This window comes from Pseudomonadota bacterium (assembly GCA_036339585.1).
GTDB lineage: Bacteria > Pseudomonadota > Alphaproteobacteria > UBA8366 > UBA8366 > UBA8366.
The window spans coordinates 1-45,694 of record JAYZAS010000016.1 but is presented as its reverse complement, the minus strand read 5'-3'; the positions used below and the strand labels follow the sequence as shown (position 1 = coordinate 45,694).

Sequence of the window (45,694 nt, the reverse complement as noted above, 5' to 3'; positions counted from 1 at the left end):
AACGGACATTAGTAAAGAGTGAAGGTTTTATCTCTGCATGGGATTCAACTGCGACGGCGGAGTAGAAAAGATCATAGCCAACCGTCAGCAAGAGGTCACGCGCCTTGTCACAGGTTCGAGTCCTGACCGCGGAGCCAATAAGCTCATATACTTAGCGTTAAATGTACTGAGTACTTTTTTGATGGGGCATCATCGGGGTAGCACGGGCGCACCGGCCCGTGGGTTCACTTTTGTTTATCTACTTTAAGACCAATACGGGTTTCCTCACCCGCTAAAACCCGAAATGCCGAATTTTGGCAGCAACAATCACGCAAGCACCGATAAATAAAACCGCAATTATTGTAAAACTCTCCTCTATTCCCCACCATTCCGCCATAAACCCCATCCCAATCGGCACAATGATATTCGAAAAGCGGTTTACAGTATTGCGAAGTCCTACCGCTGCACCCTGCTGATTTTCATTAACCGCACGAGACAAAATTGAAAAAATAAGTGGCTGATTTACACCCTGAGCAAAACCGCGCACGGCTGTAGCTATAATGAGCAACGACATAAACCCAGCAATCAACGGTGTCAAACAAATGAGCAATATAGCACTCGCAACAAACACAATCACTATCCAATATACTTTACCGCGAGCCGCAAACCAGCCGGCAGTGAGACCACCAATACCGACGAATACTTCTGATAGTCCCGTTAAAAAGCCAATTGTCGTTCCTGAAATCCCGATTTGATCAAGGTAAACGACAAAAAATGAAGCTTGGATAGCACCCGGACAATTTCGGAATGCCGTTAAAAGCAAAATGAAAACAACGGTTGGAATAGCGGCTAACGAAAGAGCCTTAGTGTATTCACTCCGACGTGGCAGAAGCTCTGAGCATAATATTCTGCCCCCTTGTTTTGTTCGCGCCTCCGACGGAATGAATAAAACCGAAACAACAGTAAGCACTCCCCACAAACTAATAGTGATGAAGGTAGGTTCACTACCAAAATTATGCCAAATAACGCCTATAATAAAAGGACCAAAAAAATTACCAAGCCGGGTTACAAAACTGTATTGTCCCAACACTGCCGGATCGCCTTTCGACAGTTGATTTATAACCGTTTGTCCGCTAGCCATTGCAAGGGTAGTAATCAAGCCACTTAGCAATTGTAAAACCACCAAACCCCAGAACCATCCTGAAAATGGGTAAAACAATGGCAAAGCCGCTGCTGCAACTCCTACCCAAAACCCAACGAACCGGACACCCAAACGGTCCATTAAAATGCCGCCATGAATAGAAAAAAGCACTGGTAACGCAGAACGCGTTGCCACCACAAAACCTATTTCACTGGGGTTGAGGCCCACAAATACCGAAAAAAGTGGAATAATTAAGCCCATCATATCCCACTGGCCGCCAGAAAATAGTCCCAGCGAATATGTAGCGTACAACCCAGAGGTGTTAGTTGGTAAGAGTTGTTTTTTCTCCATTAATTTAAAATTCTTTTGATTATTTGCCAAAACTTCGTACAGGCAATTTGTGACAGCACCTTTTCTCACAATACACGAAAATGCCAAGATTAATTCATACTGTGAGGATCCAAAAATCAGAAATAAGTGCTGTACAGAATCATTTTCTGGAATGACAGTGCTGTCTTTGATTTTGGACTGTCCTAACGCGGAGTATCTGGTTTCGAAATATTGATCAGCATTATTTTTTAGGTATCGATGGCCTGAAAAAGAAAAAGTGCCCATTCATTTTCGAGAGTAATGGTCAGTTGGGCCTGAATTAATATGCCCCTTGACAATTGTGTATCCTAAAACCACCTCTTTGCTTATGGATTACGCTGTACCCTCAGAAGCTTTTAAGCGAATAGATGAGTCGGATGATACAATTTTCTATAGTGAACCAAGGCTAGTCAAGCACATCGATGAAGCAGCCTGTAAAGCATTAACCACATATTTGAGTACGGTACTGCCTCCAAACAGCCAAGTTCTAGATTTGATGTCGAGTTATGCGTCTCATTTACCTGTAGACATGAGCTACAAAAATGTAATCGGTCTTGGAATGAATCAAACCGAGTTAAACAGCAATCCTCAACTTACAGGCAGGATTGTCCAAAACCTCGCTACAAACACTAAACTGCCTTTCCAAAACGACTCTTTCAACATCTGCTTGATAACAGTCTCAGTGCAATATCTCATTCATCCTATTACGATTTTTAATGAGATTGCGCGCATATTAATCCCGGACAGTCCATGCATCATCTCCTTTTCAAATCGCTGCTTCCCAACAAAGGCTGTCGCTATTTGGCACCAACTCACGAATACAGGCCACGCCAAACTCGTTGGTCAATATTTTGATGCTACCCAAAAATTCCAGCCTTACACTGTTCGGGATATTACGCCAATTGAAGGCAAGGGAGATCCGTTGTTCGTAGTTAGCGCAAAGACACATCCGGCCTAATATATCACCATCTGGTAGAATGGATCCTGTAAAACTGATAATTGGTTTAATGTTATTGAATTTTACGCTTTATTATTTTTTCGCAGCAAGGAGATTATGCTGGACACAATACGCGTAGTGGGACATCTCGTTGCAAATAGCGAACGCCATGAGGGGAAAATATGAGCAATGAAAATTTTGATTTGATCGTGATCGGATCTGGGCCCGGCGGAGAGAAGGGTGCTGCTCAAGCTGCATACTTTGGTAAAAGTGTTGCCATTATTGAAAGAGAGGTTGTTCCGGGCGGAGCTGCCGCGAACACGGGAACACTCCCTTCCAAAACATTACGCGAGTCAGCCCTCTATCTGTCTGGCTTTCGACAAAGAGAACTGCATGGCGTAGATACTCAACTCAAAAGGACCGTTACAGCCCGCGACTTTCTTTTCCATGAACGTTTTGTGGTCCAAAGCGAACATCGGCGGATAAGCGAAAACATTGAAAGACATAGCATAACATATTTTGAAGGAAATGCTTCTTTTGTCGACCAACATACCGTAAGAATCAAAGCATCAAAGGAAGCTGAAATTTCTATAAGGGGCGATGTGATCCTTATTGCCACTGGCTCTAGCCCTTATCACCCTCCAGTATTTCCGTTCGATGATCCGCGCGTTTACGACTCCGACACTATTCTCGGGCTGGACAAACTTCCTTCCACTATGTTGATAGCGGGTGGTGGAGTGATTGGATGCGAGTACGCGTGCATGTTTTCGGCGCTTGGCATTGATGTTTCGCTGGTTGAGGGGCGCGAGCAATTATTAAGTTTTATGGACTTTGAAATTGCTGACACACTAACCAGTTGTATGCGCAATATGGGCGTAGAACTGTGCATGCCAGAAGAAATTGAAAGCGTAGAGACAACGGGAGATCTAACGGTTAACCTCAAAACCGGGCGCTCTATAAAAGTGGATGCACTTCTGGCAGCCACTGGCCGTAACGGCAATACCGGTGATCTTGGCCTAGAAAATATAGAATTAAAGACTGAGTCTCGAGGGCAATTGAAAGTAAATAACACTTATCAAACTACTTTGCCTAACATCTATGCGGTGGGTGACGTAATTGGTTTCCCCGCATTAGCATCAACTTCAATGGAACAAGCGCGTGTAGCCATGGTTCATGCTTTTGATCTGGAATATAAAACGGAACTAGCCAATATCCTGCCCTACGGAATATACACCATCCCTGAATGTTCGATGGCAGGCTCCTCAGAAGAGGACCTTCAAAGAGACAACATCGCCTACGTTACAGGTCGCGCAACATACCAAAACAATGCGCGGGGACAAATCATCGGCGACCAAGACGGCTTTTTAAAGTTGCTGTTCAGAGAAGAAGACATGAAGCTCTTAGGCGTGCATGCAATAGGCGAAACGGCCAGTGAATTGGTTCATGTAGGCTTAACCGCACTTTTGGTCGGAGCAGGTGCCGAGTTATTCATTCAAACTTGCTATAATTATCCCACCCTTAGCGAGATGTATAAATACGCGACATATGATGCTCTTGGAAAACGTGATAAACGAAAGAATTTAGCGGCAGAGTAGACACTGTTATTTTCAGCCGCTTAAGGTTACGAAAGATTTTTTAGTTGCTTGAAGCAACCCAGCTATTTGAGTGCTGAGAGGGAAACCTGTAAATAATTTATTCTTTCAACTATTCATACTTGGACATGATATTACAGGCTAAATCACGAGCGGTACTTTCAATATTGCCGTTACATTTCGCATGTAGAAGTATTTTTCGGTCTTTCAGGCCCATAGAGCGTTCGTAGGATGGGTCATAATGATAATCCAACAGATGACTTGCCAGGGCATTCCAATCTTTTAAACTCAATAAATATTTTGCTTTCTCTGAAACGTTCGCAGGGTGACGAGAGGCTAAAAACTGAAAAAATCTTTCAACAACACTCGTATCCTCGAACACGTTTGAGTAACGCTCCACCAGAAACCTAACTCGGTTTTGCCTTGAATTTTCTACGACGATACACCCAGAGTGATGCATTTTTTTGAAAAGTTCCGATGGTATATTAACATTGCCAATTTTGTTGCTTTCAGCCTCTAAGAAGACGGGTTTGGACAAATCTAATTTTCTGATTTGTTCCATTAACAGTGTTTCAAAGTACTTTTGCCTCGGTTGCTCCGTGCCTGGAAAACCACCTAACATCGAACCCCGATGAGAAGCCAATCCCTCTAAATCAAGTATATTTCCACCCAAAGACGAGATATGTGAAAGAATTTCTGTCTTACCATTTCCAGTTCTCCCGCTAATTACGATTAGCGTGCAAGCCTTTGAGAATTGTTCGATCTCACGAATTACTGATTTCCGATATGTTTTATAACCCCCGTCCAGCACAGCACATTTCCACCCAATAGATGCACATATCGTTGCAAACGAATTCGAACGCTGCCCTCCCCTCGCACAATAAAACAGAGGTTTGAATGATTTTTTCTTATCGCGGAAAAATGTTTGCAAGTGAGAAGCAATATTTAATGACACCAATCTCGCACCGATTTTTTTTGCTTCAAATGGTGAGGTGTTCTTGTAGATGGTACCGACTTTTTCGTGCTCGTTATTTTTCAAAACCGGCAGATTTATAGCCCCGATTATATGGTCTTCATGAAATTCCTTAGGTGACCTAACATCGATGACTGCATCGCAGTCACCAATATTTTCTATCTTTTTTTGGTCGATATACAGTGTCATTTCGTCAGTATAATTAATATTTTTTAAGAGTTTCCGAAATCTTACAGGCGTATTATTTCCATGTTCAGTAACCAAAAACTGGGTTGAGATTTTCAGACACTGTTCGCTCTAAATTGGCAGTCTGAGCCTCTGTAAAGTAGTCTGTGTAACCTCCAATTAGACCTCTCCTAGTCTTGTAAGTATTTTCGTCTTTTGGGTCATCAGTGCTTACTCGGAAATCACCCTTATAGAAATTTTGCGCTTCACGTTTTTTCATACTTGCAAAGTCAGTAAATTTAACAGCTTCAGCAATTTCAAAATCAGCGAAATCCAAATTCAAAAATTTAATGATATTCTTAAAACCTTCAAAAGGATCCTTTCTAAGATCCTCATAGCGAGAAATAATGTGATCATCGCATATTGAAATAGCCTGAGCCCAATGGTTCATAAAACGGATAATTGTCGGCAATCCACCTCGCAAACCAGAAGCCCCAACAACAAAATCATGAATATCTGCGCTCTCCAAATAACCACTTCTTTTACTTTGCTGAAAAAACATCGAAACTGCTGTGTCTAATGGGTGCCGAATCAAGAGCACGGTTCTAGAGCCCGCAAAATAACCCTTTTGCCCTCCCTCAGGCAAAAATTCATTGCCAGCCAAAACATGAGCATCATCGTGGGTAAAGAATAACCTAGGAAGTTCAGAAAATGTTCGATAAGCATGGGTGAAATCAATAATTTCATTTTCAGGCAAACATAAACGCTTTTGGAACAAGCGCGAAAGCATCACCTCAACCCACGTTCTACCGCTCTTTGGATATGATAAGATGACTGCGTCAGCTCGCATAACCCCCTCCATCATGCGAGTACGAAACTTGTAGGCTTTCCTTTTAAATCGCGGCAAGAATGGATAACAAAATGGGAAACCTACCCTTCGGGCAATACACAAACCCTCATACATTGTTCGATAAACCATAGTGCCCCGTCGTAAAACCGAATCAAGATTAGCTAACCAGCAGGCAACCTTTTTTGCCAACAGATATGCTCTTTAACACTTGAAGGCATCTCTGACCACCGGCGCATATCTTAGTCTTATTGCTCAAACAGGGCTATTTCAAATGCTTGCTCCAAGCTGTAGGCATAATTCTCGCGGGCAAGTATCCGGACTACAATTTGCTGTGGTCGCCCCTTAAGCAACTCTGCGCAGTCAATAGCTTCGGAAAACCAGAATGCCGCATTATCCCAATTCTGCTCCACACCAAGGCCTCTAGCAAACAGCAACCCCATTGCAATTTGCGCCCTTGCATCCCTTTGCTCTGCAAGGGGTTTCATCTCTTTTCTGACGACATCCCAATCTTCTCTCAAAAAGGCTTCCCGCCCTTTCTCAAAGCCAGCAAATGAAATAGACGGCAGCATAGTCGCTAGGAAAAAAATCACTTTTAAAAAAGACCTCATTTTACTCACTCTTGTTTGCTAAAAGACGTAAAAAAACACAAATCCCAAATAATCCACGGGCCTTGTAATTTCCTCGGCGTTAAACTTATTCGACAAAATAAAAAACGAGTTTGAAAAATCTCTGTGCTTTGTGACACTAATTAGGCGGGTTTGAGGCAATAACGTGAAATATGCGCACAATATCTATTCTTTGGAAGGGTTCGTCGTGATTAGGTATTATCCTAATTTTTGTTAAAACTTCTATCCGGGTCGTTTAATACCAACATTCAAAATTAAGGGATCGTGCCTGTCCACGCCTTGTGCTATTTTTGCACTATTATCTCGACAAGTTATAATGACAGGGAGGATGCGTTTATGCCACACCAGATTATCCTTACTGGGGATATCAACCTTTTAGGCGTTAAGGACCCCAAAACACCCTTTGCCAGAGTAAGGCAAACCCTCCTGGCGGCGGATCTTGTAATATCAAACTTTGAATGTTGTCTTTACGAACCTGATAGGGAACGTTCAATATACGAAGAAGGTTTTTACGCAGACCTTGCAGCGGGTGAGGCTCTTATCGATGCCGGTATAGGAATAATTGGTAATGCAAATAATGTGAACTTTGGTGGGCCAGCAATCAGAAGCTCTTGTGCTAGGCTAGATGAACTTGGCATTCCCCACGCCGGTGCTGGTATAGACCGAAAAAGCGCTTACGCCTCTGTAATTGTCGAGCGCGATGGCATAAAATATGGGTTCTTGCAAAGAAGTTCCGTTTACTGGTCCCATGGAGGACACGAAGCTACGGCAGAATTCCCCGGAATTGCAGTTCTAGAGGCACATACTGCATACAAACCACGAGTCTCAGAAACACGTACTCTAACACGGCCCGGCCACGCACCTGAAATCATTACTTGGTGCGAACCTGATTCTTTGAAAAATTTCTGTGACGATATCTCAGAATTGCGAAGTTCGTGTGATATATTGATTTGCTCTAATCATTGGGGTTGTGATCACGATATCCTTCAGTATATGGAGCAAGCTGGTCGCGCTGCTATTGACGCTGGAGCAGATGTCGTTATGGGGCATGGCCCACATTTTCCATTAGGCATAGAAGTCTATAAAAATAAACCCATATTTTACAGCCTGGGAAGTTTCTCTTTTCATACTGGTCATGGTGCAAAAAAACATCCGGATTGGATTGGCATGATGCCGATATTAACCGGTAGTGGTAATGGAATCGTTGAAGCACGGTTTGCTCTCGTGAGACACAACCAAAAAAACGAAACGTATTTCGTTTCGCCGGCTGATGAAGCAACGGAACTTGAGTCTATATATGCAAGTTCAGAACCGTATGATACTAGATTTTCGATCGATGGGAATGAGGTGGTTTTAAAACTATAAGATCTATTGGTTCCCAATCTATTTTGGAAACGCTTCCGGCCACGCAGATGGCATGGCCCGCTGATATTGTGGGGGATAAACCATCTCGACCCCAAGTTCATAAGCCGCCCTCCAAGTCCATCGAGGTTCGTATAGACCCCTTGCCAATGCCACCATATCGGCTTTCCCATCCTCAACGATAGCATTTGCAAATTTTGGTTCGCGTATCATGCCTACCGCCATCACTGGTATATCGACCTCGGATTTTAACTGCTCAGCACCGAGTACCTGATAGCCAGGCTCGAGAGCAATACTTTGATCAAAAGTTACACCGCCACCCGAACAGGTTACGTAATCACAGCCCAATGCTTTCAATTTATGACTCAAAACTATTGAGTCTTCGATACTCCATCCTCTCTGATTGAAATCTAACGCGGATATACGAACTCCTAATGTCTTCTTAGCTGGCCAAACGTCTCTCACTGATTCAAATAGTTCCAAGGGAAAACTAATACGGCCATTTAAATCACCACCGTACTTATCGTCACGCATATTTGCGAGCGGTGAAAGAAATTCATGAAGAAGATACCCGTGCGCATAGTGTAATTCTATCAGGCCATAACCAAGGATCTCTGCGCGCTCTGCCGAATGAATGAAGGCCGATTTAATCGCCCCTATGATATCCAGCGACAACATATTTGGCGTTGGCCAATTGTCTGCCATTGCCAATGCCGAAGGAGCTTCTGTTTCCCAAGCATAAGGACCTATTAGAGGCCCCCTGCCCTCCCATGGCCGCTGACAGGAACCTTTTCTACCAGCATGACAGAGTTGCATCCCAATGGGGACCTTGCTTACTTGTCTAATGAATTTCAAGACACGGGCTAAAGCAGCCTCATTTTCATCAGAATAAAGCCCTAAACAGCCGTGGTTTATTCGGCCTTCTGGCAAAACTGCCGTAGCCTCATGGATAAGCATACCCGCACCGGACAATGCAAAATTACCAAGGTGCATTAAATGCCAATCAGTAGCATTACCCTCGTGTGCACTTTATTGGCACATTGGAGACACCACGATTCGATTATCAAGATTTAATTCCCGAGGTGTCATCGGCGTGAATAGTGGTGCCCTCATTTTATCATTTTCCATCTTCAAAGCATGTTATGATTTTGTTTGTTTCTAGCTCATTCATTCGCTCCTTGTCATAACCAAGCTCACTTAATATCTCTCGCGTATGCTGGCCGACTGTCGGAGGTTGCATTCTGAGGCCAATATCATGATCACCAATTTCAATAGGTAACCTCGGGAGCTTAGTTGTTCGCCCATCAGGCAAGCATGTTTCAAGCATTCGTCCTTTATAATTCAGCTGCGGGTCATCGAAGAGGTCTTTGGTTTCCGCAACTGGCGCGAAAGGAATGTTAATTTCTTCGCAAACAGCAAGTATTTCATCTTTACTGAGGGATTTTATGATTTTACGGACGATAGGTTTCAGCCGCTCCTGAGCTGAGACACGATCTTCATTCGTTTTAAAAGCAGGATCATTTAGCAGATCATACCTTTCAAATCTCTCACAAAAACGTCGCCAATGATTATCACTGGTAATACCTATAAATACTTGTTCACGATCATTAGTCTCCATAACCTCGTAGATGGCCCACGCACTCCAACGTGCAGGCATCGGAGGAACCTCCCTTTGTTGAATCGCTTCACCGGACATGTGGGAACCCATAAGATGAGCAACATTTTCAAATAGTGCGCTTTTAACTAGTTGGCCTTCACCAGTTTTATCGCGCTCGCGCAGTGCTGCTAGAATTCCAACCACTCCAAAGGTACCGCCCATAATGTCAATGACAGATGCTCCGGCACGCAAAGGCTGGCCAGGAGGGCCTGTCATGTATGCAAGCCCTCCCATGAATTGTACAACTTCGTCGAGAGCCTGACGTTTTGCATAAGGCCCACTAAGAAAACCTTTCAACGCGCAATAGACTAACGCGGGGTTAATTTTAATAGCTGTGTTAAATCCGCAACCAAGTCGCTCCATCGTTCCGGGCGCAAAGTTTTCCGTGAGCACATCGGCTTCAGAAATAAGCTTATGGGCAATCTCAAGTCCTTCAGCCGTTTTCAAATTTACCGCTATGGACCGTCGATTCCGATTAAACGTAGAAAAAAATCCTGCTGCAAATCCCGCAAGCTTTCGTGTTTTATCTCCTGAGGGGGCGAGCTCAACCTTAATCACATCTGCTCCAAGGTCAGCCAAAACCACTCCACAGGAGGGACCCATGATGATTTGACAGAATTCTACTACCTTCAATCCTGCCAAAGGTAAGGGTTTGTCTTGATTGTATGACATAATTCCTCCCAACCGGGCGAATCAGTGGCGGAATGCACCTTCGGATCGCATCATATCAATTGCGCCCCTAACTGCATCTGCCGTGCGATCAGCATCAGCTTCGGAGTGCACCGCAGAGACTTTGCCGGCTAATTTACCATTAATGTCAATTCCGTTAACCATCAAGGCAAGCCTGAATTTAGTTGTGACTTCTTGATCACTTTTGAAGAAGTCGCACTTTTTTTCCATGAATTCGAAGTTCTCAGGATCGAGAGCTACGTTATCTGGGTTGGTAAAAAAATGAAGTTCTGAGAATTGTCCGTAACAAGCCCAACGAATATCTTCTTCAACGAATACTTTATTAACTTTGGCACGAATATTACGGGCAGTATCGATTGCGTCCTGCGTTGGGCTCTCGTCCCGTACTTTCCGCAGCATTGCTACTCCAGCAGATGCAGAGAGAGGATTGGCATTAAAGGTTCCCTGGTGTCCAATTTTTTCAAAACCTTTTGCTTCCGCGACATCAAAATCAAGCTGATCAAGCAACTCAGTGCTACCGCAGATTGCTCCACCAGGAAGACCACCAGCAACAATTTTTGCAAGGCTTGTTAGGTCAGGAATTACATTGTGAACCTGTTGCGCTCCGCCGGGTGCGGCACGAAAACCTGAAACAACCTCATCAAAAATAAGAACTATACCGTGCTTTTTTGTGATTTCTCGAAGCCCACATAAAAACCTGCCAGTCACTGGTGTTTTGCCGAAGGCTGACCCGGTTGGTTCAATTATTACCGCCGCAATGTCATCATGAGCTTCAATAATACGTTTTGTCTCATCAATATCATCAGGAGGCGCCATCACAACATTCTCGGCAATTCCATTAAGGACTCCCGGCGTGGGTGAGCCATCGAAGTGATTTGATACCCCAAAGGCAACATGGTCCTGCCAGCCATGATAGTGCCCTTTGAAGCGCAGCAGTTTCTCGCGCCCTGTATGCGCTCGAGCTAAGCGTAGTGCCATAAGATTGGCCTCTGTACCAGATGAGAGAAACCTTACCTCTTCTGCGCACGCAATGAGATCTTTTACCAGACTTCCCCATGCTATTTCGAGCCGATGGCCAGCCCCATAATGAGTCCCTTTATCAATTTGTTCGTGCACTGCAGCTGTAACAACTGGATGATTATGTCCTAAAAGAAGCGCACCATGCCCCCCAAAAAAATCTACATACTCATTGCCATCAACATCCCACTTTCGCGAACCCTGAGCCTTATCAACGTAAAGTCCATACGGGCGCAAATGACGTGAGTCATGCGTCAAACCACTCGGGAAGTGTTCGTTAGCTTCCTTTGCACACACTGCGGAAAGCGGTGTCTTCTCTTTGTAAGCCGCTACAATTCTTGAGTTTGTTAAAAAATTATCTGCCATCATATACCTCTCTCGACCAGTACTTCAGTGAAAAAATTGTTTTGGACCTAAATGCGACTCCGCAGCCTTATATTGTGTTTATAACGGATTATTAGTTAATCCAAGGTGTAAGAAAAATTAAATATAAATGTCAGATATATATTTTTTTTGTCTTTTAAATTTTTTGATACCATGCCTTTATGATGCGCTAACAAAGTCAAATAAACCACATCGTATAAGCACTTTATGTTTTAGTTTCCGGCACGTCCGTAGCGTATGCAAATAAAAGGGTCGCGAGCTTGTTACTCAGACTACCTGAGCAACCAAGGCACATTAGTTTCCCAAGATAAAAATTGAGCTACCCAAAAGCCATAAAAGGCCAAATCATTCCTGTGGACATGAATGTTTATTCATTAACTTTCAATGATTTAGGGTCCTTTTAAATTTTATTATGGCGGATTAGTTGGCGCGCACAGTGCCTTTTGAACCGTCTGCGCACGTCTCTTATAGATCCATTAATCGGCTGCACAAAGCGTATTTCGAAAAAAGAAATTGGCTTGGTACCAACCCTCTCAAATAAGGAATTTTATGTCCGTTTGGCCTGTCAATTTTTTCAGTCGAACCAGTGTTTCAAAGCCTACCAAGGGAACTTTCCAACGATACATCTAAAATACAGCATATTTTTAAAAAAATTATTATTTGCACGACGCCCTAGTTTAAAATACGAAAAATGTGCTAAAGAACTCTGGACGGTCCGTTGTAGGGGCCATCGCAACGGACCACAGTTATGGTTTTCCGTAATAGTTAGGGATTAACGTACAGGAGATTATGATATGGGTAAGGGACTAGACCCCGCAGATTTAGTAGGGGTATCGTTTTGGATTATTTCTGCTGCTATGGTGGCAGCAACCTTTTTCTTTTGGGTTGAAAGAGATCGGGCCGAAGGTAAGTGGAAGACTTCTTTGACCGTAGCCGCAATGGTTACGGGTATTGCAGCCATCCATTATTTTTATATGCGGGAAGTTTGGGTCAATACTGGCCAAAGCCCAACCGTATTCAGATATGTTGATTGGTTACTCACAGTGCCACTGCAAATTATTGAGTTCTATCTCATACTTGCAGCGATCACACTTGTTGCAGCCTCGGTGTTCTGGCGTTTGCTTATTGCGTCCTTAGTGATGCTGATAGCTGGGTATCTTGGCGAAATAGGTGCCGTTAGCGTCTGGGGTGGCTTCGCTGTGGGCATGGCTGGTTGGCTCTACATCATCTACGAAGTGTTCGCGGGTGAGGCTAGCCAAATAAATGCCAGTAAGGGAACGAAAGCAAGCCAGCAAGCATTTGCTGCGCTCCGCATAATCGTTACCGTTGGTTGGGCAATTTACCCACTCGGTTACATCTATGGGTATGCTGCGGCAACTCCAGATGTTGCCAGCCTCAACATAATTTATAACCTCGCAGATTTTGTTAACAAGATCGCATTTGGGGTTGTAATTTGGGCGGCGGCTACCGGATCGATCTGGGCAGCTACTTCGTCCAAGAAGTAAATAAGGCACTAAACCTAACTAGTCCGGGCTGGCTTTTTCAAAGCCAGCCCGGAGCTTTATGGCTTTATGATGGTTCATGCCTTACGCCATTCCGATACTAGTATGTTCGATACGAGTGAAAGAGTGTCTGCTCTGTCCAGTATTGAAAACAGAATGCTTGAACTCGTGTCATGCGCTGATGACCTGCATTCAGATATAAAAACTGCCGTACACTACCACCTGAACGGCGAAGGCAGGAGAATACGGGCGCAGTTAGCTATCGATAGTAGTTTCGCGCTGGACCTAGACTCAGATGATACAATCGCGATAGGTGCAACAGTTGAATTACTTCACAATGCATCTCTAGTACATGACGATTTGCAAGACAGAGATGAAATGCGCAGGGGAGCACCTAGTGTATGGGCAAAGTTTGGTGAACCAATTGCCATTTGTGTTGGAGACCTGCTGATATCAGCTGCCTATGCTGCCAGCGCAAGCCTCAAAAGAACTACTAATTCGGCAAATTTTATACAAACCGTCCATAGTAGCGTATCTAGAACCATTTATGGACAATCCGCAGATCTCTATGCACAGGTACATAAGCCCAAAGAGCTGAACATCTATGAGCAAATAGCAGCAGCCAAGTCAGGGCCTCTATTAAGCATGCCAATGGAATTACCTTTAATCGTTGCCGGTCATAACGACAAAATTGAAGCATGTAGGAGAGCATTAAATTATTATGCGATAGCATATCAAATCGCCGACGACATCAATGACATTGACTTGGACCAACGCTTTGAGGACGATCAAGTTCGATTGAATGCGGTGTTAATTTTCGGTGAAGGGACTGTCACTAAAGATGCAATAAGCCGATCTACCGAAAGATTAAATCAATTATTGCAATTAGCACTCAAAGAAGCCGAGGAATTGCCCTCATCATGCCATGATACCTTGACACGGTATTGTCATTTTCTAACTAAGAGACAATGAAGGATGCTGTTGTAATTGGTGGAGGTTTTGGCGGTATTGCCGCATCTTTGAGGCTAAGGGCGAAGGGCTATAGTGTTGAGCTTTTTGAACGTAACGCAGAAATAGGCGGCAGAGCTCAAGTTTTTAAATTGGACGGATTCACACATGATGCCGGCCCTACGGTAATAACCGCCCCATTTTTATTTGAAGAACTTTTCAATCTCTTCGGAAAGAAACTGTCGGATTACATCACCCTTGTACCTGTCAATCCCTGGTACCGCTTTTATTTCCCTGATGAAACACAGTTTAATTATGGTGGAACATTGGAGGACACACTTTCCGAGATACGAAAATTTGAGCCAGGTGATACCGAGGGGTATCTGAAACTTCTCAACCATTCAAAACAAATATTTGAGGTTGCTTTTGATGAATTATCCGACCAGCCATTCCATGAATTTAGCTTGCTGTTTAAAACAACTCCCTCATTAGTAAAGCTTAAGTCCTACAAGACAGTTTGGCAGTTAGTAAGTACCTATCTGAAAAATGAAAAATTACGCCAGGCGTTTTCTATACAACCACTTCTTCTTGGTGGGAGCCCATTTGATACAACGTGTATTTATTCCTTGATCCATTTTCTCGAGCGCAAATGGGGTATTTATTTTCCGATCGGTGGCACTGGCGCTTTAGTGCAAGCCTTAAAAAAATTAATGGACGAGGAAGGCATAAAAATCACCACTAATACTACGATTGAAAAAATTATCGTTGAAAATCAAACAACCACAGGAGTTATAAATAACTCAGGCAATAAAGTTGGTGCGGATATAGTTGTTTCAAATGCTGACCCAATGCACATGTATGGCAGCATGATATCAAGGAGCGACCAATCAATAACAGCACGCGCCAAGCACAGATTATCGAAAGTTTCGATGGGTCTTTACGTATTATACTTCGGAACACGTCGGACCTACTCAGATGTAGCGCATCACACTATTTGGATGGGGACCCGCTACAAAGAGCTGTTAAAGGATATTTTTGATCGCAAAATTTTAGCGGATGATTTTTCACTTTACCTTCATCGTCCTACAGCTACAGATCCTAATTTTGCACCTGCAGGGTGTGATTCATTTTACGTTCTGTGTCCTGTCCCAAATCTTCTTGGTTCAGTAGATTGGGAAATCGAGGGGCCACTTCTCCAAGAAAGAATCGTTAACGCACTTGGTAATACCATTCTTCCCGATCTTGCATCAACGATTTGCTCGACTTTTTTCATGACACCAGAAGATTTTAAGGATAACTATCTCACTGCATATGGGAGTGGGTTTTCTGTAGCGCCAACATTTAAACAATCTGCTTGGTTTCGGTTTCATAATAAAGCAGAGGGCCCGAAGAATTTATTTTTAGTGGGAGCCGGAACCCACCCGGGGGCAGGATTGCCAGGGGTCATTAGCTCTGCAAAGGTAGTAGATAAAATGATACCTCAGTCAAAATAAAAGATGAACGAAACCATTAACGAAAATATCTTTCGCACCCATGCAAGTTCATTTTATTTTGCCAGCTTCTGGCTAGGCGCCAAGGATTTTAAGTCAGTATCCGCACTATACGCATTGTGCAGAAAGGTAGACGATATAGCTGACGATGGTGTCTCAAAAAGTAAAGCGTTCAAGCAACTCACTCATGTCATCGAAAGCATCCAAGCAAAAGACATTACCAATGAATACGTCGAACATTTATCGTCTATTTACCCACCAGTCGATGCTGAAATATTTACTCATTTATTATTGGGTGTAAGAAGCGACACCCAACCAGTGGCTGTATCAGATGAAAAAGAACTTTTACAATATTGTTACCAAGTAGCAGGCACGGTGGGTTTGATGATGTGTAATGTTCTCAAAGTAAATGACCCGCGGGCATTAGCACATGCAATCGACTTGGGTATTGCAATGCAATTAACTAATATTGCTCGTGATGTCAGCGATGACGCAAAGATTGGACGCCGCTATCTTCCGGCAACATGGGTGAATAGTTGTAAGGCTGCTGAGATCTTATCCCCCTCAGACGAACAAGAGATTCTCATACAAACCGCTGTAGAACGATTACTTGTTTTAGCAGAAAAATATTATGCTTCGGGCTTTGTTGGCCTTCCATTTTTGAGCTTTCGAGTGCGATTCGTAGTGCTGGTAGCCGGTCGAGTTTATCGGAGGATAGGCGCCAAGATTCGGAAATCTAAGTTCAATGTTTGGGGCGAGCGCATCTACACGACTAAAATGGAAAAACTAATCGAGCTGATAGTTTCTAGCTTTATATGTTCTGCCGCTCCATCAATACGGTGTTATAAAACAGGCCACAACAGTACTTTACATGAGGCTTTGAGAGGATACCCGGGAGCCAATACTGAGGGATAAATTTATTTGATGGTCTGGATACATATCGTAGGTGGTGGTGTTGCAGGGCTGTCGTTAGCAAGTGAGCTTTCGAAGCATAAGATTCTACCTGGCTCAGTTGTTGTTAGTGATCCAAATTTTAATGCTCGAGATGATCGTACCTACAGCTTCTGGTCCGACCGTGATCATTCAAATTTCTTGCCTGGGACAAGCCAGTATTCAAAATGGGTGGTCTCTTCAGAGAATAGAAGTGTAACGCAGACTGGCAAAAATTGGCACTATTATAGAATTTCGGGTCGCGCCTTTTACGAAAAATGCAAGAAGGTTATTGAACGCCATCCCCAATGCTTCCTCAATAGGGACACGTTAGTTTCAAAACCTTCGGCAAAGTATGTATTCGACAGCCGTCCCCCCTCAACAGATCGCTTTCGTGCCTATCAAAGTTTCGTGGGAATAGAAATTAACTGTGAGCACAATTTTGCCAAGGATGTCGCACTACTTATGACAAATATGAGAGCAGAGGACTCCGGATTATATTTTGAGTACATGTTGCCAATAACTAATACAAGTTTGCTTATTGAAAGTACCTATTTTGGTGCAATGCCAGGAAATATAAAAAATCTTGAAAAAAATTCGCTAGAATGGATCAAAAACAATAATCTTACAGGAAAAATTATTCGAAAAGAGAAGGCGCATATTCCAATGGGACTTCGCCCTAGCACCAATGATGATTGGGGTATTCCAATAGGGGCTCGTGGAGGAATGACCCGTGCCTCTAGTGGCTATGGCTTTATGAACATGCGTTCCTGGGCAAAAATAACAGCCAAAACACTTACGGCTGGAAAACCAATAACAAAATATCGGCCGCCTTTGCTTGAAACCTGGATGGACCTACAACTTATAAAGATCATACAAGAGCATCCCCATCATCTGCCAAAAATTTTTTTAGATATAGCACAAAAAACAAAGGGCGATGACTTTGCTTCATTCTTGACCAAAGCCCGCCCCCTCAATGCCCTGCAGGTAATTACTAGCGCACCAGCAAAGCCATTCTTAAAATCAATTATGCAAATGATTAAAGAGAAATAATGTATTGGGAATATACAGCAATAGCACTGATTATCCTTGGCGGACTACCGCATGGCGCGCTAGATCCTGTTCTGGCAAAAAATGCCCGTATTTATACCACTAAATATGGGTTCATAATCTTTATCTGCGCCTATTCATTCATAGGTATATTGACAACACTTTTCTGGCTAAAGTTACCTTTTATAGGACTGAGTTTGTTCATTCTTATATCGGTTTATCATTTTAGCAGAGACCAAATTTCTTTAATGCATGGTATTCCATATGCCACACTTATACTAGCGCTGACAGTCTGGTTTTGGCCTACCGAGGTAGAACAAATTTTTAGAGGTTTAATTTTCGGAGAAGATCCTAACTATATTATTACAGTAATCCATTTTGCTGGCTATATAGCTGTCTTATCCTTACTTCTTGAGATCAAAAATTGGAATTCACAAATATTATTTGATCTACTTATATTATTGTGTTTCGCAGTTTTTTTTCCCCCTCTAATATATTTTTCCCTCTATTTTGTTTTTATTCACAGCGCGCGACACATCAAACACGAATTTACCCTCCTGGATAAAGGAACACAGTACGTGGCCGTCAAAAATATGGTTACTTATTCAGGGCTAACATTACTGCTCGCACTACTAGCTTACGGCTGGTTTTCCTCAAATGAAGATTTGACTGATCTGCACTTCAAAATACTATTTATTGGCTTGGCGGCAATAACGGTGCCTCATATGCTTTTAATTGAATTGTTACGAATGCTTCGAGTTAAAGTCACCCCAGCTAAATTCAATTAAATCTCGTATGATTCGTCCATAACGCCTTGAAACCATCCGAGAATGTAACAACCCCAAGCTACTTGACCCTGCTTGTTCATCTCTATTTGATACATACCAGCACCTGTCACAAATATTGGAGTTTGCTAATGAATCGATTTTGTTATGAATGAAGACAATATTAATTTCTCAGCCCCGCTTGTTTCCACAACCTGGCTAAATGCTCATCTTGAAGCAGATAATGTGCGCATCATTGATGGCACATATTTCCTTCCAAATACTCGGCGTAACGCAGCTATTGAATATGAGGCCGAGCATATACCCGGAGCCTGTTTTTTTGATATTGATGACATAAGCGATCCGCAAGACACGTTACCTCACATGATACCACCGGCCGAAATTTTTTCTTCAAGGGTCAGAAAGATGGGGATCAGCGATAGTGACTATATCGTCGTCTATGACAGGCTGGGTGTTTTTTCGTCGCCACGAATATGGTGGACCTTTCAGCTCTTCGGCCATGAAAATATAGCTATCCTCGACGGCGGGCTCCCAAAATGGCTTAGGGAAAAATTACCGGTCACTGATCAAAAATATTCACCAAAAGATGGGCATTTTACCGCCCATTTGAATACAAAATTTTTGCGGACATTTGACCAAATTAGAGCAAATTTAGACACCAATGAGGAATTAGTAATTGACGGAAGGCCTGCTGGCCGATTTTCTGGTGAGGAAGAGGAGCCACGGCCGGGTCTTGCTTGTGGTCATATCCCAGGCTCAGTTAATCTAATGCCTACCCTTTTTATGAATGCTGAAACCGGAGCGTTACTCTCAAAAAGTGAATTACGTAATGTTTTTGTTAAAGCAGGTATTGATCCAGAGGAACCCATGGCTATGACATGTGGTTCCGGAGTTGCAGCTGCCGCTCTTTCTTTCATAAGTTTTCTAGTAACTGGAAAGATAGCACCCGTTTATGATGGGTCGTGGACCGAGTGGGGAAGCACAGCAGGTGCCCCAGTAGCCACTAGTCAATCTTGATCTGATCTTTAACAATGGTAGGTGGTGTAACAAATAGTCTTACGGTTCAGGTCACGTACCTAAAAATGACTTCCCGCCCAAATGGTATCCCTCAACCAACACCTGACTTAAACTCTGAAGTTAAACTTAGTAGGGTTGAGAAGCCGTCCATCGACTTCTATCGTAATATCTACGCTGAAGTGGGACTTCCTTGGCTCTGGTATGAGCGCACTGAGATGACAGATGAAGAGCTTTTTAAGATAATATCTGACGATCGGGTCGAAATATATGTTCTCTACGTTGACGGAGAAGCCGCTGGCTTCGCAGAACTCGATTCGAGACAACCACCAAATCACGACTTGCGAGATATACACCTAGCATACTTCGGCTTAGCCAGTGGATATTTAGGGCGTGGCCTTGGCACTTTCTTCATAGCCTCAATTGTTGATATAGCCTGGGCTAAGGATATACGCCGAATTTGGCTGAGGACTTGCTCTTTAGACCACCCTGCTGCTCTGCCAACTTATCTAAAAGCAGGATTTGTAATATACGGCCGTGAAACCTGTGTTATTGAAGATCCTCGCACGCGTGATCTCATACCAAAAGTGCAAACGATTTAAAAAATTAAACTCCTAATAGGTCGGAAACATATTCACCAAGTGCCATAGAGCTGGTAATCCCAGGTGACTCAATTCCGAACATATTAACTAATCCGTCAATGCCGTGATCTTTTGGTCCCGAAACCATAAAGTCAGGTAGTGCGGTTCCTGGACCGTGTATTTTTGGCCTAATGCCGGCATAGTCTGGACTGAGAGAGTCATCTGGCAACCCTGGCCAGTAGGTACGTATTGCATCGTAAAATCCCTGGCACCGAGATGGGTCAACCTCATAATTAAAATCAGAGCTACCTTCAAGCCACTCAACATCTGGCCCAAATCGTGCTCTCCCACCCATGTCAACGGTAATGTGAACACCAAGCCCCCCATCGCGGGGAATGGGGTACACAAGTTTCGAAAACGGCGCCTTACACGATAGGCCGTAATAGTTTCCTTTAGCAAAATATTCCTTTGGAACACTCGCTGCCTCTAATCCGTTAATTTTTCTTGCCAGAGCCGGTGCTTTTAAACCAGCGCAATTTATTACACCGTTGCAATGCAAATCCATTGGCATCTCACCACCGACAGAGAGCTCTATATAATTGGATTTGACATTCCCAGACAAAACCGGGCTAAGGAATGCTATAACAGCTCCCCTCTCCTCTGCATCGCCCTGTAACGAAAGCATTAATGAATGACTATCAATTATACCGGTAGTCGGAGAATGAAGTGCCCCAACGCAACGCAATTCGGGTTCCATCGCTATAGCCTCATTGGCACGAATAAGATCGAGTGGCACACCATTCATTGAAGCTTTTTCTTGTATACCTTGCAATAATTCGAGCTGAGCTTCATCAGTAGCAACAATCAACTTCCCACAGTTACGGTAAGGAATGCCTCTTTCTTCACAGTACTGGTAAAGCATTATTTTCCCTTCGACGCAGACGCTGGCCTTTAGTGAACCAGGCTCATAATAAATGCCAGCATGTATGACCTCAGAATTACGCGAACTGGTTCCAGTGCCTATCGCATTTTCACTCTCTAAAACGATCACCTCACAGCCACGGAGAGAAAGAGAACGGGCTACGGCTAATCCCACCACCCCGGCACCTATCACTGCATATTCAATCCGTTCAGCCATATCCATAGTTTCCTTATGCACCAATTGCGTAAAATCTGTTAGAGTGAGAAATCCCACCCCAATTTATGTCAACACCCCTTTGGAAAGAGCATATAACCGAATTCGGAGATGATATGAAGGACGATACTAAAATAATTCACTCAGGCCGAGCCCCTTTTGATCATTATGGCGCCGTAAACACACCCGTTTACCACGCCTCAACGATTTTATTTCCGACAATGGCGCAATACCTATCCCGGGGGACTGACCCCAATGTGAAGGTGCGTTACGGATTACGTGGCACGCCGACGTCATTTGCCCTGGAAGATGCGCTTACTGAACTTGAGTCTGGTGCTGGAACAATTTTAAATCCATCGGGTTTACAGGCAATTACAATGGCTTTTATGGCATTTGTTGAGCCCGGAGATCACATTCTTGTAACTGATAATACATATGCCCCCTGCCGTTCTTTCTGCGATAATTTCCTTTCCCGCTTTGGAGTTACTACTGAATACTATGATCCGCTCATCGGTGAAGGTGTAAAAGATCTTTTACGTCAAAACACAAAGTTAATTTGGACTGAGTCACCTGGTTCGCAAACCTTTGAAATGCAGGATATACCAGTCATCGCAGATATTGCTCGCCAAGCTGGTGTCATTTCCATGATAGATAATACTTGGTCATCGGGTTATTTTTTCAAAGCAATCGAAAATGGCATAGATGTATCCATTCACGCCTCTACAAAATATATAAGCGGTCACTCGGACGTGATGATGGGCGCAATAATTTGTAATGAAGCCACTTATAAAAAAGTTAAAGAAACCACAGACCTATTTGGGAACTTCGCTGCACCAGACGATGTATATCTTACACTAAGAGGTTTGCGAACTTTGAGCGTGCGAATGAGGCGCCAGCACACAAATGGCATTAAAATAGCGAAGTGGTTAGAGGCGCATCCACTGGTTAAGAAGGTTATGCATCCAGCCCTTGAGAGCGACCGTGGGCATCATATTTGGAGACGCGACTTCACTGGCGCGGCAAGCCTCTTTGGTTTTATCATCAGTGAAACTGACCAAACCAGAGTCGCTGCTTTCTTAGATGGGATGAGGTTATTTGGCATGGGGTCAAGCTGGGGGGGATACGAAAGCTTATTGATCCCAACATTTCCGAATGAAAACCGGTCAGTAACCAAATGGGAACCTAACGGACAAACGATGCGCATTCATGTAGGATTAGAAGACCCGGAAGATTTAATAGCTGATCTTGAAGACGGGCTTCGAAGATTAGCTACATGACAAACTCTACTATGAAAAAGTTACCTAGAAGAACTTTCTGCCCGGCAATTTTTACCGCAAAGGATTTCACACCACGCTCCTCGGTAAAACTGGACTAGAAATTTGCATTTTTACGTCCCATGGCCTTAACTCTTCATTTATTAAGTCATTAACTTTTCAGCAAGTTGGGACAACTATGAATCACCGGGTCTTACCACCTGCTAAAAATAAAAGCGATGTGCTTTCGAAAATTGTAACAATTCCTGAGCTGAAGAAATTACTAAGCACACGGCGAATGGCTAGCTCCAAGGTTGTTCTATGTCACGGAGTTTTTGATTTATTACACATGGGGCACGTTCGACACTTTCAAGAAGCGCGAGCAATGGGGGATCTCCTTATTGTATCGATTACTGCGGATGCTTTTGTAAATAAAGGACCGGGTAAGCCCGTTTTTTCTCAGGGCCTGCGCGCCGAAATGCTTGCGGCTCTCTCATGTGTTGACTGGGTAACAGTCAATGATGCCCCCGATGCTTTACCTGTCATCGACGCTATCAAACCAGATTTCTATGCAAAGGGTTCAGATTACTCCGACGCTAAAAATGACATTACCGGCAAAATTAATGTGGAGCAAAAAAAAGCCGAATCCTATGGCGGAAAGCTGGCTATAACAGATGATATAACATTTAGTTCCTCTGAACTACTCAATCGTCATTTTGATGTGTTCGACCAACCGGTGCGTGATTTCTTATCACATATGCGTCTAAATGGGGCGCTTGAGCGCTTAAACAAACATTTGGAACAGCTTGCTCAAATGAGAGTTTTAGTGGTTGGGGATGCAATTATTGATGAATACAGATACGTAGCACCACTTGGAAAATCACCAAAAGAAAATATGATTGCCACTAAGTTCGAAGAAAATGAGGTCTTTGCAGGCGGCGCCATTGCAACCGCTAATCACATAGCGGGAATATGTGCCCACGTCGATATCATGACGTGCCTAGGTGATAAGGAAGGAGATAGCGGACACGAGGACGAAGAAATTATCATGTCGGGCCTCGCTCAAAATGTCCAACTTTTACCTATCCGACGCCGCGGCGCTCCGACTACACGCAAGACACGTTTCATTGATCGATATTATTTCCGCAAACTATTCGAGGTTTATGATTTCGATGACGCGGCTCTTCCTCAGCCGTTACAAACGCAATTTGATCAGATGATTAAGGAGAAAATAGCAGATTATGATATCGTAATTGTGAATGACTTTGGGCATGGACTTATCGCAGCAGGGACAATAACAATCTTAACAAAGAATTCGAAGTTCTTAGCAGTAAACGCCCAATCAAACAGCGCCAATTTTGGATTTAATCTAATAACGCGCTATCCACGAGCTGATGTTGTCTTCATTGATACGCCAGAGGCCCAGCTTGCGGTCGGTAATAAAACTACTGATCCTGCGACCGTGGTGTCAAAAGTGCTGCCGACAAGGATGCAATGCGACAGATTTGTATTAACTCTTGGGGCAGGTGGCTGTACAACATGGGAGAAAGGTAAAAGCGTCCAAACTGTTCCAGCTTTCGCAACCTCTGTCGTAGACCTTGTCGGTGCTGGCGATGCCTTTCTTGCTGTAGCAGCCCCTTTTGTCGCAGTTGGCGCCTCGATGCGAGATGTTGGTTTCATGGGTAATATAGCCGGCGCTATCAAAGTAGGTATTGTAGGCCATCGGAGTTCAATCGATGCAGCCAAGTTAATGAAATCTATTACAGGCCTACTTAAATGACGGAATACCCTGCAACAATTGACCAATATCTCGAAAATATTTCAGCTCTTAGACACAAGATCACAGCGAGGAATAGTGCAGGAGCAATACTTTCACTCGCCGATGCCACAAAACAATCTATAGCGTTAATTAGGTGTGCATCACAGGATGGAGGAAAAATAATATTTATAGGCAACGGCGGCAGCGCAGCGATTGCAAGCCATATGGCTATTGACTTTTCAAAAAACGGCGGGATGCCAGCAGTTTGTTTCAACGACGCCGTGGCATTAACCTGCCTCACCAACGATCTGGGGTATGAAGAGGTGTTTTCTCAACCGATTCGAATGCTTGCAAAACCCAATGATGTTCTTGTAGCAATCAGCAGTTCGGGACAGTCACATAATATAATTAACGCTGTGAAAGCGGCGCAGTCAATTCCTATAAAAGTTATAACACTTAGCGGTTTTGATGAAGCTAACTTACTCATAAAGGAAGGAAATATAAATTTTCATGTCCCATCAACTCGTTATGGTGCCGTGGAAATTACGCATCTTACCTTATGCCATGCATTGCTTGATTTAATACTAGGAAAGAAAGCGGTCTAAGGGCGTTAGGCCTTTCCATCGCTTGAAAATCCGCTAAACCCGATCTGTTCTTTTTTCGAAAAACCTGCTGTCGCGTATTCCGCAGCATTCATAAAGGTTTTGTGTGCTCTTTCAGATTTGGATTTTCGTTTTTTCTTTAATTCTTGGTGTTTCCTCCAGGTAGTTCTTCGAACATCTTCGATTTCCTCCTGCGTCATGCCCTCTATACGAATAGAAGAAACAGAATACCTAATGTCATCAGGATCAAAAGATTCAGACAACAAACCTCTATCAATGGCCTCGTCATAAACTGGAGTGCCCGGAAGAGGAGTTACAACGGATAGGGCAAAGTCATCTAATTCTAAAGACATTGCATAATCGGCTGTATGAAGAATTGATTGTTTCGTTTCGTCCGGGAAACCAATCATTAAAAAGCCTCTGACCTCGATATTTTTTGATTTCGCATACTGTATAATTTCAGGAACGCGTGCTAAATCGACTCTTTTGTCAATTCGTTCATCTTGAATATCCTGGTTTGCAGACTCAATTGCAAGCGTAAGGCGATAGAAATTAGCTTCAGCAAGGAGATCAATCATCTCTTTATCCAAAGCATTTATCTCAGTACCCGCCGGAACGCTAAACACCATGTCAGGAAAATTTGCAGCGAGCTCGCGACAAAGGTCTTTAACTCTTGGACCGGAAACAAAAAAATTATCGTCTAGAAACTGAATTTCTTCCACACCAAATTCATCACGCAACCATCGAATTTCCTTAACCACATCATCATTTGTGCGCTTGCGGTAACCCTTAAAACCACCCATCAAAGGAGAAGTGCAATAAAAGCAAACATGAGGGCAGCCTCGGGTTGATACCATCACCGCGTGTCGCTCCGCTTGAACATCACCCCCACCTGCCCGAACTTCAGAAGTCCAGTAGGCCTCCATTGGAAACATGTCCCAAGCTGGCAGCGGAAGTTTCGCAAGGGATCCCGGATTAGGACCGTCCTTACGGAAGTAGTACTTGAAATCCTCGCCCTCTACGGCCGGCTTTATATTCGCCTGATTATCTATGATTTCTTTTCCATTGCGATGAAATAAACCGCGTATATCACGCAAGTCCTGCGTACCATTTAGTGCGTTGCATAGCTCAACAAAAGTTTCATCCGCTTCCCCCGTCAGAACGAAATCTACTTCAGGCCGTTTCATGACTTTTATTGGCATTGCTGAAGGATGATGGCCCCCTAACACAATAATTTTCTTTGGAAACTGCATTTTAATAGCTTCCACCAAACGAAAACTTTCCGCTGCTAGATTAGAAAAAAGAATACTGATCCCAATAAGGTCGGGATCAGATCTTTTTATGCGAGATAGGGCCTCCTCGACATCTAATCCATAGTAAACAAATTGTTCGGTATAACGCTCCTGATTATAGCCTTCAGCCAGCATATCCAGCACATCTACCAGATAACCAGCTTCTCGAGCCGCAGCGGCTAGATAGGCTAACCCGAGTGGAGGGTGACAATGCTTGCGCTCTGTAATTGTGCCATCTTTACCAATCAGGCAACGGCCTGGTGGCTGTATCAACATAACGCGATGGACTTTATGCATTCTGCTAAAAACTCGTTCAAAAAGGATAGGCTTCTAGGTTTTATCCGATCACACTGCAATTAGCACGCCAAATCAACCAAGGCTTTTGCTATGCGGCCCATTAGTTCACTAAATTCGCCCCTAGAACGAAATAAACGCAGACTTGGATACCATGGTGTGTCCTCACGTTCTAATTGCCACCGCCAGTCGGGTACACAATCAAGTATCACCCAAGTCGGTACACCCAGCGCCCCAGCTAAATGAGCAACCGATGTGTCTACGGTGATCAAAAGATCCACGTTGGAGAGTGCGCATGCGGTATCATAAAAATCATCGAACCCATCGCTTATATTTAGTAACGGTGTCTTAATATCTGAAAGTTGCTCGGCAGCGGCCCCCATTTGAAAACTAAAGAATGTAACGCCTGAGATAGAGAAGATTGGCTCAAATGCCTGAAGTGGTAGGCTTCGCCTATGATCGCGTGCATGATCCGGGTTTCCGGCCCAAACGAGACCGACCTTCAGTACCTGAGTGTTTGCGGGAAAACGACATTTTTTTTTCACTGAAATATATGGGACTTGAGAGGGTATCGTTTGCAATTGCGTTTTAAAAATGTACGGTAAGCTCATTAATGGCGCATGGCAATCGGCATGCAAGGGTTTATCACCCACTGTAACTTCGTCCACACCGTCAACGCATGAAAAAAGCCTTAGAAGCGACTGACGACAGCTTATCACGACCCTGCCCACTCGCTCTTTCACTAACTGAGCATAACGGATGAATTGAATCGCGTCGCCATGACCCTGCTCCGCCCACAGAATGATTGTCTCATTAGGCCGACATTCACCCTCCCAAAATGGCACACTAAATTTTTGCCGGTAGTCTTTTCTCTGCAGACGCCATTCATGTTCTGCAAAGCCATTTATGAAATCACCATCTAAAAGCAAAAGTTGTGCACGATTAACACGCGCGTAAACATGCTCAGGATTCAATTCAAGAGCCCTTGCCGTGGCCTCACGTGCCAAAGCATATTCACCTCTCAATCCTCTTGCTACACATAAGTTATTATACGCGTCAACATCCTCAGAGTCTTTTTCTATCTGTTCTTCAATTTCTTTCAGTGCTTCCGGAATACGGTCCAAACGCATCAAAGCGAGTGCAAGACCATTGCGAACTTTCGCGTGCCACGGAGCATACAATTGACATTTCTGGAAGTGTCTAAGAGCCACTTGGTAACGACTACGCTTATTCTCTAGAAGGCCGAGATTATAATGAGCATCGGCGTATTCAGGAGCCTGAGATAGTGCGCATAAATATGCGGATTCTGCTTCATCCAACCGTCCAAGCGTACTGAGCACTAGTCCCAAATTATTTGAATATTCCGGAATATCTGGATTAAGAACGATTGCTTTTTCTATGTAAATTAATGCCTGCTCATTATCTTTGAGTTGGTGATTGACAAGCCCTAAAAGGTTGAGTGCATCCGTATTGTGTACATCCAGATTAAGAATGGATTCGTAAAGCTTTCGCGCAGCATTGAAGTCACCCGATTGGTGTAATTTAACCGCGGCATTCATAATATCTGAAGTCACAAACGCACCTATTCCCAATTGAAGATTAACCTTTACTGTAATCTTTAATCAACGTAGAGGCTTTCCCAATTTGCAAAGATAAAATTACGACAAAGGAGATTCGGGCACACTAGGTATTTGGGGATCAAGATAGCCACCTATGAATTCACCATCTTCAGGTCGGATAAGTTTTGGTCTCCATGGCCAGATCATCGTTGTGCAGGCTTGCTCCTTATCATCAAATTTTCTTACCACCTCTCCCGCAGCCCTATAATTTTCTAACGCCAATGAGACATTACCCAAAATTTCGTGACAGTTAGCTAGTCGAACAAAAGTATCAAAACTCTTGCCTCCTAAAGATATTCCTTTTCCATAGGAACATATTGCTTTTTCAAGCTTTCCCATTTTTCTATATGCGTCTCCCATATAGTCCCAAGGCTCATAAAGTATCGGATCTTGGGTGGCTGAGGTTTCAAATGCTTTTATAGCTTCTTGGAGATTCCCCTCTTCATAAAGCGCAATTCCCAAATTAAAAAGGAAAGCAGGCTCATCTCTTTTAAGGGCTATCGCATTCTCAAAAAGATCAATTGCATCAGAATGTTTTCGAAATATGTTAGCCGCGACACCCAGCATTCCTATTGTATTTGCATGGTCGGGAGTCACTCGGAGGATCTGCTGAAATACCTGCACCCCCTTGTTGAATGTTGTAATTCCACCACAGAATAAACGAACGCCTAATTTAAATGCTGCGTCTATCTTCAATTCAGTTTTATTTGCGCCCGGCAAGTGATTTACAGAAATATTATTCTCGTGTCCGGTTTTCCCTAGCAAGGATTCAACATCGTGAACCTCGCGAATACATTCGTGATATTGAATGGGCACACAGTCCAGGCAGTACACTGTGTTTGCAGCCTCTACCAAGGCTAACTGCAAATCAAAATGCAAAGACGCCGGTAAATGGATGCCAAATTTATAAGCCTCCGTTGTGGAAAAAATGGCACAACTATCAAACGGTATCACTAAAGCAGTTTTTGACCCAGCCTGCCTATTATCTCTTATCAACCTTAGAAATTTGTCTCCGTATGCATCATCTTTGATTAATCTCTGAGAAGATTCAGAGCCCAAAAGTATAACCGTTAAAGCTAAATTTTCACCTTGCGAAGATCTCCACACATTAATGTAGGCTGCAGCTTGTATAGTTGCCTTCATAGGAAATTTCTGTTTCCTCTCAAAGGGCGGCAACATTGCCGGTTGTTGATAGCTCTCGTCATTCACCAGCGACTGACTATTTGTATTATTTTGGATAGCTAAAAATTCCAAGGCTCTATTGCGGCATATAAAGAAAGAAAACCCCCTGTTCTTGCGCACCAAAGGAATCCACTTCATTACCAATTGCAATGGAATATGCCCACCTACCGACATACTCTTTATGTTTTTTGGAACAATACAAATATGATTGGGCTGTTCAGGTACACCACTCGCAAACTTCACAAAGTTTTCAAGCGGATCTTCACATTCCAAATCATCATTTTTTTCTAAATCATACTCAACAAAGACAACCGGTTGATTTAATTCCTTAGGCTTTCCAAATTCGTTTTCCCAGATCTCCATTGTTTGCGTAGAACCAACTAAGGGCAGTACGAGGTGCTTATGCCGTCCCTTTAATATGGTCCTTCGTCTTGGAAATAAGGTTTCCTTTGCCTCATCTAACTTCTGTTTCTGCTTTTTGTGTGATACTACAAAAGAATTGTACATCCTTGCAGCCGTCTTATTCTTTCCTAACCTCTCATGACAAGATGCTAAATCCAGCTTTGCTCGCCAGTTCGAACGATCCCTTTCAACCTCAATCGCAAATTCATCCGCAGCTTTACTAATGTGTCCCTGTGAGAGGTACAGTTTAGCAAGAAGGCCTGATATGCCATTTAATTTACAATCAGATTTTCTTAAATTTTCTAACAAATCTAACGCCACGGTGGCATTCCCCAAAGATTTTTCTGCAAGTGCCAAGTTGAAAATGCACTGCGGCGAATGGGGTTGACGATCTAAACAAAATTTTAAAGCTTTTTTCGCTTCCGTGGGGCGTGCAAGATGAAGAAGTGCTAGGCCTCGCATCACAGCGGCATCAAAATCATCTTGATCAAGAGACAAAAGGTGATCGTAGATATCCAAAGCGTGCGTACATCTACCTACCTGATGCAAGGTTACAGCAAAACGATAACTTTCGTCGCGTCCAAATATTGGTCGATTTTCGATTTTGTCCAAATCACCGCGCTCTATTGCATAGTTTACGGCGCAAGAAGCATTTGCGAAAGAATCCACCAATGTCTCGTAACAATCATCATTCCATATTATTCGCTGAAATGGTGTTGCCATGGGTAACTGGCCACCAATAGGGATACCATAAACACCACATGTTGCTCTCTCATCTGCTTCGTTTGTTGCATTAAACATCTTGTAGGCTAGATATCGAATTTTTGGATTAAGGTAGCAAATCTGTAACGGACCATTGTTAACCAACATGTTGAGAAATGCGGACTCGTAAAATGCTAGGCGCAGGTCTAGGTCAATCGCTGCCTCATTAAAATGGCACAAGCCCTTCAATTCTTCAGGAACAGGTAAAAATACTGCATCTGTGTCACGAATTATAACGGGAAGAAATTCATTTTCATCAATGGTCGCTGCAAAGCGTGCCCAAGCATCAAGGTTACTATTGCGAGCAGGATCATTAGGCGACTCCCGTAAAGTGATAGCAATTACCTTGCGCCCGTTTGCATGTTTCTCATACCACTCCCTAACATATTGTTGTGCTCGGAGCGTCGGAGTTAAAACTGGGACTTCATCGCCTTTTAAGTGCCTGATAACAACCCCAGCAAACATAAATGCATCAATTGACGCCTGAATAGCTTTTTGCGAGTCAAAAATGTGCGTGGTGTAATCAACCGGAAAGATATTCGATGCTAAATTATCCTCTATAGAAGTTGCCTGTGCCCGTGTGGGGCAAACTGTGATTCCTTCAATCGAAGAAAGGAAGGAGCAAGCAGCTATATGCATATTTTGTAATCGCCAACGACTAACATCACCTGTCAAATGCATCATACGAAAACCGTCATCGTCCCCCGGGACAAATACTATATGTAATGATTTAAAGTTACTTTGAATGCGATGCATTTCTGCGCGAAGAAGAAAGCTTAAGAAGTCAAAGGTCACAGTGCATATTTGCAAATCGTAAAAGGCGTAAAGAACACTGTTGCTATTTTGAATATTTTTCATGTGACCAAGCCTTAACCTGAGGCATGACTAAAGTATATCGATCTTAAAAATGATAGTAAGAACCGTGATTGAAAAATCATTCGCTCTTGATTACATGATGGAATGCTTTTTGCATGGTTGCAACCTGTAAAATAGCTATTTGGTGATTCAGATGCAGATGAGACAGCAAGAACAGAATTTGTTTGCAGAAATTCAAAAAAAGATTTCTGCCCTTACTGAAACGCAAAAAAATCTCTCTCGTGAAAATCAAATCCTTCGCCAATATATATCTGAAAACCAAATCCAAGCAGAAAAATTTAATACCGAGTTACAACATAAGTTAGCCGATGATTATGCGGTAGCGCGAGCAGCTGACTATTATTATAACATCGATATCGTAGGTACGTGCTCAGTCCAATGCCCTTCATGCCCGGTCGGGAACTCTGCTGATGCTCCAACCCCCAAGGGAATGATGAGCATCGAGACTTTTGAAGAGGTATTAGACAAAATTAAAATTGAAAGCCCAGGCGCGCGTACATCAATTGAGCTCTACAATTGGGGAGAGTCGGCATTACACCCTGACTTGCCAAAATTTATAGCAGCAGTCAAAAACCGAGGATTCATCTGCGGCCTCTCGAACAATTTGAATCACGTTCGGGATATGCGTGGATTAGTCAAGGCAAAGCCCGACTATTTAAGAGTGTCGATATCAGGTTTTAAGAACGAAACCTATCAACAGACCCACAGAGGTGGCGATGTTAATAATGTTAAAGCTAATCTACATTTACTTCGCGCTACTATGGATAGCTACGGACTTGACGTCACAAAGGTAGAAATTGGTTATTTAGTTTACCGTCATAATTTTGATGAGGATTTCATAGCGATCAAACATCTATGCGATCAATTACATTTTTCTTTCAATTGGACATTTTCAGTAATGATGCCGGTCGAGACTGCAATCAAAATAGCCGAAGGGAAAATACCAAAGAATGTAGAAAAAATTAATGATTTACTAGTCATCAATCCTGCCAAGTGGAAGGAGCTAACACTGCAATATCGCGATTACTTCAAAGAATGTGATATGAGGCCCAATCGCACAGTGATAAACTTCGATAAATCAGTACCTTTGTGTTGCGGTACATATTTACCTGAAAATTATATTGCGCAAGACTTTTTAAAAATCTCGCATAATGATTTACAGAAAAAGAAATATGAAAACGATCTGTGCGCAAAGTGTATGGAAAACATGGTTGACCATATGTTTACATGTGTGAGACCGCCCGAAGTAGATGATTATGCGTATAAAGAATTAAGCAAATTAGGAACGTTTACGGGAAAAAATGGACGTTAAGACAACCGCAGCACGTTGAATATTTGCAGTCCGTAACACGGTTATAGGACAAGAGATGGCATTCATTTATTAACTGCAATTTAAGGGTATTTGCGAAAGGTATAAAAAATTTCCTAAATGAATTGATATTTAGGATTCAAAGGCTCTTATCAGCCAAATCTAAAACCGAGACACTAGAACCTTCACAGAATAACTCCCACATTTTTTTTAGTCCTATCTGCACCGTGCGCGAAAAATGGTCCGCATCACAAAGACGAGAACACTCTGTTTTTGACGGTAATTTTTTCCTTAACTTACGAAGCGTATGCGGTTTCTTAGCAAGGCTCGTTGCCAGATTTATATATTCTTCAACTGAATTTGTTGAAAACTCTTCAAGATTAATTGCTTCATAAATCGTTCTGCCTGTTCGAGATACTATCCTATTATCGTAACACCAATTTATAACTGGAACTCCATGGCAGAGAGCTTCCAGAGTGGTACACCCCCCCTGCTCAGGTATCGTGTCGAGTGCTATATCAATTTTATGATAAATATCTAAGTGTGAAGTCTGGTCGGTTTGACCGAAGAAAGATAGACGGTCAGCTGCAATATTCTTTTTAGAGAAAAAAGACAAAACCCTCTGTTGAATTAGGGTTTCATCAAATTGGCCTCCTTTTAGGATCAATCGAGAATTGGGCACGGATGCCAACACATCGGACCAGGCCTCTAAACAAAGCGGCGTAACTTTTACGAATCTATTGAGGCTACCAAAAGTTATGAAGCCCTGGCTATCGAATGGCAAGTCTGACACATTCTTACCATTACTTGGGGACGTCCAACAAAAATATGGCCCATCAGCCAACACCATAGCGCCATCGTACGCATGGAAGGTTTCCTTTGGAACAACACTGCGATCAAACCAGAAATAATCAAATTCACTGGTCCCTAAAGGTAAACTCGCGGCCTCGACTTGGATTGGAGCAGCTCGGCCTGCATACACCCGCACGCGAGGACGATCGCCGATTGCCCCTAGATGAATAAGAATATCAATTTTATCCTCTCTCACCTTAGATAGAACTTCCTCATCAGTAAGGTTAGAAATTTGATATTGGTGATCAAAAACATCCGTAAAATCAGAAACAGTGCCAAAGCAAACGTCGCCGTCAATATACCCAAATAATTCGAAATTATTTTTATCATAGCCGTAAAACCATGCCCCCCAGATGTAGAGCAATGTATTTGCGTCAACTAATTCAAGCGGCAAAAAACCAATGCGCAGTCGTCTGTCCTTCGCTTTTTTAACAGTCGCATAGTCAAAGTCCGGCACAACGCCGTAATTATACTTTTGGAGATTTTCTAATCCGGAAAAATGATTTGATTGCTCTGGAGACCGCAATGAGGTCTCGGCAAAGTGAAAATATAATGCTTCAGGAGACGCCTCAGGCCTCTTAATGAGAGGCTCGAGTAAATCCATACCCTCACTATGGAAACCACGAGTAAGAACAGCATATGCAATACGAAATCGAAGTGCATCCAATTCCGAATCTTGCATAGCAAGAAAATGCTTTGCTCCATTAAGGGCTACTTCAATATTCCCCTGATGTAAAAGCGTAGCGAGAACACCAACTAACTTGTCGTGAAAATATGATAAGTCATTGCCCTGAGTCGCATGCCTTTTTAGTACAAAGCAAGCGGCTGAAAACTTTCCTTGCATTAAGAGTGAATCAAACCAAAATCTTAATGCAAGCGAATCTGTGTTCTGAGGTTGTTGAGTACAAATCTTTTCGAAATAGCCTTCTGCTTTTGTTGGGTGCTGCTTTTGCAGATAAATTAATCCAATCAACAATAGCGCTTGGGCCTGACTTGGTTCAGATGATAGAACGTCCAGCAACAAAACCTCTGCGACATCAAGTTTTCCTGCTTTCTGATATTTTATAGCCGATTCTATTTTTGAAAGCTGATCATTCATATAAATTGCTCGCGCGGCATTGTGAGCATTTTTTTTATGAGATCAACGGCCATCTTTCCCAACAAACGCACCTTTTTCAGATAGTGTCTCATATGCTTTCCTTTCACCCATTTCTGGGTGAACACCTGAATAAAAGAAATAGGCGTTTGACTCCATACAATCTCCACAAAGACTGTGATCGGAGCGGCATTTCTGTATGTCATCGTGCGATACTTCAAGAAAATCTTTAACTGTAATATTGTCGTAAGAATACGACGCGCAGCAAATAGGAACTGTACCGTCAAAGTTAATTGCCATTCTATGCTTTTTTAAGTGGCATTCACCCGGAACATTCTTGCGGAAGGCACCTGACGCATCAACCAGCTCTTTCCATTCACGGGGATCTACAGGTAAATTTTCGAAAATTTCTTTATCAGCTTGGTCATATTCTCCGCGAATGGCTGTGATGGTTTTTTCGACTGGCATGTAAACAGCGAAGATCCAATCGAAATGAAAATCAAGTTCTTCTGCCAATAGACGCATTCGCACGAAATCATCTGAAAAATTATGCTTGTATACCATATACCCAATTTCAATTGCCGTTTTCGATTTGGTCCGGTCTAAGACATGACGCAACAGATGCATATTCGATTTTACAATATTGATGTCACCACGGGTATGAGTTTGCATATGAGTTTCATTGCTAAATCCCGACAGCGATATTCTCAGGGCATCTGGCTCCGCCCGGATAATTTCCTCTAGCTTTTTTCGGCTCAAATTATGGTTCAAATTGCTAGACAAACCGACAAGGAAGCCATATTCACGGGTTTTTTTTATGAATTCGGGCAACTTTGGATGGAGCAGCGATTCCCCCCAGTTATGTATATCTATCGCTATACTAACACATGGATCATGAGATTTTTTTATCTTCGCTAAGATCTTCTCATATTTATTCAGGTCCATAAATCCCTTTGGAATCCCACTATCATCAAAGTTTCCAACAGGGCATGAGGGGCACCGTAGATTACAAGTACCAACAATATCAATGTTGTAGTAAAAGTCTGCTTGCCGCGCAGCATAGTACTTTTCCCGCAACCGCTCCATTTTATGAGCGTCGAACCGAACAGACAATAATCGGTCGAGTTCCGAATTATCTAATTTTGGCAAGTGCCATAGAGCACGGGTCGCCAAATCATTATTAGGTTGTAATTCGACCACCCGCTCAAACGCCGTGATGGCCTCCCTTATGGCGGCTGATGCATAAAGATTTTGAGCAGTCATTGCCCATTGAACAATGTCATCAGCAGCCTGACCATATAAATGTGCGATTGCCAGATGTGCATCCTGATCTCGATAATTTAACTCAGGAGGGTTAATCACCTCAAAGATAGGTAGCTGTGGCTGCTGAAAAGCTGGGGTTTCCCTTGCCAAATCCGTCAAATAGGGGTTTTTGCGGATGCTTAAGATACAGTCAATCAAATGGGCCGCAATGGTGTCCTTAGGCAGGTCAAAATTATTGAAAACATCTGAGTCTATGAATTGTGCGGTTTCAAGATTCTTAAGGGCTAAGCGCACGTAATCACACTCAGCTGCGAAAATACCAATCACACAATAAGTTTCGGCAAGGCTTGGAAGCTTCTTCAAAAGTATGTTGTGTTGATTTACGCAGTAGTCCACGCATTTTTTTTCGCTGCCAAACCATTGGTAAAGAGGCTTTGCGATTTCTTCGTATTCAGTCGAAATACCTCGCCCTTGTTCACGGGCTTTATCGAGTGCTTTGAGAGAAAGCTTGATCTGCCCTAACTCAAGAGAAATGATCGCTGCTTTTATTAACGTATCAGGTTCCAATGACGCTTTAATAATCTCAGTCATCAAATGAAATGCTTTGTCTAAAATACCCTTTTCTAAATACTCCCGCGCCTTGGCTATTCGGTCAATTTCACTAGAGCTTGATGTTATCTCAGAAACCATCTCTCTTTCAGTTTTTTCTTCGGTCGAACCACAGAGGTCGGCGGTCCTATTGCTATCCGTTTCAGTGATTATTTCTGCAACATTTTGATATGACATATGCAGTTGTCTCCGGCTTATTGATCGATAAATAGCCACCTTGGCAGCCGATAGGCACCAGATCCGCAACGGGGAGAAGAGCAACCTGAATAGGTTACCCTTTTAATGTCCCGACGAAACTGTATTAAAGCTTGCAAATTTCACACCAAGTAGGAGGATCTATATAAAATTTTGTATGCATACTACAGAAGGTTATTTGGTAGAGGAAAGCTCCATGAAAATCTTATTACTCGGAAACCGCGGTCAGTTTGGTACTGCATTCGAAAAAATATGCAGAATGCGGGGGATAGAATGTATTGCTCCTAGCCACTCGGAATTAGATGTAACGCAACCTCAGAAGATATCCTGCGCGCTTTCGGCAGAAGCACCAGATGCTGTCGTTAATTCCACTGGAATTATAGACATAGGTGAATGCGAAACATCTCCATTAGATGCGTATAAAGTGAATGCGCAAGCTGCGCTATCCCTTGCTGAAGCGACAGCAGAAAAAAAGATCGCACTAGTTCAGACCAGCACGCATCTGGTTTTCGACGGTAAAAGTCACCAACCCTATACCGAGTACGACCTTCCATCGCCAAACACTGTGTATGCGGCAACCAAGCTTGTAAGCGAGCATTATGCACTAACTCGAAATCCTAAAAGTTATGTAGTACGTTTTCCAACTCTTTTTGGCCATCGACGCAATGAAAAATCTGGTTTTGTTGAGAAAATGATCACAAAATTAATAGCTGGTGATCCTCTTAGGATCGCTGATGATCGCATGGATTGCCCAACGTGGTCGGAAGACGCCGCACACGAAGTGGCCGAAATAGTTGTTAGTCGCGCTAACTTCGGCCTTTATCATGTCGCTAATCACGGTGCTGTCAGCTATTTCGATTTCATTGCTAAATTGGCAAAAATTTTGAATAGCCCGAGCGGCATAGAAGCTGCAAAGGATAAAGAGTTTATAGCGAGACCACCAAAACCACTCCGCCTTGCTATTTCTTCAGAAAAACGGCCTGCACTCCGACCATGGCAAGAAGCTTTGCAAGAATATTCAAAAATCTACAGGTAAGTTAAATGTCCAACACTAAAATCAGAGAAAACTATCGCTGCGGAATATGCGGAAGTAAGAGCCTTGAAGCAGTCATAAAGCTGCCAAATTTTCCAATTACCGGGGTTTTTGTGAGTGAAAGCGTCCCAGGACCTATACAAGGTTTTGACCAGACCCTACTGATGTGTTGCGATTGCTTGCACATGCAATTATCTCATATTATTCCGCCGGCACAACTGTACGGTGATGATTACACGCATCGCTCAAGCGCGAGCCATATCACCCCTACTGCATTTTCCGATGTCCTTAAATATTTGAATGAACTGAGACCAGACCAACGCTTTCGATCAATTTTAGAAATTGGATGCAACGATCTTATGCTCCTCACAAAATTGTCAAAAATGGCAGACCAGGTTGTCGGCATAGACCCTATCTGGATCGGGAAAGAAGATGATCCTGAAAAAGCTGCAAATATGAGAGTGATTGGAAATTATTTAGAAAAAGTTCAGCTATCAAAGGAACTCACTATCGCTCCAGACATCGTAATCTCAACCCATAATCTTGAACATATCGAGGAACCAGTGTTGCAAATTCGCCGCCTTTTGGATGCCGCAGACGATGATTCAATATTTCTGATTGAAGTACCCGACAGCGAAATCATGGTTCGCAATCTTCGATTTGATCAAGTTTTTCACCAGCACATTCATTATTTCAATATTTCGACCTTCCTCAAAATGTTGGAAGAGGCAGGTGGTTATTATTTCAGCCACCGGATCCATCCAGGAAACTGGGGCGGTACTATCGCTGTAGCATTTACAAAAAAACCTAATGGCGTAAAAGTGCCGCAGACTAAGGCTGTCACCGCAGAGAGAGTTAAAAAGCAATTCAACTTATTCAAGCGAAAAATGTTAGACTTTACCCACACCATTGTGGCCCTTGAGGGCCCTGTGTACGCCTATGGGGCAGCCCAAATGCTACCAACGCTTGCATATCATATGGAGAGCAATCTCGCATTTTTGAATGGTATACTTGATGACTGTAAATTTCGACCTGGCCTTACATACCCTCATATCCCAGTGCGCATAAAACGACCGGAGGAAATTAACGATATTCATGATGCGACAGTGATAATAACCGCATTGGATGCAGTTCGCCCCATCACTAGACGCCTGCGGGATTTTGGCCCCGCATACATTACAACTCCTGTTCAATTTTTTTAGACTTAAGACTGACTAAATAAAGTTTACATGCTGCGGGGTAAAATCCGGCTCTTTGAGGTTTCTCGGCTGGCCATTAAGATCTGACAGAAATCTATTCAAATAATGTTGCCGGCAATTGCTCTCACAATCTTTGTTGACGTTTACCGCTTGCACACGCTGCTGCACTTCCCAATACCGTTCTGACTCAAAGATTTCTTTAAATGATTGTTCAATAATATTGCCCATTAAAAATTCCTCTTGGCGCACATCGAACCAATGACCGCAAGGAAAAACGTTGCCCGTGCCACTAACAGCAATTAAGAATTGGGTGCCGAAACAGACATTATAATCTTTATGACCTAAATTCCCTAACTTCACGACTTTTGGTATAACCTCATAACCCGGCTTAGAGAATTTCTTTGCCTCCATGAAAACGCCCCAATTATCTATGTATTCTTCCTTTGGGGAATCGAGTTTATAGTCCGACGTATCAGAGCATGGCTTAATAACAAAATAATCAGCATCAAGCTGATTACCCAGCTCAGCAAGAGGAACTACCTGATCGAAATTTTCTTTGGTCATCACCATCTGCAAGCCAATTGTGCACGGATAACCATATTTTTTCTTTGCTTTAACCATACGATCAATATTATCCAAAACACGGTCATATTGTGGGACTTGGTGTATTTTTTCGAAGGCCTCTTTAGTGCCCGCACTGATATTTATTCTTAGCCACGTCAAACCAGTCAAAAGGCTTTCAAGCTCAACTGGATCCCTCGGTATTCGAATTCCATTGGTGGCAAGACCTAAATCAAGCCCGATCCTTTTTGCATAATCAACCGACCTGCAGAGTGCTGGATTCAGAGTGTTTTCACCCTCGCCTATTAACGCAATTGAGCGTATTCCAATATCTTTTGCGTCTCTAAAGAAACGCAAGATTGCAGCTTCAGGCATGTTGAAACGTCCTTTTATATCAGTTCCGAAACCTGTCCGCCCTTGGATGACACCATAACAGTAGGTGCAAGCCATATTACAGCCGGCACTTATACCCATATCAACGTGGAGGGGCGCAACTCTCTCTCCAGCCTGCCACTGAGAGACACGATCTAGGTGCCACATCAACTTGTGACCATCCATATTATAACTATCGCGTTCCTGCATAAAGCCTCTCCATCAACAAGCAGCCAAAACCTCGTCAGATATCAAAAAAACTAAAACCCCTAAAACTTTAGAGATTTCATACTCAGCGTCTTCTCAACTTAATATAGCCTATTACTTCACCGGTACATAAAATTCGAAACCAAAATATTTCCCGAAAATCAATCTGTTTATATTGCGACTTCTATTTCGCTTATTTTGTACAAACGATCTATGCTACACATAATGTAATCAAATAATGAGCCATTTTGTCAAAACCGGTATGAACAACCTCGTCGTTCATTGAAAACATAAAAACATTGCTAAAATGATTCTCTAAAGTTGGAACGAGCCGATCAGGAGAGAAAAGATTGATGTGCCCAATCTGGCTACGTTCCGACGCATAGTCACTTGCATGCAAACTGGGAGTGCCAATAATTGCGACTCCCCCTTCATTCAAACACCCTCTACAATTTTTTAGAAATGCCAACTCCTCCTCGCCCCTCGGGAGATGCTCGATTACATCTAAACAGACCAAACCATCGAAGGCACTCTGTGCCTCACTGTCTTTAGAAAAGTCACGCGCTTCGTAGGAGAGGCGCCCTCGATCGTGTGGATTCTGCTCCTCAAATGGTATTAATAAATTTTCCCGTGCATATGTTATCTGGGATTCATCAAAATCGTAGCCTACAACTTGTGCGTTGGTCTCTCCCGCCAACATTAAAGCACCTATACCCTCACCGCAGCCAACCTCAATGATACGTTTTTTATTCTTGAGCATTTTGGACGCAAATTTGTACCGCGAAAGCACAAATGTGAAACATTTCGGATCTTTTAGAAGAAAATAACTATAGATCGGACCAAGCTTAAGATTCTGATCGATATTCAGTGCTGTTACTTTTTCCCATTGGGCTTTGGGATTAGTCATGGCAAACTCTTTGTTCTAATGGACTAGTTCTTCTAGGCATATTAATAAATAACTATTAAGGATGCGATGCAAACCATGGGCCAAACACTCAACGCGTTCTACGACCTTGAGGTATGTCCGATTACCTTCGACTTCGTTAATTTTTTAATTCTTGCTGAATTAGAAAAACGCCGCCGTAAACTTAAAGATTTACATATAACCATTGTGCCTGGCTCAAATGAGGGTTTCCGCGATGACGATGCAGCCTTTAACACCTCAAATAAAATTTGGCGCCTCGAACAAATTGCTGTTCCTGCATGTTGGTTGATGCCAAATCAAGTGCGTCTAACAATATGCAGACAACGCTCCGACCTAAATGAACAATTCGATTTACTTTCAGAAAACATCTTCCCCCCGGAATATCACCCAAAATCACCTCGCGGGGACTTCCTTTGGGCTGGAATAGCCGCCGCTGCAGCAACAGGCGAAGAAATTCCGCGTCTCCGCGCAACCGCGCAAGGGAAAAGTTACATGGCCCAATGGCTATCTTCCCTTGGCACAGAGATTCGGCCTGTAACAATTACACTCCGAGAAAGCAGTCACAAACCCGAACGAAATAGTAATATTGTTGAATGGGCTAAAGCAGCAAAGAAAATATCAAGCCTCGGCTTTCATCCAATTATTTTGAGAGATACAGAGAATTCTTTCAATATTATTAATCCACTTTTAAAGGACTTCAGCCATTGCCCCCAAGCCGAAGTAAACCTGGACCTGCGCCTAGCGCTCTATGAATTATGCCAAACTAATTTGCTGGTACTCAATGGGCCCGGCGTTTTATGCTGGCTGAGCGAAATCGCTTCCTACATTATGTTTCGGATGATCACCTCCAATGTAGAAAATAGTAGCCTTGCAATGTTGGCATCAATGGGCCTTACACCCAACTCCGATTTATCCATCGCTAGCCCAACGCAACGGCTTGTTTGGGAGACAGATAAATCAGAGACTATAGTACGAGAATTTCAAAAACTTACAGACGTGATGAATGATGATAACGTTCAGCCAACACAACCACGCACAGAAAGGTCCTCACTTACATTAGCACAACAGTTTTTCCTTACAGGGCGTTTTGAAGAGGCCACGTCAGTAGTAAAGAAATACCTTCAATCATACCCCGAAAATCCAGATGCGTGGCAGCTAATTGGACTCATAGCTTTTAAGGCTGAACAATTTGACGTTGCTGAAAAGATGATGCAACGCGCAATAAATCTCGATGGAACTAAATCAAGTTTTTTCGTCAACCTCGGCACCTTATATCGGCGAACAAGTCGTCATGCGGAGGCTTTGCAGGCATTCACCAAAGTAATATTAATCGATGATAAAGATGCAGATGCCCATGCTCAGATAGCAGAACTTTTGTTACTTAAAGGTGAAGAAAGCCAAGCTAAAGGTGCTATGGGAAAGGCAGTAGAATTTGGGCAGCACTCTCCGGAAATCTGCGAAAAGGCAGCAAAAGTTTTAACTGATTTAGGTGATTATAAAGAGGCAGTCGGTTTTTATAAGCGTGCGATTGGGTTAAGAGAGGAGTTAGAGAAAGAACGCCAAATACAAAAAGCGAAAGCACCTGAGCTTGTTATTCAATCCATTAAATAAGCAACGTGGGCATCTACATGGCTTACGGATGATAAACGACCATGAAAAAATTTTTGATTACATAACGTGTAACTTTAAAAAAGTAATGCTATCCGATGGGTTGACAATTAGGGCAGAGGAATGCCGACCGGCCATTAATTTCAATTTTTTCAATGTTCTCATAACAATGTGGGCAATGAGTTTTATTATAAATATTTAATCTTTCTGCGGTCCTACCTTTAACATCCATTGTGGTAGTAACTATTCTGTTTTTTTGCATTCCCATGTGCAAAAGAACCTTAGCGTCATCCCATATTTTCTTTAACTGGGTGTCGCTTAAATCCATTCCTAAAGTGCAGGGATGTATTTTTTGACGCCAAAGTATTTCTGTCCGGTAGATATTTCCGATACCAGCCACAACGGATTGATCCATCAATAGTGTTCCAATCCTAGCCCTGCTGCGTTTTACCCTTTTAAAAAAATAACATGGGTCAGCGTCATCACGAAGCAGGTCAGGACCTATGCGCAAGATTAATCTATCAAAATCCTCTTGATTACGAACCGAACAAATAGTTGGTCCACTTATGTCCACGCAACAATCACCACCTACTAAACGAACCCGAACTTGACCACGGGGCGCCATCGCTGGAACTTTTGTCTTTCGTATACGGCCAAATAGGCCAAGGTGTATATGAAGGTACATTTCACAGGTGAACTTATAAAAGAGATGCTTGCCAAATGCCTCGATGGAGGAGCATACTTGCTTGTCGAGTATGTTTGCACCATCGGAAAAGCGCCCTTGTGGCGATGACACATTAATTCTATGACCAATCAGAGCTTTTCTATGGTCGCGAGCTGCGCGATGGATTGTGTGTCCCTCAGGCATTTGATTAGAGAACCCACCTAAAACCATTCTTACTGCTAATAAATGGTAGCGCAAATGTGTTCGATTTCAATAATAAACAAAGGTGGTTAATCGTTGTAATTGCCTTAGAAAAAAACAACGGTACGCCGTTAATTTATAAATGTTGAGAATCAATGAGAAAAAATGCAACAGTTAGTCTGTATGTTTTTTTGCGAGGTAAATAATAGATGAGCAAAATAGTAGTAATGGGTGGGTCGCGAGGTATAGGGCTCGAAACAGTAAAAGCGCTGCTTGAGCGAGGACATCAGGTGACAGCGTTTTCTCGAAGCTCCCTTGATTTTGGCGACGGCAATCCGAATTTCAGGCATGTAGCCGGCGACGCGTGCAACCAAACTGATGTCTGTGCGGTTATTGAGCCTAATCAAGTAGTTGTACAAACACTTGGAGTGCCCTTAAATCTCAAACTTTTAACAGGTCCAATTGATCTTTTTTCTAAATCGACCAGAATACTGATAGATGCGATGAAGCATGCAAACGTACGGCGACTAATTTCAGTCACGGGCTTTGGTGCAGGACGTAGCTTTCAAAGTATAAATTGTTTTCAGAAAGTTCCATTCCAAATATGCTTTGGAGTAGCTTATAGGGATAAGTCGATTCAAGAGTCCCTTATTAAAAATTCTAGTCTAGATTGGACGATAATTCGCCCCGGCGTTCTTACCAATCAAAAGTTAAGCAAGCCATACACTATTCGCCTTCACCCGTCAGAATGGCGCAATGGTATTATATCGCGGTCAGCGGTAGCTGACTTTATAGCGTCTGCCGTAGATGATCCAAAGATGGTAGGTGCTGAACCGGTATTGGCAAATTAGATGCCAATTATGCCCAAAATTTAAACGATACAAGAAAGTTAAACCCGTAATCGGGTTGGGAAAAATTGGCGACCCCGGCAGGACTCGAACCTGCAACCCCCGGCTTAGAAGGCCGGTGCTCTATCCGGTTGAGCTACGGAGCCTCTCAATTTTTTAGCGCCAGCCGCAGAATGGCGAACTTAATGTGTCCACGGCCGACGACGATCATAGGCAAAATTATCCGCATACGCCTTGGGTTTTATTCGTCGTTCATTTGCAGGCGTAACAGTGTAAGTATAACCCTGTTTCTCAGCATACTCTACCGCATCTTCTTGACTTTCAAACTCAAGCTTTACCTGACGACTTGTATCACTCGACCCATTCCACCCCATAATCGGGTCTGGCGCCACTGGATCCTGGGGTTCAAAAACTAAGCACCAATCTTTAGTTTTTGCACGCCCTGACTGCATTGCAGTTTTTGAAGGTTTATATATGCGAACGTGCATTAGGTATCCTTTCAAAATTAATGCAACGAAACATTTGCACGATTTATATTTAAGTCGGAAGACTAGTGTAAAAAACCCCTATCGTAACTTTGTGTCTTGAATCTTATAGTCTAACACACGACCCTTTCCTCCGGTTCATCAGAATAAACGAAAAGTCAAACCACGTGAAATAAGACATTTAAATAAATGGGAATAATTGGTGAATATTTTTTATCTTTCTTTCGATCCAGCGGCCATCTGAGTTTTATTTTCATCAAAATATTTTTTCGCCACCCGCGCTGCACTAAGACCTGCAGGCATTCCTGCATAAACACTTACGTGAAGCAAAACCTCGCGAATTTCCTCCGGCGTGCAACCGTTTCTAAGAGCCCCATCAATGTGGTGCTCTAACTCAACCGGCTTATCGAGGGCAGCAAGCAAACAAACGCTTAGCATACTCTTAATTTTTCTGTCGAGTCCAGGCCGCGCCCAGACCATACCCCAGCCCCATTCCGTTGCAGCTTGTTGGAAAGCAGCCATAAAGGGGTCATTATCAGCGTCGGTAATTCCTTTATTAACCCGATCTGAGTCAAGAACAGCAGTGCGTACTGCTAACCCTTTTTTAAATTGCTCGTTCTTATCTAAATAAACCATTTTATTCTCCGTTGTTCCCAGTAACCGAAGATTGCCAAAACAAATTTAAGTATGAAGTCTGTAAAAGAAATTTTTAGAATTAAGCACCGTTAGTTCGATCGAATACGTCAACAAATCCATGAATGTATATTTTGATTGGTCATTTCAGCGATCAAATTTAGTAATTCACTAGATTACCCAGCGAGGCACTAATATAAAGAATATCTGCAAAACATTAGCGTGAAAAAAATTATGATGCCAAGAACGGTGTACTTTAAAACTAGTTATCAATATTTTTCATGATGCATCACTCATGTGATTATATGGTCGGGGCGGTATGATTCGAACATACGACCCTCTGCTCCCAAAGCAGATGCGCTACCAGGCTGCGCTACGCCCCGACTGGAGATAAATATTCTCAAACTTATGCGGTT

At 43.0% G+C, this 45,694-nt stretch carries 36 protein-coding genes, 2 tRNA genes and 1 pseudogene; 19 read left to right on the top strand and 20 right to left on the bottom strand.

Annotated elements, in window-relative coordinates; translation table 11 throughout:
- Positions 1 to 271: 271 nt before the first annotated feature.
- On the bottom strand, positions 272 to 1,471 hold the full coding sequence (locus VX941_10100; GenBank protein ID MEE2933756.1) for an MFS transporter: 1,200 nt from the start codon (positions 1,469 to 1,471) through the stop codon (positions 272 to 274).
- A gap of 346 nt (positions 1,472 to 1,817) precedes the next feature.
- Between VX941_10100 and VX941_10095 the strand changes: the two genes are divergently transcribed.
- Together VX941_10095 and sthA are read left to right on the top strand one after the other, a co-directional pair.
- Positions 1,818 to 2,447, top strand: coding sequence for a methyltransferase domain-containing protein (locus VX941_10095; GenBank protein MEE2933755.1), 630 nt, complete (start codon positions 1,818 to 1,820; stop codon positions 2,445 to 2,447).
- A 161-nt stretch (positions 2,448 to 2,608) separates the two neighbouring features.
- Entirely contained in the window at positions 2,609 to 4,021 is a 1,413-nt protein-coding gene (gene sthA / locus VX941_10090; protein ID MEE2933754.1) for a Si-specific NAD(P)(+) transhydrogenase, read from the top strand.
- Between the two features lie 109 nt (positions 4,022 to 4,130).
- Here sthA and mnmH read toward each other — a convergent pair whose 3' ends face one another.
- The 3 genes from mnmH to VX941_10075 form a co-directional block, all read right to left on the bottom strand.
- Positions 4,131 to 5,180 carry a tRNA 2-selenouridine(34) synthase MnmH gene (mnmH, locus tag VX941_10085; protein ID MEE2933753.1) on the bottom strand — a complete coding sequence of 350 codons (1,050 nt, stop codon included), beginning with the start codon at positions 5,178 to 5,180 and terminating at the stop codon, positions 4,131 to 4,133.
- A gap of 64 nt (positions 5,181 to 5,244) precedes the next feature.
- On the bottom strand, positions 5,245 to 6,006 hold the full coding sequence (locus VX941_10080; GenBank protein MEE2933752.1) for a sulfotransferase domain-containing protein: 762 nt from the start codon (positions 6,004 to 6,006) through the stop codon (positions 5,245 to 5,247).
- A gap of 245 nt (positions 6,007 to 6,251) precedes the next feature.
- Positions 6,252 to 6,614, bottom strand: a complete 363-nt coding sequence (locus VX941_10075) for a hypothetical protein (GenBank protein MEE2933751.1) — start codon at positions 6,612 to 6,614, stop codon at positions 6,252 to 6,254.
- Positions 6,615 to 6,968: 354 nt separating this feature from the next.
- Between VX941_10075 and VX941_10070 the strand changes: the two genes are divergently transcribed.
- Positions 6,969 to 7,997: a CapA family protein gene (locus VX941_10070; protein MEE2933750.1), complete on the top strand. Its 1,029-nt coding sequence runs from the start codon at positions 6,969 to 6,971 to the stop codon at positions 7,995 to 7,997.
- Positions 7,998 to 8,015: 18 nt separating this feature from the next.
- On the opposite strand, the pseudogene VX941_10065 reads toward VX941_10070, so the two are convergent.
- From VX941_10065 to VX941_10055, 3 genes and pseudogenes are all read right to left on the bottom strand, one after another.
- Positions 8,016 to 9,005 (bottom strand): annotated as a pseudogene (locus VX941_10065) (oxidoreductase).
- A gap of 106 nt (positions 9,006 to 9,111) precedes the next feature.
- Positions 9,112 to 10,323, bottom strand: coding sequence for a CaiB/BaiF CoA-transferase family protein (locus tag VX941_10060; protein ID MEE2933749.1), 1,212 nt, complete (start codon positions 10,321 to 10,323; stop codon positions 9,112 to 9,114).
- A gap of 21 nt (positions 10,324 to 10,344) precedes the next feature.
- Positions 10,345 to 11,724, bottom strand: a complete 1,380-nt coding sequence (locus VX941_10055; GenBank protein ID MEE2933748.1) for an aminotransferase class III-fold pyridoxal phosphate-dependent enzyme — start codon at positions 11,722 to 11,724, stop codon at positions 10,345 to 10,347.
- 812 nt (positions 11,725 to 12,536) lie between these two features.
- Between VX941_10055 and VX941_10050 the strand changes: the two genes are divergently transcribed.
- The 8 genes from VX941_10050 (at position 12,537) to VX941_10015 (ending at position 20,063) form a co-directional block, all read left to right on the top strand.
- Entirely contained in the window at positions 12,537 to 13,247 is a 711-nt protein-coding gene (locus VX941_10050) for a bacteriorhodopsin-like (GenBank protein ID MEE2933747.1), read from the top strand.
- A 66-nt stretch (positions 13,248 to 13,313) separates the two neighbouring features.
- Entirely contained in the window at positions 13,314 to 14,216 is a 903-nt protein-coding gene (locus VX941_10045; protein ID MEE2933746.1) for a polyprenyl synthetase family protein, read from the top strand.
- Positions 14,213 to 15,685 carry a phytoene desaturase family protein gene (crtI, locus tag VX941_10040; protein MEE2933745.1) on the top strand — a complete coding sequence of 491 codons (1,473 nt, stop codon included), beginning with the start codon at positions 14,213 to 14,215 and terminating at the stop codon, positions 15,683 to 15,685. The genes VX941_10045 and crtI overlap by 4 nt, the downstream gene beginning before the upstream one ends.
- Before the next feature lie 3 nt (positions 15,686 to 15,688).
- The gene (locus VX941_10035; protein MEE2933744.1) at positions 15,689 to 16,597 is read left to right on the top strand and encodes a phytoene/squalene synthase family protein; all 909 of its coding nucleotides are present in this window, start codon (positions 15,689 to 15,691) and stop codon (positions 16,595 to 16,597) included.
- 9 nt (positions 16,598 to 16,606) lie between these two features.
- Complete coding sequence (locus VX941_10030; protein MEE2933743.1) at positions 16,607 to 17,665, top strand: lycopene cyclase family protein; 1,059 nt, start codon at positions 16,607 to 16,609, stop codon at positions 17,663 to 17,665.
- A complete protein-coding gene (locus VX941_10025) occupies positions 17,665 to 18,450 on the top strand; it encodes a Brp/Blh family beta-carotene 15,15'-dioxygenase (GenBank protein MEE2933742.1) in 786 nt (261 codons plus the stop codon). Before VX941_10030 ends, VX941_10025 begins: the two co-directional genes overlap by 1 nt.
- Positions 18,451 to 18,594: 144 nt before the next feature.
- A complete protein-coding gene (gene sseA / locus VX941_10020; protein MEE2933741.1) occupies positions 18,595 to 19,464 on the top strand; it encodes a 3-mercaptopyruvate sulfurtransferase in 870 nt (289 codons plus the stop codon).
- Positions 19,465 to 19,529: 65 nt separating this feature from the next.
- The gene (locus VX941_10015) at positions 19,530 to 20,063 is read left to right on the top strand and encodes a GNAT family N-acetyltransferase (protein MEE2933740.1); all 534 of its coding nucleotides are present in this window, start codon (positions 19,530 to 19,532) and stop codon (positions 20,061 to 20,063) included.
- A gap of 4 nt (positions 20,064 to 20,067) precedes the next feature.
- Here the strand turns inward: VX941_10015 and VX941_10010 are convergent, their stop codons facing one another.
- Entirely contained in the window at positions 20,068 to 21,180 is a 1,113-nt protein-coding gene (locus VX941_10010; GenBank protein MEE2933739.1) for an NAD(P)/FAD-dependent oxidoreductase, read from the bottom strand.
- Positions 21,181 to 21,293: 113 nt separating this feature from the next.
- Between VX941_10010 and metC the strand changes: the two genes are divergently transcribed.
- The 3 genes from metC to VX941_09995 all read left to right on the top strand — a co-directional run bounded on the left by metC (position 21,294) and on the right by VX941_09995 (position 24,794).
- Positions 21,294 to 22,454, top strand: a complete 1,161-nt coding sequence (gene metC, locus VX941_10005) for a cystathionine beta-lyase (protein MEE2933738.1) — start codon at positions 21,294 to 21,296, stop codon at positions 22,452 to 22,454.
- 175 nt (positions 22,455 to 22,629) lie between these two features.
- A complete protein-coding gene (locus VX941_10000; protein MEE2933737.1) occupies positions 22,630 to 24,210 on the top strand; it encodes a PfkB family carbohydrate kinase in 1,581 nt (526 codons plus the stop codon).
- Positions 24,207 to 24,794, top strand: a complete 588-nt coding sequence (locus tag VX941_09995; protein ID MEE2933736.1) for an SIS domain-containing protein — start codon at positions 24,207 to 24,209, stop codon at positions 24,792 to 24,794. Before VX941_10000 ends, VX941_09995 begins: the two co-directional genes overlap by 4 nt.
- A 5-nt stretch (positions 24,795 to 24,799) precedes the next feature.
- On the opposite strand, the gene VX941_09990 is transcribed toward VX941_09995, so the two are convergent.
- From VX941_09990 to VX941_09980, 3 genes are all read right to left on the bottom strand, one after another.
- Positions 24,800 to 26,380, bottom strand: coding sequence for a radical SAM protein (locus VX941_09990; protein ID MEE2933735.1), 1,581 nt, complete (start codon positions 26,378 to 26,380; stop codon positions 24,800 to 24,802).
- Between the two features lie 59 nt (positions 26,381 to 26,439).
- Positions 26,440 to 27,951 carry a tetratricopeptide repeat protein gene (locus VX941_09985; GenBank protein ID MEE2933734.1) on the bottom strand — a complete coding sequence of 504 codons (1,512 nt, stop codon included), beginning with the start codon at positions 27,949 to 27,951 and terminating at the stop codon, positions 26,440 to 26,442.
- 84 nt (positions 27,952 to 28,035) lie between these two features.
- On the bottom strand, positions 28,036 to 31,200 hold the full coding sequence (locus VX941_09980; GenBank protein MEE2933733.1) for a tetratricopeptide repeat protein: 3,165 nt from the start codon (positions 31,198 to 31,200) through the stop codon (positions 28,036 to 28,038).
- Between the two features lie 157 nt (positions 31,201 to 31,357).
- On the opposite strand from VX941_09980, the gene VX941_09975 reads away from it, so the two are divergent.
- Entirely contained in the window at positions 31,358 to 32,530 is a 1,173-nt protein-coding gene (locus tag VX941_09975; protein MEE2933732.1) for a radical SAM protein, read from the top strand.
- 136 nt (positions 32,531 to 32,666) lie between these two features.
- Here the strand turns inward: VX941_09975 and VX941_09970 are convergent, their stop codons facing one another.
- Entirely contained in the window at positions 32,667 to 34,478 is a 1,812-nt protein-coding gene (locus VX941_09970; GenBank protein MEE2933731.1) for a hypothetical protein, read from the bottom strand.
- A gap of 42 nt (positions 34,479 to 34,520) precedes the next feature.
- Positions 34,521 to 36,524, bottom strand: coding sequence for a radical SAM protein (locus VX941_09965; GenBank protein ID MEE2933730.1), 2,004 nt, complete (start codon positions 36,522 to 36,524; stop codon positions 34,521 to 34,523).
- 214 nt (positions 36,525 to 36,738) lie between these two features.
- Between VX941_09965 and VX941_09960 the strand changes: the two genes are divergently transcribed.
- Positions 36,739 to 37,578: an NAD(P)-dependent oxidoreductase gene (locus VX941_09960; GenBank protein ID MEE2933729.1), complete on the top strand. Its 840-nt coding sequence runs from the start codon at positions 36,739 to 36,741 to the stop codon at positions 37,576 to 37,578.
- 5 nt (positions 37,579 to 37,583) lie between these two features.
- Positions 37,584 to 38,777, top strand: a complete 1,194-nt coding sequence (locus VX941_09955) for a methyltransferase domain-containing protein (protein MEE2933728.1) — start codon at positions 37,584 to 37,586, stop codon at positions 38,775 to 38,777.
- 12 nt (positions 38,778 to 38,789) lie between these two features.
- Here VX941_09955 and VX941_09950 read toward each other — a convergent pair whose 3' ends face one another.
- Together VX941_09950 and VX941_09945 are read right to left on the bottom strand one after the other, a co-directional pair.
- Complete coding sequence (locus tag VX941_09950; GenBank protein ID MEE2933727.1) at positions 38,790 to 39,917, bottom strand: radical SAM protein; 1,128 nt, start codon at positions 39,915 to 39,917, stop codon at positions 38,790 to 38,792.
- 208 nt (positions 39,918 to 40,125) lie between these two features.
- Positions 40,126 to 40,821 carry a class I SAM-dependent methyltransferase gene (locus tag VX941_09945; GenBank protein MEE2933726.1) on the bottom strand — a complete coding sequence of 232 codons (696 nt, stop codon included), beginning with the start codon at positions 40,819 to 40,821 and terminating at the stop codon, positions 40,126 to 40,128.
- A 75-nt stretch (positions 40,822 to 40,896) separates the two neighbouring features.
- Between VX941_09945 and VX941_09940 the strand changes: the two genes are divergently transcribed.
- Positions 40,897 to 42,450, top strand: a complete 1,554-nt coding sequence (locus VX941_09940) for a tetratricopeptide repeat protein (GenBank protein MEE2933725.1) — start codon at positions 40,897 to 40,899, stop codon at positions 42,448 to 42,450.
- Between the two features lie 88 nt (positions 42,451 to 42,538).
- Here VX941_09940 and VX941_09935 read toward each other — a convergent pair whose 3' ends face one another.
- Positions 42,539 to 43,342 carry a DNA-formamidopyrimidine glycosylase family protein gene (locus VX941_09935; protein ID MEE2933724.1) on the bottom strand — a complete coding sequence of 268 codons (804 nt, stop codon included), beginning with the start codon at positions 43,340 to 43,342 and terminating at the stop codon, positions 42,539 to 42,541.
- A gap of 179 nt (positions 43,343 to 43,521) precedes the next feature.
- Here VX941_09935 and VX941_09930 point away from each other — a divergent pair, with 179 nt between their 5' ends.
- Positions 43,522 to 44,163, top strand: a complete 642-nt coding sequence (locus VX941_09930) for an NAD(P)-binding oxidoreductase (GenBank protein ID MEE2933723.1) — start codon at positions 43,522 to 43,524, stop codon at positions 44,161 to 44,163.
- Positions 44,164 to 44,229: 66 nt separating this feature from the next.
- On the opposite strand, the gene VX941_09925 is transcribed toward VX941_09930, so the two are convergent.
- From VX941_09925 to VX941_09910, 4 genes are all read right to left on the bottom strand, one after another.
- A tRNA-Arg gene (locus VX941_09925) sits at positions 44,230 to 44,306 on the bottom strand.
- A gap of 36 nt (positions 44,307 to 44,342) precedes the next feature.
- Positions 44,343 to 44,648: an ETC complex I subunit gene (locus VX941_09920; protein MEE2933722.1), complete on the bottom strand. Its 306-nt coding sequence runs from the start codon at positions 44,646 to 44,648 to the stop codon at positions 44,343 to 44,345.
- Positions 44,649 to 44,858: 210 nt separating this feature from the next.
- The gene (locus VX941_09915) at positions 44,859 to 45,281 is read right to left on the bottom strand and encodes a carboxymuconolactone decarboxylase family protein (protein MEE2933721.1); all 423 of its coding nucleotides are present in this window, start codon (positions 45,279 to 45,281) and stop codon (positions 44,859 to 44,861) included.
- A 303-nt stretch (positions 45,282 to 45,584) separates the two neighbouring features.
- Positions 45,585 to 45,661: transfer RNA gene (locus tag VX941_09910), tRNA-Pro, on the bottom strand.
- Between the last annotated feature and the right edge of the window lie 33 nt (positions 45,662 to 45,694).

Excerpts from the sequence above, each read along its gene's own strand:
- VX941_10025 (MEE2933742.1), top strand. The coding sequence starts at position 17,665 with ATGTATTGGGAATATACAGCAATAGCACTGATTATCCTTGGCGGACTA.
- VX941_09935 (MEE2933724.1), bottom strand. The coding sequence starts at position 43,342 with ATGGTTTTAGGTGGGTTCTCTAATCAAATGCCTGAGGGACACACAATC.
- VX941_10100 (MEE2933756.1), bottom strand. The coding sequence starts at position 1,471 with ATGGAGAAAAAACAACTCTTACCAACTAACACCTCTGGGTTGTACGCT.
- VX941_10050 (MEE2933747.1), top strand. The coding sequence starts at position 12,537 with ATGGGTAAGGGACTAGACCCCGCAGATTTAGTAGGGGTATCGTTTTGG.
- VX941_09995 (MEE2933736.1), top strand. The coding sequence starts at position 24,207 with ATGACGGAATACCCTGCAACAATTGACCAATATCTCGAAAATATTTCA.
- VX941_09970 (MEE2933731.1), bottom strand. The coding sequence starts at position 34,478 with ATGAATGATCAGCTTTCAAAAATAGAATCGGCTATAAAATATCAGAAA.
- VX941_10035 (MEE2933744.1), top strand. The coding sequence starts at position 15,689 with ATGAACGAAACCATTAACGAAAATATCTTTCGCACCCATGCAAGTTCA.
- VX941_10015 (MEE2933740.1), top strand. The coding sequence starts at position 19,530 with ATGACTTCCCGCCCAAATGGTATCCCTCAACCAACACCTGACTTAAAC.
- VX941_09915 (MEE2933721.1), bottom strand. The coding sequence starts at position 45,281 with ATGGTTTATTTAGATAAGAACGAGCAATTTAAAAAAGGGTTAGCAGTA.
- VX941_09975 (MEE2933732.1), top strand. The coding sequence starts at position 31,358 with ATGAGACAGCAAGAACAGAATTTGTTTGCAGAAATTCAAAAAAAGATT.
- VX941_09955 (MEE2933728.1), top strand. The coding sequence starts at position 37,584 with ATGTCCAACACTAAAATCAGAGAAAACTATCGCTGCGGAATATGCGGA.
- VX941_09945 (MEE2933726.1), bottom strand. The coding sequence starts at position 40,821 with ATGACTAATCCCAAAGCCCAATGGGAAAAAGTAACAGCACTGAATATC.
- VX941_10095 (MEE2933755.1), top strand. The coding sequence starts at position 1,818 with ATGGATTACGCTGTACCCTCAGAAGCTTTTAAGCGAATAGATGAGTCG.
- VX941_10080 (MEE2933752.1), bottom strand. The coding sequence starts at position 6,006 with ATGCGAGCTGACGCAGTCATCTTATCATATCCAAAGAGCGGTAGAACG.
- VX941_09930 (MEE2933723.1), top strand. The coding sequence starts at position 43,522 with ATGAGCAAAATAGTAGTAATGGGTGGGTCGCGAGGTATAGGGCTCGAA.
- VX941_10000 (MEE2933737.1), top strand. The coding sequence starts at position 22,630 with ATGAATCACCGGGTCTTACCACCTGCTAAAAATAAAAGCGATGTGCTT.
- mnmH (MEE2933753.1), bottom strand. The coding sequence starts at position 5,180 with ATGACACTGTATATCGACCAAAAAAAGATAGAAAATATTGGTGACTGC.
- crtI (MEE2933745.1), top strand. The coding sequence starts at position 14,213 with ATGAAGGATGCTGTTGTAATTGGTGGAGGTTTTGGCGGTATTGCCGCA.
- sseA (MEE2933741.1), top strand. The coding sequence starts at position 18,595 with ATGAATGAAGACAATATTAATTTCTCAGCCCCGCTTGTTTCCACAACC.
- VX941_09980 (MEE2933733.1), bottom strand. The coding sequence starts at position 31,200 with ATGAAAAATATTCAAAATAGCAACAGTGTTCTTTACGCCTTTTACGAT.
- VX941_09965 (MEE2933730.1), bottom strand. The coding sequence starts at position 36,524 with ATGTCATATCAAAATGTTGCAGAAATAATCACTGAAACGGATAGCAAT.
- VX941_10030 (MEE2933743.1), top strand. The coding sequence starts at position 16,607 with ATGGTCTGGATACATATCGTAGGTGGTGGTGTTGCAGGGCTGTCGTTA.
- VX941_10060 (MEE2933749.1), bottom strand. The coding sequence starts at position 10,323 with ATGTCATACAATCAAGACAAACCCTTACCTTTGGCAGGATTGAAGGTA.
- VX941_10045 (MEE2933746.1), top strand. The coding sequence starts at position 13,314 with ATGATGGTTCATGCCTTACGCCATTCCGATACTAGTATGTTCGATACG.
- VX941_09920 (MEE2933722.1), bottom strand. The coding sequence starts at position 44,648 with ATGCACGTTCGCATATATAAACCTTCAAAAACTGCAATGCAGTCAGGG.
- VX941_10075 (MEE2933751.1), bottom strand. The coding sequence starts at position 6,614 with ATGAGGTCTTTTTTAAAAGTGATTTTTTTCCTAGCGACTATGCTGCCG.
- VX941_10070 (MEE2933750.1), top strand. The coding sequence starts at position 6,969 with ATGCCACACCAGATTATCCTTACTGGGGATATCAACCTTTTAGGCGTT.
- VX941_09960 (MEE2933729.1), top strand. The coding sequence starts at position 36,739 with ATGAAAATCTTATTACTCGGAAACCGCGGTCAGTTTGGTACTGCATTC.
- VX941_10055 (MEE2933748.1), bottom strand. The coding sequence starts at position 11,724 with ATGGCAGATAATTTTTTAACAAACTCAAGAATTGTAGCGGCTTACAAA.
- VX941_09940 (MEE2933725.1), top strand. The coding sequence starts at position 40,897 with ATGGGCCAAACACTCAACGCGTTCTACGACCTTGAGGTATGTCCGATT.
- VX941_09990 (MEE2933735.1), bottom strand. The coding sequence starts at position 26,380 with ATGCATAAAGTCCATCGCGTTATGTTGATACAGCCACCAGGCCGTTGC.
- VX941_09950 (MEE2933727.1), bottom strand. The coding sequence starts at position 39,917 with ATGCAGGAACGCGATAGTTATAATATGGATGGTCACAAGTTGATGTGG.
- VX941_10010 (MEE2933739.1), bottom strand. The coding sequence starts at position 21,180 with ATGGCTGAACGGATTGAATATGCAGTGATAGGTGCCGGGGTGGTGGGA.
- sthA (MEE2933754.1), top strand. The coding sequence starts at position 2,609 with ATGAGCAATGAAAATTTTGATTTGATCGTGATCGGATCTGGGCCCGGC.
- metC (MEE2933738.1), top strand. The coding sequence starts at position 21,294 with ATGAAGGACGATACTAAAATAATTCACTCAGGCCGAGCCCCTTTTGAT.